Genomic DNA, 57,671 nt, shown 5'->3' with positions numbered 1-57,671 from the left:
GCAACCGATCAAGCAAGATCCAATTGGTGATATTCCAGCAAGCCTTAATATCAATAATCAGTACCAGCCAGTTGCACAGAATGAACCAGCGCCAGCTACTGATCAATACTATACACAACAAAACTATCAGCAAGAAAGCTATCCTCAAGAAGAAGTAGAAAATGCGGTAAGTGCCATTAAAATTAACATTCCTGGCCAAACTGAGGCACAACCGCAAATGCAATCTCAGCCAACGCAATACCACTCTACGCATGCAACAACGATGCAGCCAACTTTTGAACAAAGCATACCAGAAAGTATTACACCTGCTTCGCAACCTGAAACGGCACCAGAAATGCAACCAATTGCTGAACAAGCGCCTGAATATCGTGTAGCAGAAAATGGTATCGCTAGCCTCTTTGTGGTTGCACCTGAAGGGCAACAATTCTTCGGCCACTACATCGTACAACACCTAGAAACACTAGGTTTCCAATATGGCGAATATAATATTTTCCATCGTCACCAACACGCAGATGACATTAACAGTCCAATTATGTTTAGCGTTGCGAATATGACTGCACCAGGGACTTTTGATCTAAATAAACTCGATCGTTTTATGACTGTAGGGCTTGTTATGTTTATGCATCTGCCTTCTGATATTGCAAAAATGAAATCAATGATTAGCGCAGCCGAAGGCTTAGCACAATTATTAGGTGGTTTTGTATTAGACGAACATCAAAATCTTTTTGATGAAAATGCGCGCCATGCTTACTTGAAATGCGTGCAATAATTTTGCAAAAGTGTTTTCAAATTAGACCGCTTGCAAGCGGTCTTTTTTATCGGAATTTTAACTATGACAGCTTCAAAAAAAGTAGATTTTAGCGACTTAGAAACCCTTCGCCAAACCTTACGCAAATACGAATATCATTACCATGTTTTAGATAATCCACTCGTACCAGATGCCGAATACGATCGGCTAATGAATGAACTGAAAAATCTTGAATGGCAACATCCAGAATGGATTACGCCAGACTCTCCAACACAACGAGTTGGTGCCAAACCACTAGAAGGCTTTGCACAAATTACGCATGAATTACCAATGCTCTCTCTAGACAACGCTTTTTCAGATGAAGAACTTGATAGCTTCTTACGCCGTATTGAAAACCTGATTGCACAAGATCCGGAAAAAATAATGTTCTGTTGTGAGCCCAAGCTAGATGGCTTGGCCGTCAGCATTCTCTATGAGAATGGTTCATTAGTGCAAGCAGCAACTCGTGGTGATGGCACAACAGGCGAAGATATTACGGCGAATATTCGTACTATTCGCAACATTCCGCTTAAGCTTAATTTGGAAAATCCTCCTGCACGTTTAGAAGTACGTGGCGAAGTTTTCATGCCACAGAAAGGTTTTAATATTTTAAACGAACGTGCTCTTGAAAAAGGAGAAAAAACCTTTGCAAACCCTCGTAATGCCGCAGCTGGTTCTTTACGTCAATTAGATCCAAAAGTGACACGCCAACGCCCATTAGAGCTCAATGCGTATAGTATTGGTATTTATGAATCTGATGATGAACTGCCTTCTACCCATTATGATCGTCTTCAATGGTTAAAAAGCATTGGTATCCCAGTAAATGGAGAAATTCGTTTAGCAACAGGACGTGAAGAGTTGCTTAAGTTTTATGCTGAAATCCAAAGTAAGCGTCCAAATTTAGGCTATGATATTGATGGTACTGTGCTGAAAGTCAATGATATTGCCTTGCAAGAACAACTTGGTTTTATATCTCGTTCACCACGCTGGGCAATTGCATATAAATTCCCTGCACAAGAAGAAATGACGGTGCTTAACGATGTAGAATTCCAAGTTGGACGCACTGGCGCCATTACACCTGTAGCAAAATTAGAGCCTGTTTTTGTTGCAGGAGTCACGGTTAGCAATGCCACATTACACAACGGTGATGAAATTGAGCGTTTAGGCGTGGTAATTGGTGATACCGTCATTATTCGCCGTGCGGGAGATGTTATTCCACAAATTATCGGGGTAGTGAAAGAACGCCGTCCAGAAAATGCAAAAAAAATTCATTTTCCGACCGCTTGTCCAGTTTGTCAGTCCGCTGTTATTCGGATTGAAGGTGAAGCTGTTGCGCGCTGTACAGGAGGATTATTCTGCGCTGCGCAACGCAAAGAAGCCCTTAAACACTTTGTTTCACGTAAAGCGATGGATATCGATGGCGTAGGCGAAAAACTAATTGAACAGTTGATGGCGAGAGAGCTTATTCATACCCCAGCAGATCTCTTCAAGCTTGATTTAACTAGTCTAATGCGCTTAGAACGTATGGGAGAAAAATCGGCCCAAAATGCACTTAATAGCATAGAAAAATCAAAAAGCACCACCCTCGCACGCTTTCTTTATGCATTAGGAATTCGCGAAGTGGGAGAAGCAACTGCACTGAACTTAGCTAATCATTTTGGTACTTTAGCAGCCATTCGAGAAGCAAATCTTGAAACGCTGATTCAAGTGCAAGATGTTGGTGAAGTTGTCGCAAATCATATTTTCCGCTTCTGGCAAGAACCGCATAATGTTGAGGTTGTTGAAGATCTAATCAAGCAAGGCGTTCACTGGCAGGATGTGGTACAAGTTGAAATTGCAGATAATCCACTCAAAAATAAAAACGTGGTATTAACAGGCACACTGACTCAACTTACCCGTGATGAAGCCAAAGCCTTATTACAAAGCTTAGGCTGCAAAGTTTCTGGTTCAGTTTCTAGCAAAACAGATTATCTCATTGCAGGAGAAAAGGCTGGCTCAAAACTGACTAAAGCGCAAGAATTAGGCATTACAGTATTAAGTGAGCAAGATTTTGTGAATTTAATTAAAGCTTAATCATTAAAACATATAGAACAAGGAAATCAGATATTTCACTTGTTCTATATGTTTACAGTTAGTCTATAATTTGTTCAATATCAATTCTTGCTAATCCCTGAGAAAACGCAAATCCATAACGTCTTGGAATTGAAGCATTGAAGCTTCCATTCTTAACCCTATCTTCATAACTACACACTTTAAACTCAGGCACACGAATAAATGAATAATCAGGATTTACTAAAGGTGAAACTTGAGAATATAGTGTCCATCTGATCTTACTTCGATCTTTATAAGAAGTTTCTGCATTAAATACAGAAGCCCCCTCACAATGTGCAATTTGATAGCTTGGTTCAAAATGACCTGGAAAAGGTTTAGGATTACAGAAATTAAATACTCTATCATGCGCTAACAAATCTTGGCGAATATATCCCCATAATTCTTCTGCAAGGAAATCTTGATCTGCAAAATGGCTAGAATCGTATCCTCTATCAATAAAACGTTGAATTCTCTGTTGCATATCTGGTACAGCTCCTGCTTTTGCTCCCCACATTCCTGCAAGAATCAACGCTGTATGAGAACCAGAATCACGCATAGTATGAAATGCTCGGCCACTTTCTATCCATTCTGCAACAGCCATAGCTTCTCGATGGGAAATCACCGAATCCGCATCACGAAAAATAACATATTCCGCTTCCGGATCATTGATAGCAATAAAACGCCACATTGGGCCAGGCCATTTATCTAACGGCTCACTAATATTGATGACTTCAGCGCCATTATTTTTTAGTCTTTGAATAGCTGTCTCTGAAACCGAGTCATCCACATAAAAACGGCAGATCCAGCCTGGAAATAAAATTGGGGAAACTTGCGTATTTAATATGGCTGGTTCCACATATTTTGAATTATTCCCAAATAATGAAAAAGAAATAATACGTTTACTGCCTTTAGGGCAAGAAGCTGGTATCATTTCCTGGTCAGGTACAGGTATTGCCTTATCCTTGAGCGTTAAAGAAAGGTGTCCATAAAAACCTGCTCGTTCCCAATTCGATATACCGCCATAGGCATGAGCAAGTAAATCTAAGGCTGGAATATAACTATCATTTAACTTTAATGTTTCTAATTCAGCATTAATAGCATCTTCCCACTTTAATTGCTGAAGATAAACATATGCAATTTTATGTGAATACTCAGGATTCTGGGGATCAAGAAGGCATAGTGTTTCTGCTAGCTTTAATGCCCCCTCATAATCTTGTTCTTTAATTAAAGAAACATAATTTTTTTCAAGTGTATTTTGAATTTCAATATCCTTCATAAGAAAATAATAACCTTAGTAAACTGAACATGATAGCATTAACTTCCTTCAGAACATCCCTGTCTTTGCATCTCTCTTTCTTCTTCTAGATCAGAAGGAAAATTATCTTGAACATAACCCAATAATGGCAAACACATCATCATATTTTCAGGATTACAAAATTTAGTAAACCCATCTGCTAGCCAATATGGTTTTTTGGTTTTTAGTTTTTGCATAATGGCTTGTGTAAGTGATTTTCTTATTAAATATAAAGCGGAACCTGTATTATTATAAGAAGCATCCAATCCCGTAGCTATTGATTTACTTAAAGAAATATTTCCACTTCCTGTAAACAAATTACTCTCACGATAAGACAACATCTGTAATTTAACTAATTCAACATGTGTATCTTCAAGAACTTTAGTAATATCTGATACTACACTTAAAAATGTTGATGGTGTATTTTTTCAATCGGTAACAATGTAACATCATCTTCAGCAATTAAACAAAATTCATCTTCGTCAATAGATTCATCTAAAGCAATTAATTGCCAACATTTAATGTGTGAAAGAGTACAAGCAATTTCTCCCATTGTTGGGCCACGAGGTATCATTCGGGTAAATGTTGCCACATCAAAAAAGAATTCTTTATTGCCAATAATATCTAACACCTTCCTATCAACAGCAGACACTTTTTGAAAAATTTCACTTCCTGGTTGTTGGTAAAAATGAGTGAGTCTTTCAGGCTGCCTATCTAAATTTATTACATATCCTTTCATTGTAGATCCTTAAAAATTTATAAAAACAAATTTCTCTTATCTAAAAAGATGCGTAGATATTAAATCCACGCATCTCATTAGTTTATGAAAATTTTACTTTAATAGACTTTTATCACGCACTGCACCTTTATCCGCAGATGTCGCAAAGTGACCAAATACTTTTAATGCAAAGGATACTTCACGTTCACGGTGAGCTGGTTGCCAGCCTTTGGCATCTTGCTCGGTACGGCGTTTTGCTAATTCTTCATCGCTGATTTTAAGGTTAATGGAGCGATTTGGAATGTCGATTTCGATAATATCGTCATTATGTACTAAACCGATGGCACCGCCAGAAGCGGCTTCAGGAGAGGCATGACCAATAGATAAACCAGATGTACCGCCAGAGAATCGACCATCTGTTAATAAAGCACATTTTTTACCTAAGCCCATCGATTTTAAGTAGCTGGTTGGATACAACATTTCTTGCATACCTGGGCCGCCTTTTGGACCTTCGTAGCGGATTACTACTACATGGCCTTCTTTCACTTTACCGCCTAAAATGCCAGCTACTGCATCTTCTTGGCTTTCAAATACGATAGCACGTCCAGTGAATTTCCAGATAGACTCATCTACACCTGCCGTTTTTACGATACAGCCGTCTTTAGCGATGTTACCAAACAATACCGCTAGACCGCCTTCTTGAGAAATTGCATTTTCTTTGTTACGAATACAACCGCCTACACGGTCATCATCTACGCTATCCCAACGGCAATCTTGCGAGAAGGCTTGTGTGGTGCGAATACCAGCAGGGCCGGCACGGAAGAATTTGTGTAATTCTTCGTCTTTGTTACGAATAATATCGTATTGATTTAATTGTTCTTCTAGTGTTGTTCCTAACACGGTTTTAGTGTTGCGATGGATTAAACCAGCACGATCTAATTCACCCAATAAACCCATAATCCCACCCGCACGGTGCACATCTTCCATGTGGTATTTATTGGTGTTTGGCGCGATTTTGCTTAAGCAAGGGACAACGCGTGATAAGCGGTCAATATCTTCCATTTTGAAATCTATGCCTGCTTCTTGAGCTGCCGCTAATAAGTGTAAAACAGTGTTACTTGAACCACCCATCGCAATATCTAAGCTCATGGCATTTTCAAAGGCTTCAAAGGTACCGATTGAACGCGGTAAGACGCTTTCATCATCTTGTTCATAATAGCGTTTGCAAAGCTCAACAATTTGACGGCCAGCTTTTAAGAATAATTCTTTACGGTCAGCATGGGTCGCTAACATCGAGCCATTACCTGGTAAAGATAAACCTAATGCTTCGGTTAAGCAGTTCATTGAGTTAGCGGTGAACATGCCTGAGCAAGAACCACAAGTAGGGCAAGCACTTCGCTCAATCGCATCAATACGCTCATCGCTTACATTCGGATCTGCCGCTTCAATCATCGCATCTACTAAGTCTAAGCGAATAAGCTGATCAGATAATTTCGTTTTGCCCGCTTCCATTGGACCGCCTGAAACGAAGATAGTTGGAATGTTTAAACGCATTGCTGCCATTAACATTCCCGGGGTGATTTTGTCACAGTTGGAAATACACACCATCGCATCAGCACAGTGAGCATTAACCATATATTCCACGCTATCTGCGATTAAATCACGGCTTGGTAAGGAATAAAGCATCCCACCGTGACCCATAGCAATACCGTCATCCACCGCAATAGTATTGAATTCTTTTGCTACGCCGCCGGCTTTTTCAATTTCAGCAGCAACCAGTTGTCCCATATCTTTTAAATGAACATGTCCTGGTACGAATTGGGTGAAAGAGTTCACCACCGCAATAATCGGTTTACCAAAGTCATTTTCTTTCATCCCTGTTGCACGCCATAAGGCACGTGCACCCGCCATATTACGACCTTGTGTACTGGTCGCTGAACGTAGTTTTGGCATAAATAATCTCTCCAAGTAGTAAATTTATTTTAATATTTGCAAAATATTAGCAAAGTTTAACCGCTTATTAGTTTAACTGTTAATGGTTTAGCGAATCTCTTTTTAGTTAAAATCATTAGCAATAGAAAAGAACGAATTTTACCTACCACCAAAGTTTAAGAAAAAACAGAGGGAACTAAAAAATTATTCATAACCTACAAGGTTAACTTCATCAGAAATATGTGGATTATAAACAATAACGTCCTTATCGATTTCACAACGATATTCTCTGCTTATAACTTGAATAAGCTCATTATTTTTAAAATAATATCCTTGCCATTCCCATCCTACATATCCTCCATAGGTATTCTTAGCATTAAAGCGAATGCATACTAAATAGCTAGGCTTAAAGTTGATTTTATAATATTCATCATTTGGCTGAGTATTACGTTCGTCAAGCTTTATCTCTACAAATTTTCTTGGTTTAGAAATGCTATCAATCATTAAGGATTTAGGATCAATAAGCGAACCATATAAGTGCTGAGCGATAACTTTTTCATAGTTTCTAGGAACAGCACCATAATCCAGTGCACGAATCTCATCCATCGTCACTGTTCTTGGCTTAATGATATGAGGTAACATACAGCTTGTTAATAGCGCACTAGATAAGAGTGATAACATGAATAAAGTACTTTTTTTCATATATTTTCCTTATTGAAAATAATCTATTTTTATTCATTTATTGTGAATAACTTCATTAATGAGATAACTTAACGGAATGGACATAAATCAATGAATCCACTTCGTTCATTCAGACAACCTATCATCGCAACCGGAATCCACAATGGAGCCGTTAAGATTATTAGTGGCGCCGTAAGTATATTTTCACCAGTGTCCGAAAGGCTATATGATTTACTGGTGGTATAAGTCGTACGATAAACTGTCGCCATAATAGGCTTTGTCAGTTTATATTTTGCTAGTAATTCATCACGATTTTTATATTCTTGGATAATGCCATCTGCCTTGTACGTTTTAATATAAAAAACATCAAGTTGAGATGAAATACCAAAATCTTCTTTTATCCCTTGTTTAACCTTGTCTTTTGCTTGAGATGCTTGTGTAAAGTTAAATTGACTGATTAGTTCATCCTGTTGTTTTTTCGTTAATTTATCTGCTTTAACAAGCACTTTTAAGAATGATGAAGCCCATTGCTTTTTATCCTCATCCAAATATATATAAAGTTCAGGTGATACTTTTTCTATTGATTTTGCATAGGGGCTATTAAGGAATGTCGATAAATTAGAAACATCTTGCCCTTTAAATTCAAAATTATCTTTATCAGTAAAAACAAAAAGCCTGCCATCTTGGCTAAACATAAACATCTGAATTGGTTCTTTACTTGACGTGACATGAGACTCTGTATTTTTATCTACAGAACATGCTGACAAACAAAATAATGAACATAGCATTATGAATGATAATAGTTTTTTCATTAAGTATTCCTTCTTGGAAATTATATATGCATCTTATTGGTCTACCCAAGTTTTGGCATAAATAATCTCTCCAAGTAGTAAATTTATTTTAATATTTGCAAAATATTAGCAAAGCTTAACCGCTTCCTAGGCTATTAAATTAGTTTTCATTCCCAGTTAAAAGTCCAAAAGGTGCTGCGATTATAGCAACTGGAATAAATAGCACCGCACCAACTGCTGCTCCAGTCATTAAAGCGCCAATAGTCGCACCTTCTTTCGTATCTTGCTTACTAAATTTGCGTTTAGTTGTTCGTGTAATTCTATATTCTACTAGTTCCGTAGTTAATGGTTTAGTTAAGCTTTTTTTAGCTAAAATTTCATTTTGGTTTTGAAGCTTAATTGTCTGTCCTTCTAGGTAAAAACTACTCTTACTACTAAATGGAGTCGGCTCAGGTTTATTGAAATCAAGAATTATCTCAGAATAAACCTTATTATTCTCAATATTTTGGTGAAGAGATAGTATTTCCGCAGATTTAAACAATTTCATTCTAGGGCCTTGTAGGGTGGCTATTAAGATTGCGGTATCTCTATCTTTAAACTCATAACTATTCTGTTCACCTATCGCATAAAGTTTATCGTTGGCAATAAAGAAAGAGCGTATAGTTTCAGGTTTACTTCCTACCTTTTCTTCGCTGAGTTGCAAATAATCCCTCGTACAGCTAGCTAAAAGAAACAATGTGCTAAGTAATAAAAATAGTTTTTTCATATATTTTCCTTATTTAAAATAATCTAGTTTTATTCATTTATTGTGAATAAATTCATTAATGAGATAACTTAACGAAACGGACATAAATCAATGAATCCACTTCGTTCATTCAGACAATCTATCATCGCAACTGGAAACCACAATAGTGCGGTTAAAATAGCTAGTGGGTTAATAGTTTTATCATCAGAATACGAAGAGCTATTAACTTTACTACCATAATATCGGTTCACTGTTGCCATAATCGGCTTACCAAAGTCATTTTCTTTCATCCCTGTTGCATGCCATAAGGCACGCGCCCCCGCCATATACGACCTTGTGTACTGGTCGCTGAACGTAGTTTTGGCATAAATAATCTCTCTAAGTAAATTTTTGTTAAAGTTTATTATGTTCTTTAATTTCTTCGTTAATTGATACTGCCAAATCTCCCCTACCCCTCTTTGCTAAAGAGGGGATTTTCTTTATAAATTTGCTGTCATCTGCCTAATTTATATCTGCCATATCAAAGTAGAACAATGATATAGAATCTCGCTCGTTCTTTCCCCCTCTTTAGCAAAGAGGGATAGGGGAGATTTGGCAGAAGATAATACGAAGAAATTATTTGATAAAATTAAGTTTATAAATGCGATTATTTAGATAAAGAGCCTACCAATTAAAATAAAAGTGCGGTCAGATTTAATAGTAGTTTTTAATTACATTTAAACTAAATTGCTCCATTAGCTATATCTACGCACTTGTAAACCATTTGTTTTGTATCGTATTGTCCTTCAAATTCTTTTTAAATAATATTTAAAACATCCGGCAGTTTCGCCAATTGATTCACCAACAAATCAAAAGTGCGGTCAGATTTTACAGTGATTTTTAACTGCACTTTGGTTTCTACCAATGCCATCTCCATATTAGTCACAGTGAAGCCGCGTAAACGAATAACGCGTAATACACGTTCTAAAACTTCTGGGCGATGTTGAGCGATCAAGTCAAAAGTATATTGGTTCATCTTAAATTTCCTCCAGCATATCTGTGTTGCATGCGCCTGGTGGCACTAATGGCCATACACATTCTTCAGGTGGAATGCATACTTGCAATAAATAGGCAGTTTCACTATTTAATAAACGATTAAGTGCCTCCTCCACGTCATCAGCGCGCTCAATGCGTTCAGCTGGAATATCAAAGGCTTTCGCTAACATCACGAAATCAGGGTTATCTTCTAGAATGGTTTCTGAACGGCGTTTGTTCCAGAAAAGGTCTTGCCATTGACGCACCATACCAAGACGTTGGTTATCTAACAGTAAAATTTTCACGGGTAATTTGCCGCGTTTGATTGAGCCTAATTCTTGAATGTTCATCATCAATGAACCATCGCCTGTCACCAAAATCACTTCATCATGAGGTCGTGCTTTTTTCGCACCTACCGCTGCAGGTAAACCAAATCCCATGGTGCCGAACCCCGCGGAGGTAATATAGTTTTCTGGTGCAAAATGACGCATATGTTGCGCAGACCACATTTGGTGTTGGCCAACATCGGTACAAATCACCGCATTTTGAGGTTTACGCTGAGAAAGTGTGTTGAGTAATGACCAAGGGTCAATTGGTCGATTACCTGCATTGTCGATATAAGTAAAATCGAGTTTAGCTTTCAGCGCTTGAATATGTGCACGCCAATCATCAATCGCAAGCGGGATACTTAAAGCTTCTAAGGCTTGAATTAAATCACCTTGAAGGGCGACATTTGCTACACGGAGTTTGTTGATTTCTGCCGCATCAATATCACAATGAATGACTTTAGCTTGTGGCGCAAAACTGTCTAATTTACCCGTCACGCGGTCGTCAAAACGCGCACCGCACACTAACAATAAATCACATTCGTGTACGGCAATGTTTGCTGGTCTTGTGCCGTGCATACCAATCATGCCCATATAAACGGGATCGGTTGGGTCAATTGAGCCTAAACCTTTCAATGTCGAAACAGATGGCATTTTGGTAATTTGTAGGAATTTTCTGACCGCTTGCGTTGCGTTTGCCATACCTACGCCACCACCGACATAAAGCACCGGTTTTTTCGCTTGTGCCAATAACGCTTTGGCTTCCGCTAATTTTAATTCTGAAAGTGCGGTTGGTTTTACGGTTGGTTTTACAATGGGTTTGATATGTTCGGGTACATCGCCGACTTGGATATTGCGAGGTACATCAATTAATACAGGGCCTGGTCTGCCACTTTGTGCAATTTGGAAAGCGGAAGCAATGATTTCAGGGAGTTCTTCAACAGATTGAACAATATAGCTGTGTTTGGTACACGCAAGGGATAAACCTAAAACATCGGCTTCTTGGAAAGCATCTGTACCGATAAGTGGTGCTGCTACTTGACCAGTAAACGCCACGATAGGTACAGAATCAGCAAAGGCGTCGCCTAAACCTGTTACTAAGTTGGTTGCACCTGGGCCTGACGTTGCGACACAAACGCCAACTTTACCCGTAGAGCGCGCATAACCAATTGCGGCTATTGCAGCACCTTGTTCATTACGGCAAAGGAGATGGTCAAGACCTGAGTCATAAATTGCATCGTAGGTTGGCATGATTGCCCCGCCTGGGTAGCCAAATAAATGCGTTACCCCCTGTGCTTTTAAGCTTTCAATGATTAAAGCTGCACCATTCATAATTTGTTATGTCCTTTTTTCTTTCCTGTAAAATAAGGGCATATTGATAGCACAATTTAATCTATATTAAAAGATAAAGCCCGAATAAAATTGTCGAACATTTTCCAATTTGAGAGAAATTGTACTGATTTGACGGAGTTTTCCGTGTCAATTTAGATTTAGCCCGTTATAATAAGCGCATTTTTGATATTAAATAAAAGGATACCGCAATGACGCAATCAATCGATCAGATCATCTCAGAACTGAAACGAGGTGTAGAAGATGTTTATTCAGAAGCTGATTTAGTTGAGAAACTTAAAGAAAATCGCCCATTACGCATTAAATTAGGCGCAGACCCAACTGCACCAGATATTCACTTAGGTCATACCGTGGTATTAAATAAACTTCGTCAATTCCAAAACTTTGGACACGAAGTCATCTTCTTAATCGGTGACTTTACTGCGACTGTAGGCGATCCATCAGGCAAAAATGCAACTCGTCCGCCACTTTCTCGTGAAGATGTACTGCGTAATGCTGAAACTTATAAAGAACAGATTTTCAAAATTCTTGACCCACAAAAAACCAAAATTGTATTCAACTCAGATTGGTTAGGTGAGCTAGGTACTGTAGGTATGATCCGCCTTGCATCTAACTATACGGTTGCGCGTATGCTGGAGCGTGATGACTTCAAAAAACGCTTTTCAAACCAACAACCGATTGCGATTCACGAATTTATCTATCCATTATTACAAGGTCATGACTCAGTACATTTAAGAGCTGACGTAGAACTAGGCGGTACAGACCAAACCTTCAACCTATTAATTGGTCGTGAATTACAAAAAGCTGACGGTCAAAAACCACAAGTCGCAATGACTTTACCATTATTAGTGGGTTTAGACGGCGAGAAAAAAATGTCTAAATCATTAGGGAACTACATTGGGGTTACTGAAGCACCTAGCGAAATGTTTGGTAAAATCATGTCAATTTCAGATGAATTAATGTGGGATTGGTACAACCTACTTTCATTCCGTCCATTAACAGAAATTGCACAATTAAAAGCTGATGTGGCTAATGGTAAAAACCCGCGCGATGTGAAGATTTTATTAGCTAAAGAAATTATTGCACGTTTCCATGATGAAGTCGCAGCAGATGCAGCCGAACAGGAATTTATCAACCGTTTCCAAAAAGGTGCCATTCCAGATGAAATGCCAGAATTTACCTTTGAAGGTGAAATGGGCTTAGCATCGCTTTTAAAAGAAGCAGGTTTAGTGCCATCAACCTCAGAAGCCATTCGCGCTGCACAACAAGGTGGCGTAAAAATTGATGGCGAAAAAGTAGAAGATGTGAAACAAACTGCACAAAAAGGGACTTTTGTTTATCAAGTTGGTAAACGTAAATTTGCACGTATTACGGTAAAATAATTTATTCTCATTGAGATAAGGCGAGTATAGCTCGCCTTATTTTTTGCAAAAATTTAACCAAAACTGACCGCTTGCATTCCGTTTTTATGCCTTTCAATTATATAAAATGATTTTTCTTTACTACCAATTTCGCTCAAACGCGCTATATTTCTCAGCACTTATTACTGAAATTATAAAAGGAATTCAGCCATGACAATTTATGCAGACAACTCATACACTATCGGAAATACGCCACTTGTTCGATTAAAACATTTTGGTCAAAACGGCAACTTATTAGTAAAAGTTGAATCTCGTAACCCAAGTTTTAGTGTGAAATGCCGTATTGGAGCCAATATGGTTTGGCAAGCAGAAAAAGACGGTATCTTAACCGCTGGCAAAGAAATTGTAGATGCCACCAGTGGTAACACAGGCGTAGCACTTGCTTATGTTGCGGCAGCTCGTGGCTATAAAATTACATTAACGATGCCAGAAACCATGAGTACCGAGCGTAAACGTTTATTACGTGGTTTAGGTGTGAATTTAGTTTTAACTGAAGGCTCAAAAGGAATGAAAGGGGCGATTGCTAAAGCCGAAGAAATTGTTGCGAGCGACCCAAGCCATTATGTTATGTTAAAACAATTTGAAAACCCTGCAAACCCAGCGATTCACCAGCAAACTACCGGCCCTGAAATTTGGGCAGCAACAGATGGCAATGTAGATTTTATCGTTGCTGGTGTCGGAACAGGCGGTACGATTACAGGTATTTCACGTTTTATTAAACAAGACAAAGGTAAGGCAATTACTTCTGTTGCCGTTGAACCAACTGAATCACCAGTCATTACACAAACCTTAAACGGTGAAGAAGTGAAACCAGGCCCACATAAAATTCAAGGCATTGGTGCAGGCTTTATTCCGAAAAACTTAGATTTATCACTTATCGACCGTGTAGAACGTGTTTCTAGTGAGGAAGCAATTAAAACTGCCCGCCGTGTTATGGCAGAAGAAGGGATTTTAGTGGGTATCTCCTCTGGTGCAGCGGTAGCAGCAGCTGATCGGATTGCAAAGCTCCCTGAAAATAAAGATAAAGTTATTGTAGCCATTCTTCCATCTGCTTCAGAGCGTTATTTAAGCACTGTTTTATTTGAAGGCATTGAATAATCTTTATTAAATCACTCCCACACAAAAGCGCTTATCAGCTTAGGCTAATAAGCGCTTTTCTTCTTTAATCCGTAATATCTGGCGTAACCGTATCAACTACATCCACCGCCGTACCAACCACACCACTAACGACTGACGTCACCAAACAGCTGCTTAACAAGCTTGTTGCAAATAATACCGCACAAATTTTCCTTAAAATTTGATGCAAAATTTATCCTTATTAGTTTCATTTTAGTGATAATTAGGTATGCATTGAATAATTAAGTTCAATGAAAAAGGCTAAGCTGTAAAAGATACAAACTTAGCCTTTATTCTAATGAATCTAATTAAATAACATTATTACTGTTTTTTAGCACCAAACGCACCAGTGAATTTATTCATTTTTTGGTAAACACCCGCCATTTCACTCGCATTTTCACCATAGAATTTACCTTTCACACTAACATCATCAATGAATCCACGTTTTTCAAAAGTATTTCCGTTAATCGTCGCAGAAATAGGTAAATAAGCTGTCTCAGTCTGCCCTTCTAATGTTGGGAGTTCTAAAGAACCTGTTATTTTCTTATTAGCGAAATCGACATCAAATAATGCATCACCACGGAATGAACCGTATTTCGCTTTAGTCTCTTGCTGAACCTCTTTAGAATGCTCTATTGTTAAAATATGTTGGCCTTTATAGTGCGCTTTACCCACAGTTGGTACATTTTCAGCAATAGTTTCCTTACCTTGAGCAAAGGCAACTACATCACTTTGTCTGATTGCTAGCCCTACACGAGCATGATTTAAGAAATCACTCACAATACGATTTGAACGATTATCTACAGAATCAGAAAGCCAACCGTTAGCTGATTTCATTGCTGGATCAATCAGCTGGATATCGGTTCCCCACACACTAATTGCATTGATATCATTGCTTGAGATATTGCTTGCAAACCCAAAGAAACCATTATAATAATGCCCCGTAATGGTATTTTTCGGTTTTTCTTCCGTTGGTTGGGATGGTTTTGTTTCTGATGTTGTTGGTTTCGTAGTTTGCGTTGCCGGTTGTTGAGCAGGCTGTGTTGGATGATTATCACCGCCACCGCTACCTCCGCCACTACCACAAGCAGCTAAAGCTAAGGTTAATAATGTGAGACTAAAGACTTTTTGTGTTTTCATGAGAACCTCTCTCCATAAATGATTGTTTCCTAATATATCATTCTAATGCTTTTTATCTATTTTGCAAAATCACTCGAATTTTTAACCGCTTGTATCGCGTTATTAGTGGCGACTTTTTAGTGATCCTAAATAAATGGATAATAACGTGATGCCCGCGCCACTCCATTGCCAAAGTGTAATTGCTTTCTCTAAATAAAATGCATCAATAACTAAAGCAATAACTGGTTCAGAAAGAAGCAATAAGCCGGTTAAACTAAGCGACAAATAAGGAATCGCATAGGCAATCATTCCCCATGCCACACACTGCATAATTACCCCATAAATCAGAATAAGCCCCCAATCTTGCCAAGAGATTGGATAAAAGTTTTCTGCATTCAAGAATACGGAAGGGAAAATTAACGCAACTGCGCCACTTAAACTAATGATAAACATCAGTGGGAATAGTGATGTTTTTTCAGTTTGGTGAACTTGCTTAATCATTACCATTGAAGCTGCAAGCATAGCTGCAGATAATAAGCCAATAATAACACCATATATGCCAGCCATATTATGTTGCAGTTCATCTCCAGTAATCATTACCACGCCAGCAACAGCCAGAAGAAGACTTAATAATTGCAATTTACTTTGGCGTTCTGCAAAAAAGAAAAAGCCAATAGTCGCAAGAAAGAAAATCTGCAAGCTATTGAGTAAAGTAGAAATTCCCGGGCCGACAGCATAAATACTTTCATGCCAAAAAGCTAAATCAAATGCTAAAAAAATGCCAGAAAAAATACCAAACCATCAAGCTTTTCGATTTTTGGGAAAAGTTTGCTTTTTCCATTTCATTAAGCCATAAAAAACAAATGATGCGATCAATAAGCGCCAAAAAGCAATTGCATAGCCACCTACTGGCACAAATTTGACGATAAGGCTCCCTAAACCAAATAACACACACCCCACCACTAACATAGGTGCGGCATAATTACGATTGGTAGTCATAGATTCCCCATTAAACACCGATAAAAAAGCGGACTTTCGTCCGCCTTTTGGTTTGATATATTAACGTGTGCTAGTACTTGTTGTCGTACGGCTTGCACGTTTACGATCTGTTTCCGTTAATAAACGTTTACGAATACGTACTGATTGTGGTGTTACTTCCACTAATTCATCATCATCGATAAACTCTAACGCTTGTTCTAGTGACATACGCACAGGTGTCGTTAATACAATCGCATCATCTTTACCTGAAGCACGCATGTTGGTTAATTTTTTACCTTGTAAACAGTTAACGGTTAAGTCGTTTGAACGGCTATGAATACCAATAATTTGACCTTCATATACATCCACACCGTGGTCGATCATTAATTTACCACGCTCTTGTAAACCGAATAAGGCGTAAGCTAATGCTTTACCCGTAGCATTAGAAATTAACACACCGTTTTTACGTTGGCCAATTTCGCCCGGTTTTACATCATCATAGTGGCTGAAACTTGAATAAAGTAACCCTGTACCCGAAGTCATGGTCATAAATTCGTTACGGAAACCAATTAAACCACGGCTTGGAATCACATACTCTAAACGTGTACGACCTTTGCCATCTGGGATCATATCTTTCACTTCACCTTTACGGATACCTAATGCTTCCATAACTGCACCTTGGTGTTGCTCTTCAATATCAATCGTTACTTGTTCAAATGGCTCTTGTTTTTTTCCATTTTCTTCTTTGTAGATTACTTTCGGACGAGATACTGCTAACTCATAACCTTCACGACGCATATTTTCAATTAACACCGATAAGTGCAATTCACCACGGCCAGAAACACGGAATTCATCTGGGTTTTCTGTTTCTTCCACACGTAATGCTACGTTGTGCACAAGCTCTTTGTTTAAGCGCTCAAGGATTTGGCGAGAAGTCACAAACTTACCTTCTTGACCACAGAATGGTGAAGTATTTACACAGAAGAACATGGTTACTGTTGGTTCATCAACAGTTAATGCTGGTAAAGCTTCTGGATTGTTAATATCACAAATAGTATCTGAAATGTTTAACTCACCTAAACCAGTCAACGCAATAATATCGCCCGCGAAAGCTTCTTGCGCTTCATAACGTTCTAACCCTAAATGGCCTAATACCTGACCAACTTTACCATTGCGCGAATTACCATCTGCATCAATAATTGTGACACTTTGGTTTGGTTTAATTGAACCACGTTTAACACGACCAATCCCAATCACCCCTACATAATTATTGTAGTCTAATTGAGAAATTTGCATTTGGAACGGGGCATCTAATTCTACTTTCGGCGGCTCAACGTATTTTACAATCGCTTCAAATAATGGCGTCATATCTGGTGCTAATTCTTCATGCTCTAAACCAGCTACACCATTTAATGCTGATGCATAAATAATTGGGAAATCTAATTGTTCGTCTGTTGCACCTAAATTAACGAATAAATCGAATACTTGGTCAACCACCCAATCAGGACGAGCACCCGGGCGGTCAACTTTATTGATCACAACGATTGGTTTTAAACCGTGAGCGAACGCTTTTTGCGTTACAAAGCGAGTTTGAGGCATTGGGCCATCAAACGCATCAACAACTAATAATACAGAATCCACCATTGAAAGCACGCGCTCAACCTCACCACCGAAGTCTGCGTGTCCTGGCGTATCTACGATATTAATACGATAATCGTTCCAGTTAATTGCGGTATTTTTTGCAAGAATGGTAATGCCACGTTCTTTTTCAATATCATTTGAGTCCATTACACGCTCATCTGCATCACCACGAGTTTCCCCTAATGTACCTGATTGTTGTAATAATTTATCTACCAAAGTCGTTTTGCCATGGTCAACGTGCGCAATAATTGCGATGTTACGCAATTTTGAAATATCTAATTTTTGCATTGAAATTCTTAATATACTAAATTGAAAGAAAAGGGTGGACTTCGTTCCCTAGCAGAACCAAGACCACCCTACGGAATTTTGAGGGGTCAAATTATACGCTAAATTCTCAGCATTGGCTATGAAACAAGCGGGTTAATTTGTAGAAAAATTTGCAAATTATGTATCAATAAGCACCTTGACGCTTTAGCACAATATTCACGGTTTTGGCTAAAATCACCATATCATTCCATAGCGACCAGTTTTTGACATACCAAGCATCTAAATAAACACGTGTGGCATAATCTATATCATTACGCCCACTAACCTGCCATAAACCAGATAATCCTGGGCGAACCATCTGATAATAAATAATATCGTCACCGTAATATTTAAGTTCTTGGCGTGTTACAGGCCTAGGCCCAACAAGGCTCATATCCCCTTTTAACACATTCCATAACTGAGGCAATTCATCCAAACTAGTTTTACGTAAGAAATGACCAATTTGTGTAATTCTCGGATCGTTTTTTAATTTAAACTCTTTCTTCCATTGCTTACGCGCTTCTTTATCTTTTTCTAGTAGCGCTCTTAACACTTCTTGTGAATTAGGTACCATCGTACGAAATTTATAACACTTAAATACATTACGATTGCGCCCTACTCGAACTTGGTTATATACCGCAGAACCGCCATCCTTTTTAATAATTAGCCATATTCCTAAAAAAAGTGGAGAAAGAAAAACTAAGAGCAAACTAGACACGATAATATCAAAAGTCCGTTTAACAAAACGTGTTGAGCGCTTGGCTAAATTATTCGGAATCCGCAAAACAATAGTTTCTGAACTAAAAAAGTGAGAAACCTCTGCCCCATAAAGCGGAATGCCTTGCAAGGAAGGAATGATAGATACATTACGGAAATTCAGGCGAGATAGCTTCTTTACCCAATAAGCCAGCAACTCCGCCTCATCATGCTCTAATGCAATAAAGATTTTCTCAAATTTTCCTATTTGCTTAAAAAATTGTTGCTCGGTGATAAACTCCAAATCTTTGGCTAAAAGGCCACAATCTTGTTTTGCAACAAAAGCGGTGACTTGATAACCGAGATTTTTTTCTGCTTGAATCGCTTTATACGCTCTAAAAGCATTCCTGCCCGTACCTATAATGGCACTTGGCATCTCCCACATTCCTTTCAGGCTCAATATTTTTTTACACAGCAAACGGAAAATAGGAAAGCAAACAAAAAGCACGCCATAAACGCTTATCCAGGTTTCAAGTGGTTCCGGAACTTTTGCAAAAACCAGTAATGCCAAATTAGCCAATGAAATAACAAAAAGCGTGAAGAAAAGATCTCTTAACTCATCCCAAAAAGGTTTACGATAGGTGTAATGTCGATAAACCACCCATAAAATGCCAATACTGGCTAGCATGGCAAGTAAAAAAGAACCCGCGCGATAAATAGAACCTTTAATTTCCAAAATATCATTAGAAAAATCATTTAATGGAGAAAGCCAGTAACCCACAGAGATCGAGAAAATATAAGAGAAAAAGTCTGTACCAATAAGGCTAAGCTTATTGATAAAAGGCGCTGAACGATAAGTTTTTACCATATTATTTCCCTTGTTAACTCTGCATACGATTTTATATGCTTTTGCACTTTTGCAAGAAGCACATAAAATTTCACCGCTTGTAAATTATTTAACACTCAAATATCCGCGGTGATATGAACCATCTAACACACGGCTCCACCATTTTTTGTTATTCAAATACCATTCTACTGTTTTACGAATACCTGATTCAAATGTCTCTTTTGGTTTCCAGCTTAATTCATGTTCAATTTTTGTGATATCAAGCGCATAACGCAAATCGTGGCCTGGTCGATCTTTGACATACGAAATTAAATCTTCATATTTCGCCACATTTTTAGGCTTATTTGGTGCAAGCTCTTCTAACAAATGACAAATTGCAAGTACGACATCAATATTCGCTTTTTCATTTTTCCCACCAATATTGTAAGTCTCGCCAACGTTTCCTTCCGTGACAACTTTATATAGTGCTTGTGCATGATCATCTACAAATAGCCAATCTCGTCTTTGTAGGCCATTACCATATATTGGTAGTGGCTTTCCAGCTAAAGCATTTAAGATCATCAAAGGAATTAATTTTTCAGGGAACTGGAAAGCCCCGTAATTATTTGAACTATTCGTAACAATAATTGGTAAACCATAAGTTCGAGCCCATGCTCGCACTAAATGGTCGCTTGATGCCTTAGAAGCCGAATAGGGGCTGCTTGGGGAATAAGGAGAAGTTTCGGTAAATAAACTATCTTGTAGGGCTAAATCGCCATAAACCTCATCCGTTGAAATATGATGAAAGCGAAATGCCATTTTTCTCTCATCACTCAAATTATCCCAATATACACGAGCAGCCTCTAATAACGTATAAGTGCCTACAATGTTTGTCTCAATAAATACCGCTGAGCCATCAATAGAGCGATCAACATGACTTTCTGCCGCTAAATGCATAATTGCATCAGGTTGGTGTTGTTCTAATACTCGAGACAATTCTTTTATATTACAAATATCTACTTGCTCAAAAGCATAACGCGGATTGTTTTTAACCGACTCTAAAGAATCTAAATTGCTCGCATAGGTTAATTTATCAACATTGACTACGCTATCTTGTGTGTTTTCGATAATATAACGAATTACAGCAGAACCGATAAAACCAGCCCCACCTGTAATTAACAATTTTTTAGGCATTTTATTTCTTTCTATTTTTTAACTATTCTGCGCTTAATCATACCAAACGCTTTTTTCAATAAATTCTCTCCCTCTAAATTTACTACAGGAAGAAACTTCACATTCAATTGATTATGTAGCACCCAAACATTAAACAAACGTTCTGCAATAAACCCAAAGACCCTTTTTTGATAATTATCATACTGAGTAATATCTAGGCGCTTCTCTAATTCAAACAAAATAGAGAAAAGCCAGAGGCAGTATTCTGATGCTTTTTCTGATGACATTACAAACATATTGTATAGATGAAGTTTACGACCTTGCATCACGGTATCAAAACTCTTTAAATATTCAGGTTGCAATTCAGTGATAACTGTCCTTGTTATATCAAGATCTTTGATATGATGTGCATGTTGGTAATGAGAGTAAATTGATTCGATAAAATAATTCCGTTTTCTCGGTAAAATTACATCACATTTATCTAAAATGCTTAACAGCTCTGACTCTGAAGCAATTTGTTTTTTTTTCAAATATAATGCTTTACCCGAAAAATAGCGGCGATAATGTACCAACCCAACATATTGATTATTTTCAAACACACCGTTTTTCCAAGCCCAATAAAGCCCGGTAAGTTCACAAAAACTACTGTTTTTCTCAGCAATATTTATACCTGAATTATCTTGGTAAAAGTCCTCATTTTTTAGACCGCTTGCAACACCCCCTACAAACAGCGGACGATAACATGCTGAATGAGGAAATTCATAGTCTTTATGCGTAATCACTAATACAGTAAGCTTTTGCATATTATTTTAAGTAATCCTTATGATGAGAGAAGTCCCTCATTATGCCATGAAAAATTCCTCTGGCAGCGATACTCAATTTAGAAAAACTAGGTTTGGTCAATGAATAGAACCATAAAACTTTAAATATAAATGCCAAAACATGCAAATAGCCACTATATTTTTTATGATTGGATATAGCATTTCTACACATGCAATAAAGTTTCAACTTCGATGGTGTATCGTTAAAATGTAGTTTATTAAAAAACATCGGCGTACCTAATGATTCATCTTTAGGATGATAAAAATAAGCATCTACAATAGAAGCAATGTCTACACCATATTTTTTCATTCTTGCCGTGTATTCCATATCATCCCCCCAAATAAAATACTCTTTTAAAGGGAAACCGACCTTTTCAACCACTTTCGATGAAAGCAGAATACCGTTAAATGGAATAACTATACCGTCTATTTTTTCTTTGATTTCTAATGCTCTCAGATCAGCTAACGTATCTAACCTTTTCAAGGTTGAAGGTAGTCGCATCGGAAAACAAAATTTATTGGGTTGTTTAATATCAAGCACTAATGGGCCTAAATAATTATTTTCTGTCGCAAATGGGAATAATCTCGCTAAACAATCATTCGCAGGAACACCATCATCATCCATTAGCCAAATATAATCAAAGCCATGCTCAAAAGCATACTTGATTCCCTCATGGAATCCGCCTGCCCCTCCCATATTTTCGGGCAAGGTGATCAAAGTAAAAGCATCATTATTTGTCCAACCATGCTCACCTAAAAAATCAGCTGTGCCATCAGTACTGGTATTATCAATCACCACAATATGAGTTAAAGGATGTGTTTGGGCTTTCAGTGCATTTAAACAATTTAATAATAATGCTTTGCGGTTAAATGTCACAACCACTGCACAAATTGATTTTTCAGTATGCATAATTGACTCAATTTTATTTAAACAAAAGCCATACACGAAATCGTATATGGCTTGATGATAGGCTCGCTATACTTAATCCATATTCACATAGAATGGTTTAAGTGCGGTCTGTTTTTCTAATGATTCTTTTACAACATCAGCTGTTTCTAAAGCTTCTTTAATCGTCACATCCATATCTAAATAACGATAAGTACCTAAACGACCGACGAAAGTAACTTGCGTTTCCTTGTTCGCTTTTTCAACATATTGTTGTAAAAGAGCTTTATCTTTCACTAAACGAATCGGGTAATACGGAATATCATTTTCACCACATAGACGGCTAAATTCACGATAACAAATTGTTTTCTCGTGTTGTTCCCATGGTGCAAAGTGTTTATGTTCTGAAATACGAGTATATGGTACTTCTTCATCACCGTAGTTAATTACTGCATTACCTTGGAAATCGCCTTCATCTCGGAATGCTTCGAAATCTAAGGTACGATAACCTAAGCGACCTAACTCAAATCCGAAGTACGCATCTAAAGGACCCGACCAGAAAATATGATCAAATTCTGCCTTCATCGATTCAGCAAATGGCGTATTTAAACGCACTTCAATATTTTCATGATCTAAAATCGCTTCCACAATCTGTGTATATCCCTCTTTCGGCATACCTTGGAATTTATGTGCAAAGTAGTTATCGTCATAGTTAAAGCGCACAGGTAAACGTTTTAAAATGCTTGCCGGTAACTCTTTTGGCTCAACACCCCATTGTTTCTTGGTGTAACCATAGAAAAACGCTTTATACAAATCCTTACCAACAAAACGCATCGCTTGCTCTTCAAAAGTTTGCGGATCAGTAATAGACAAATCTGCTTGCGCCTCAATTAAAGCTTTTGCCTCTTTCGGTGAGCACGTTTTGCCAAAGAATTGGTTAATCGTATGCAAGTTAATTGGGAGAGAATACACCGCACCTTGACTAATTGTTTTTACACGATTAACAAATGGCATAAACTCACCAAAATTGTTCACATAAGTCCATACTCGCTCATTATCAGTATGGAAAATATGTGGGCCATAAACATGCACCATTACATTTGTTTCAGCATCACGTTCAGAGTGACAGTTACCTGCTACATGGCTACGAGAATCGATAACAACCGTTTTATAACCTTTCTCTGCTAATTCGCGAGCGATAACGGCATTGGAGAAACCTGCGCCGACTAATAAAAATTTCATAAATACTTACCTTTTATTTATCTTGCTTGAATTGTTTTTTCCAAAATTCTGCACTGGTTAACTCATCATAAGATGATTGATACTCTTTTTTAAGAGAATCATAATTCTTATATAAATTAAACGCAGCTTTAGTATATCTAATTAAATAACTAAAGAATTTTTTCTTATCATGCTCAAGAATAAATCCCTTTTGAGTTGGCCAATGGATATAAAGCACCTTATTATAGCGATAAACTTCTCTTAAATTACCGCCAAATCCTTTAGGTTGCCACACCATACCTTTTTTAAAGAATACTTTTGGTAAAATATGCCCATTTAATGTAGCCCAACGGAATAATCGAGCAAGACGTCCTTCTTCTGGTTTTCCCCAAATAACATTGGACGAAACCTCATAAGGAATATCTATAACTTTTTCAGCAGAAATTATTTTTTGAATTTCAGGTCGTCTTTCAGACATACTAACATTCTGTTCCCAAAAAGACTTTCCTTTCATTACATCTTCCATCGCTAAAATAGAAGCCAATGCTGTTTCATATTGATATGACAATAGATTTTTTAAGCACATTCTAGCGGTTGTTTTTATCACATCTTTTGCATTTCCTCGAACCAAATTATGTAAATAATGCATAATGTGATAACGAGTATCTAAATAATGTGGTAATGGTCCATTTTTTAATGAGAAATCTTCTTGCCATGAAGAAATACCATTTAATGTTAAAATTTTAAAATCATGAACTAGGCTAAATCCCGAATCATCTCCACGCACAAAATAAGGGAAAGCATAATGTTTTACTTCTGATAATGGAAATGCAAAGAACCACCAACCACCATAATCAATATGTTCTTCTTGTTCATTGATTAATAAAGAATTAACCTCTCTTAGATCTAGATTTGGTTTAACCGCTTTACAGACGCCATCAAATTTTGCCCCATTTTCAAATTGACGGAACATTTCTGCCTCTCTAAGCATCGCCCCTGCTAATGCAGTCTTATGATCTAAAGCATGCTCTAAGAAAGATATTGTACGCTTAATACCCTCAACCTCACACGAAGCATCATCATCCATAAACAAACAGTGAGTATAACTACCGCTTTCCTTAAGATGCATTAAACCTCGAGTGAAACCACCTGAACCACCTAAATTTTCATTAGGAATGATAGTTACATTTTCAATTTCTGGTAAATTTTGGCTATTATCAACAATATATAAATCAACCTTATTATTAAATTCAGGTTCTTTTAATAATTGGTTATTTAATCGCTCAACGGCTGGCAATACAAAATTCTGACGATTAAAATGAGTAATGACAATTCCTAATTTTATAACATTTTGAGTATTGCACTCTGTTAAATAAGAGAAATCCATCACTTCCGCATCAGAGAAAGCTTCAATATCAAAAGAAAGCATCCCATCTTCAATATTTTCCCAAAAAGGAAGTTGAATATGCAATGTTGTTACTTCATCACTATCAAGATATTCTTCACTCAAAATTCGGTCACTAAAATGCAACTGTTTTAAATTCCAAACAATCTTTATTTTACCTTTAAATTTAATTAAAAATTGAAGGCTATCAACATTAGTATGTCTTTTCCACTTACCAACACTAATACTATTAAAATAAGTATCTGTAGAAAAAACACCAAACTTAGCCAACTTTAATATACGATTATTTATATCTAAATCTACAAATTCGTTATATCTAAAATATAACTCCGTTTGCGAACATAATGAAAAACTAGGAAATACCGCTCTTTGTAAAGTATGCATAAATATACCTGTATTAAATACTGTTATTTTGTACTAAAAAACTAAAATTTATCTGTCATATAGTGGAATTACATCTTCCGCTTTACCTATTGCCTTCACAACACCTTTATCAATCCAAATAACATTCTGACAAAGCTCTTTAACTTGGTCGATAGAGTGAGAAACAAATAAAAGCGTTGTGCCACCAGCCAACATTTTTTCCATCCGTTGCTTACATTTTTCTTGGAATGCTGCATCACCTACAGCCAATACTTCATCCACAATTAAAATTTCTGGCTTCACTATCGTTGCCACTGCAAAGCCTAACCGTGCTGCCATTCCTGATGAAAAGTTTTTAAGTGGCACATCCACAAAATCTTGCAGTTCCGCAAACTCAATAATTTCATCAAAATGCTGCTCCATAAAAGCTTTCTTATGCCCAAGCAGAGCACCATTGAGATAGATATTCTCTCTTGCAGTAAGTTCGCCATCAAAACCTGCACCTAGCTCAATCAACGGTGCAATATTACCGTGTACTTCTACCGTACCTTTATAGGGTTTTAAAATACCACAAATGAGTTTTAGAAGCGTTGACTTACCTGAACCATTGGTACCAATTAGCCCCCACGATTCGCCTTTCTTTACTTCAAGATTTACATCTCTTAATGCTAAAAACTCTTGGAACATAAGTTCGCCCTTTAGCATCTTAATCACATACTCTTTTAAGCCATTGTATTGTTCGGTTGCTTTATTAAAACGAACGGTAGCATTAGTGACTTTAATAACAGTTTCTGTATTCATTAGATATATAAAATAAACTCGTCTTGTTTTTTATTAAAATACCAAGCACCTAAAATCAAAAATCCAAAAGCGACAATAAATCCAACTAGCATGGAATTAAAATCTGGTGCTTTAGCGTATAACACAATATCTCGGAATTGCTCAATATAACGATACATTGGGTTTAAATTCATATATGCCCAACGATATTCTTCTGGAATGATGTTTACTGGATAAAACAAGGGAGTTAGATACATCCACATGGAAGTAAACACTCCCCAAAGATATTGAATATCTCGGAAGAAAACTGTTGCTGCCGCTAAAAATAAACTAATACCTAAGCTAAAAATCAGCACTTGCAAGATAATAATAGGAAAGTATAAAAGGTTCCAAGAAAACTCAGCACCAGTAAAAACCATCACTAGCACTAAGGCGCCCAAAGAAAAGACAAGATTAACTAATGAGCTTCCTACTTTAGAAAGGGTAAAAATATATTTCGGTACATAGGTTTTTTTAAGCAATGAAGCATTTCCAGTAATAGACCAAACTGCATTATTGGTTGCCTCAATCATAAAATTGAACATTGTTTGACCGGCAATCATATAAAGTGGAAAGTTTGGAATATCAAAACGAAATATGTTTGAGAAAACAACCACTAACACCATCATTAACATTAGTGGATTTAAAATACTCCACAAATAACCCAGATAGCTTCGTCTATATTTAAGTTTTACATCGCGAATAACTAGCTGCTTAAGTAGCTCATCAAAAGCCAAAAAACGCTGAAACCCACTTACAATTGTCTTCATTATTTACATCACTTTTTATATAAAATAGAGGAATATCATATCAATTTTTCATCTTCTTGCCAAAAGATTTAAGGTCAACTCTTCTTACTTGCGCTCTTGCTCAACAACCTATATTAGGGGATAATATACTAATTATCTCTATTTTTGAGGAACAACATGAACGACATCCAAGTTCCGCTAATCTTTACTGATGCAGCGGCCAAAAAGGTGAAAAGTTTAATTGAAGGGGAAGATAACCCTAACCTCCGTTTACGTGTGTATATTACCGGTGGGGGTTGCAGTGGATTCCAATATGGTTTTACCTTTGACGATCAAATCAACGATGGTGATCTCACTATCGAAAACCAAAATGTGGGTTTGGTGGTTGATCCGATGAGCTTACAATACTTAATCGGTGGAACAGTCGATTATACCGAAGGATTAGATGGATCACGTTTTGTGGTGCAAAATCCAAATGCGAGTTCAACCTGCGGTTGCGGTTCTTCTTTCAGCATTTAAACTGGGATAAACAAATAGCCCGCTTGTGTTTACAAGCGGGCTATTTTTATGGATTTTTTGCAAAGACCTAATTACACGTTAAAACGGAAGTGCATTACATCGCCATCTTGCACAATATAATCTTTTCCTTCTAAGCGCCATTTTCCAGCTTCTTTCGCACCGTTCTCGCCTTTAAATTGAATAAAGTCATCATAAGCAATCACTTCAGCACGAATAAAGCCACGCTCAAAATCGGTATGAATGACTGCTGCCGCTTTCGGTGCTGTTGCACCAATAGACACTGTCCATGCGCGAACTTCTTTTACACCTGCCGTAAAGTAGGTTTGTAAGTTTAATAATTTATAACCTGCACGGATTACACGGTTTAAACCTGGCTCTTCAATGCCTAAGTCTTGTAAGAACTCGATTTTTTCATCATCTTCTAGCTCAGCAATTTCTGCTTCAATAGCTGCACAAACGGGTACAACAACTGCATTTTCTTTTGCCGCAATTTCACACACACGATCAAGATATGGGTTATTTTCAAAACCATCTTCGTTCACGTTTGCAATGTACATGGTTGGTTTTAAAGTTAAGAAGTTATAACCTTTAATTGCATGTAGCTCATCTTTGTCTAAATCTATTGAACGAATCATGCCGCCAGCTTCTAAGGTTGGCAGAATTTTCTCCATGATAGAAAGCTCAAATTTAGCATCTTTATCGCCACCTTTTGCGCGTTTCTGTAAACGTTGAATTGCACGTTCACAACTATCTAAATCAGCAAGCGCTAATTCAGTGTTGATGACTTCAATATCATCTGCGGGATCAATTTTGCCTGAAACGTGAACGATATCGTCATTTTCAAAACAACGCACCACATGCCCAATTGCATCCGTTTCACGAATATTTGCTAAGAATTTGTTTCCCAGCCCTTCGCCTTTGCTTGCCCCTGCTACTAAACCTGCAATATCTACAAACTCCATCGTAGTTGGTAATACACGTTCTGGTTTTACAATTTCCGCTAATGCATCTAAGCGCGGATCTGGCATTGGCACTACACCAGTATTTGGTTCAATCGTACAAAACGGATAGTTTGCTGCTTCAATACCCGCTTTCGTTAATGCATTAAAAAGTGTTGATTTACCTACATTTGGTAAACCGACGATTCCACATTTAAATCCCATTTTTATTCCTATCTCATTAAAATAAAAGTTTACGATTAGGCTTTAAAGCCATTTAATTGGTTGGTTGCTTTAGTCACGCCATCTTTGAACCAAATATCCATTGCTCGAGCGGCTTCATTTACTGCTGCATCCATTTTTTCTTGATCTGCACTTGGCGCTTTACCTAATACATAACCTGCAACCAATTCTTTTGAACCCGGGTGATCAATACCGATTCTGATTCGATAAAAATTATTACGATTACCTAATGCTGCAATAATATCTTTTAAACCGTTGTGACCACCGTGTCCGCCACCTTGTTTAATTTTTGCAACACCACATGGTAAATCTAGCTCATCATGTGCAACCACAATTTCCTCTGGTTGAATGCGAAAGAAATTGGCTAATGCTCCGACAGATTTTCCGCTTAAATTCATAAAGGTTGTCGGCACTAATAACCAAAATTCGCCTTGTGCTGTATTGATTTTGGCGGTTTTACCAAAATACTTGCTATTCTCGCTGAGTTGAACGCGGTAAGCATCCGCTAGCTTTTGAATTAACCATTCGCCAGCATTATGGCGGGTCGACTCATATTTCGCCCCCGGATTTGCTAACCCAACAATCAATTTAATTTGCGACACACTTGCCTCTCTTGCGCCTAAAAATAGGCTATTGTAGAGAAAAAGCGCACTTTCTACAAGGAATTGTCAGCAATTCAGTTGTTAGAAAATTTACTTTATTTTTGAAGATTATTTATGAATGATTACTCCAATATTGCTATAATTCATAACCTGTGATTTATGATAATAAAAAGGATTCCCTATGAAAAAATATGCTTTAACCAACGCTGTCATTTATACCGGTGAAAAAGTCCTTTACGAACACGCGGTTGTGATTGAAAACGGCCTTATACAAGCGGTCATTTTAGAGAAAGATCTTGCAAAAGAGATGCCTACGGTTGACTTAGACGGCGCGAATCTTTCAGCAGGATTTATCGACTTGCAACTTAATGGCTGTGGTGGTGTGATGTTTAATGAAGATATTAGCGTAAACACCTTAGAAATTATGCAAGCGACTAATTTAAAATCTGGCACCACTAGCTACCTACCGACTTTTATTACCTCCCCCGATGAAGGCATGAAACAAGCCGTTGCAGTCATGCGTGAATACCTTTCCAAACATCAAAACCAAGCTTTAGGACTACACTTAGAAGGCCCTTATTTAAGCGTTGCGAAAAAAGGTGTGCATCGTCCCGAATACATTCGTGAAATCTCACCAGAAATGTTAGATTTTCTCTGTCAAAACGGAGATGTGATTACCAAATTAACTGTTGCTGCCGAAAATCCAACGGCTGAATATATTTCACGCTTTATTCAAGCAGGTATTATTGTTTCTATCGGGCACTCTAATGCGACTTATGAACAAGCTAAACAACGTTTTGCTGAAGGCGCGAGTTTTGCGACACACTTACACAATGCAATGTCACCAATTAGCTCTGGTCGAGAAATGGGGGTTGTTGGTGCAGTGTTAGATAGTGATGTTTACACAGGCATTATTTGTGATGGGCTACACGTACACTGGGGCAATATTCGTTTAGCGAAAAAAGCTAAAGGCGATAAATTAGTGGTCGTTACTGATGCTACTGCTGCAGCGGGTGCAGATATTAGTGAATTTATCTTTGTAGGCAAAAAAGTGACCGTTAAAGAAGGAAAATGCTACGATGAATTCGGCGCCTTAGGTGGGGCTTCTGTGACCATGATTGAATCAATTCAAAACCTAATTCATCACACCGATTTAAGCCTTGATGAAATTTTAAGAATGTGTACGCTTTACCCAGCCAAAGCGATTGGTGTAGATGATAAACTGGGCTCAATAGCGGTCGGAAAAGTGGCAAATCTTGCAATTTTTGATCAGCAGTTTAAAGTCAAAGCGACGGCTGTTAACGGCGAATTACAATGGCATTAAGCTAATAAAAAGAAAGGTTTGAGCATAACCATTTGCTCAAACCTTTTAATTATTTTGTGCTTAGCATCGGATTTTCGAATGCGAGTACTTTTTTCTCAATTTGGCGTAAAACTAGCGTCATCACACCAGTTATCACTAAATAAATCGCACCAGCCAAACCGAAAATCGCTAAAGCATTATATTCTGTCCCATTTAGCTGCTTCGCATATCCCATAATATCTAAAATCGTAATGGTCGAAGCAAGCGAAGTGCCTTTAAAGACCAAGATAATTTCATTGCTATAGGATGGCAATGCTCGGCGAAGCGCGTAAGGCACTAGAATTTTTAGCGTTTGTAACCGACTTAAGCCTAATGCAGCACAAGTTTCCCACTGCCCTTTTGGAATAGCTTTCACTGCACCATGGAAAAGTTGGGTAGAATACGCGGCACTATTGAGTGCTAGGGCAAGCGCTGCGCAAAACCACGCATCAGAGAACAAATGCCAAAACGGGCTATCTACTAACCATTGGAACTGACCCGGCCCATGGTAAATTAAGAAAAATTGTACCAACAGCGGCGTACCCGTAAAGAGTGTTAAATAACCATTAACAATCGCTTTAAACCAGCGATTTTCCATGGATAACACAAAGGTAAATCCAATCGCCATTAAAAAGGCAATCACTAACGAAACAGCTGTCAAACCTAAACTGGTTGGAATGCCTTGTGCAATCACGGAGAAGTATTCTTCAAACATTAAGCCTCTCCTCTTTCAAAGCGGGTAAAACGCAGTTCTAAGCGACGAATAATCGCTTGGCTAATTAAAGTAATCGCTAAATAGATCAGTGCAGCAAAACCATACCAAGTAAATGGTTGGTGCTCGTTTGTGTTAATCAATTCAGTTTGGCGCATTAAATCACTCACACCAATGAGAGAAATTAACGCCGTATCTTTCAGTAACACTAACCATTGATTACTTAACCCTGGTAAAGCATGGCGCCAAACCTGTGGCAAAATAATCTGCACAAATGTATGGGCTTTAGGTAGTCCTAGCGCGGCGGCACTTTCCCATTGTCCTTTTGGAATGGCTTGAATCGCACCACGGAGCGATTGAGAGGCATAAGAGGCAAAAATCAAAGACAATGCCCATACCCCGCACCAAAAGGCGCTGAATTCTACAAATTCCCCTGTTAGCATTTCAACTAAATTAGAAGAACCATAGAACACTAAAAACACCATCAAAATTTCAGGTAAGCCGCGTAAAAGCGAAAAAAATACTGATGCCGGCAAACGTACACAACGCCATTTACTGCCTTCTAATACCGCAAAAATAATCGCAAGCAGCATCCCCACAATCAGGGATGCTACCGCCAACCCTAAAGTCATTAGGGTGGCATGATAAATTAGCGGCAAATACTCAACAAAGTTCATCTTATTTATTTGTCATCCATTTATCATAGATTTTTTGATATTCGCCATTTGCTTTAATTGTTGCTAAACCTTTGTTAAGTTCAGCCACTAATTCCGCATTGGATTTATTCACAGCAATACCTAAACCGTTACCAAAGTATTTTGGATTAGTCACTTTCTCACCTACGAAAGCTAAACCCGCTTCTTTGCTTAACATATCTGCTAATACTGCTGTATCACCAAAAATTAAATCAATACGACCATTTTTTAAATCTAAAACTGCATCTTGTAATGAAGCATAAGCCTTCGGTGCATATTGTTTACCTTCAGCAACAACATATTGTTGAAAGGTTGTACCGTTTTGCACACCCACATTTTTTGCACTCGTTAAATCGACTTTATCTTTCACACCAATAAAGCTGGCTGAACTATCGTAATACGCATCAGAGAAAAGTACTTGTTTGCTACGCGCTTCGGTAATATCCATTGCAGAAATCACTGCATCAACACGTTTTTGTTTGATCGCTTGCACTAAACCATCAAAAGCTTGACCAGAATAGCTACAAGTCGCTTGAATTTCCTTACAAATTGCATTCGCAATATCCACATCAAAGCCGATAATTTCCCCTTTTTGATCGGTAAATTCAAACGGTGGATAGCTTGGCTCCATCGCAAATTTGATTTCTTTAGCTTGCACGCTAGAAAATGCTGTTAAAACTAATGCTGAAAGGGTAAGTAATTTTTTCATGTTAATAATCCTTAATGTAAATGCATAATTTATTCGGAATGAGAAAGATAATTTGCAAAAGCTGCTGTTTTTGGATGCTCAAAACAATCTGCGCCACCTTGCTCAATCACTTTTCCACGTTCCATATAGACCACTTTATTCGCTACCTTACGCGCAACGCCGACTTCGTGAGTCACAATAACTTGCGTAATTCCGGTATGTTGCAATTCTTTAATAATCTCAACCACTTGCGCGGTAATTTCTGGATCGAGCGCCGCGGTTGGTTCATCAAACAACAATACTTGCGGCTGCATCATCAACGCACGCGCAATTGCCACACGTTGCTGCTGACCACCTGAAAGTTGGAGCGGGAATCGATCAGCAAATTCTGCTAAACGTAAACGAGCCAAATGCCCTTTTGCCTGCTCAATTGCTTCACTTTTTGATAAACCCAATACTTTCATTGGTGCTTCAATGAGGTTTTCTAATACGGTTAAGTGATTCCATAAATGGTATTGCTGGAACACCATTCCTACTTCACGGCGTAATAATGCGACTTCTTTTGCATTTGTCTTACCGTTTAAGTTGAATTTATGCTGAGCAATCTCTAACACACCAGATTGCGGGACTTCTAATAAATTTAAAGTACGAATTAAGGTACTTTTTCCTGCGCCAGAAGGCCCAAGCAATACAACAGTATCGCCTTTTTCAATGTTTAAGTTGATATCAAACAAGGCTTGGCTATTGCCATAAAAGAAATTGACATCACTGATACGAATTGCCATTCGTGTTGATTCCTATATTATTAAAACTGAATGAATATTAAATTTTTGTGCATAAATATGCAAACTGTTTTTATTTTATTACTTGAAAATGTTTTAGTCCAGTAAAAAAATATGCAATTTTTATGCAAGCGGTCAAATTTTTATAATGATTTACCAATCGCTGCTATCGGTTGATGATTCTTCCGTTAATTTCGCCTATACTGTCAACCTTTTCGAATTTACCTTTCCTCAACAATTATGTTTAAAAAACTTTCTGCCTTCCTTATCCTTTGCCTATTTTCAGGCTTTGCACTGGCAGGCTTATTTGATAAAAAACCTACATTCTTAAAAAGTGAAGAAGCGTTTGCGCTGACGACACAACACCAAGCCAATGAACTACAACTCCATTGGCAAATTGCTGATGGCTACTACCTTTATCAAAAAGAAGTAAAAGTTAGCGGGCAAGATGTCAAACTGGGTGAAATTCACTTTCCGCAGGCTGAAAGCTATCAAGATGAATTTTTTGGCGAAGTTGAAATTTACCGCAACCAGCTGCAATTAAATGTACCATTTAGTGAAGCTAATGAAAAAAGCCAAGTAGAAATTCGTTATCAAGGCTGTACGCACGGCTTTTGCTATCCGCCTGAAACGATTAGTGTGTCTTTATCTGGCAACAGCCAACCTATGCAAGCGGTCAATTCTGTAGAAAAAATTGCAAATACTAATGCGCCGCAAGCAGAGCAAAATCAACTGGCAGATAATTTAGCCAAAAATCAATTAGCTGTCTTTTGGTTCTTCTTATTAGGTGTCGGTTTAGCTTTTACGCCATGCGTATTGCCTATGTTACCGCTACTTTCTGCAATTGTTATCGGGCAAAAAGATCGCCCGAACAGTTTACGTGCTTTGTTATTAAGCTTTAGCTATGTACAAGGGATGGCGGTCACTTATACTTTATTAGGCTTATTAGTTGCAGCGATTGGCTTACCATTCCAAATTGCGCTACAAAGTCCTGCGGTGCTCATTGCGTTATCTGTGCTATTTACCTTGCTTGCGGCTTCTATGTTCGGTTTATTTGAAATTCGCTTACCTAATAGCTGGCAACAAAAATTAAATAGCCTTAGCCAAAAACAAAGTGGTGGCGCATTTGGTGGTGTATTTGTAATGGGAATGATTGCAGGCTTAGTTGCCTCACCTTGTACTTCTGCGCCGCTTTCTGGTGCACTACTTTATGTGGCGCAGAATGGCGATCTGTTTACGGGTGGATTAGCACTTTATTTACTTGCGCTTGGTATGGGAACGCCATTAGTCCTAATTACGCTATTTGGCAATAAAATCTTACCAAAATCTGGCGACTGGCTGCTTAAAGTGAAAACCGCTTTTGGTTTTGTGATGTTAGCTTTACCGGTATTTTTACTTTCTCGCGTACTGCCTGCACATTATGAAGCACTCATGTGGTCGGCGTTAGCAATGGTATTCTTGGGTTGGCTGATTAGCGTGATTCCAGCACAAGGTTTATTTAAACAAGCGGTCAGAATTGGGTTATTTTTTGCATTTGCAGTTTCAGCTTATCCTGTTGGCCAACTCATTTGGCAAGCACCACAAACACAACAGAACGAGACAACACATGTCACCTTTGAGAAAGTGAGCTCTTTAGCTGAACTCAATGAAAAACTTGCAACAGCTAAAGGCAAAAAAGTGATGCTTGATCTCTATGCTGATTGGTGTGTTGCTTGTAAAGAGTTTGAAAAATATACTTTCAGTGATGCGGCCGTACAGCGAAAATTAGCAGAAATGGTTGTACTACAAATGGATATGACCAAAAATTCAGCTGAAAATAGCGCCTTGATGCAACATTTCCAAATTCTTGGTTTACCAACAATTCTCTTTTTTGATGAAAACGGGAATGAACAAACCAATGCTCGCATTACTGGTTTTTTAGAAGCTTCAGCTTTTTTAAATTGGCTAAATCAACATTAATCTTGCTAAATGCAAATATAAAAAAACCTGAATACCAACGTATTCAGGTTTTCTTTTTTCTCTAAAAGATTATTTAGATTCAACTGAGCTTTTTACTTCAGCTGCTTTCTCAGTTACAGCTTCTTTTGCTTCTGTCGCTTTCTCTACCGCAGCATCTTTTATTTCTACTGCTTTGTCAGTTGCAGCTTCTTTTACTTCAGCCGCTTTTTCTACCGCAGCATCTTTCATTTCTACTGCTTTGTTAGTTGCAGCTTCTTTTACTTCAGCCGCTTTCGCTACTGCTGCATCTTTCATTTCTACTGCTTTGTCAGTTGCAGCTTCTTTTACTTCAGCGACTGCAGCTTGTGTTTTATCCGCCGCTTTTTGTGCGTTATCACAAGCGGTTAACGCTAATGCAGAACCAAAAACAAGGGCTAATAATGATTTTTTCATGATAGAACTCCATTAAAGAATGTATATGTAAGATGTGTTTAGTTAGTCTACACCTACAAAATAAAAGTTCAAATAAAAATGGGCAATTTCTTGCCCATTTCATCTTATGCATCTAATGTTGCAACTCTCGGTGCTGTATATACATGGCTCACTGCACTTGTGTGGCCACCATATCCTTTACCATGGAAGTAATAGCGTGAATGTTTCCATTCAGTAATCTCAAATGCATCTTCCATTGCTTCAGGCGCTTTCGCTTGTGTCATTTGCGCTTTGGTATGCTCTACGCGAGAGAATGTCCCAATTTTACCGTTAAAGGTATATTCACTTTGATAAGTTGATTGTGGAACAACAATAGCAATCGGCGCACTTTCTTCCGCTTGTGCCTGTGTTGGCTGTGCCTTATAGCGCTGTGTACGAGCATGTCTTTCTTTCACTAAATCGCGATCTGAATGCTGGCTGACTACTGCACCAAACGGCACAACTTGCTCAACAGTTTTACTCGGTTTACTTTCTACTGAAGGCTGCTCTGCTTCATGATGAGCACGTTCGTGTTTTTCTTTGACTAAATCACGATCTGAATGCTGGCTAACTACCGCACCAAATGGCACCGTAGAAGTTGCCGATTTATTCGGGTGCGCTCTTACAACTTCAGGCTGAACTAATTCAACTTGTTCAGCTTGTGGTGCTTGATTTTGTTGCTCCAACATTTCATCTACAGACAAGAAGCGAGATTTTTCTTGAGATGCTGCTTTTTGTCCCTTCACGTTAATTGATAACAAAATCTTACCGCTTGCAGCTTCAGGTGAAACCACCGCTGCCGCTAATGCCATCGCTTTCACTTGGCGATTATCGCGATTTTGACGGCGTTGATTACCTACACGTAAATGACGAGGTAAACGACGTTGACGTCCATTTTCACGATTTTCCGCATTTTCGTTATTTTCAAAGACTGTTTCAGTTGCTGGCTCATTGCCTACAAGCGGTCGAATTGGCGCCTCATTTTGCAATTTCTCTGCTTGAACTGGTTTTTCAGTGACAACTGGCGCATCAACTTTCTCAACTGCTACTACAGGTACTACAGACACATCATTTTCCACACGTACTTTTTTACGTAAATCACGACGTTGACGACGCTCTGCCACTTGTTGAGATTTTTGCTCAGGGAGCTCTGAACTACCCGCTGTTTCTTCAACAATTTGGCGACGAGGCTGTTTTGTTTTTTCAACCTTAACTTCCTCTTTCACCTCTTGCGATAATGCAGGAGTTTGACGACGCTCTTGACGATTATTACGTTGACGATTATTTCTACGCTCACGTGTTGGGCGTTTTTTCGCTGCCGGTTTTTCTTCTGCTTTTTCTGGTTCAGAAGCAAATAATGATTTCAACTTCGCAACAATACGACTAAAGAGCGAAGGTTTTTCGGCTTCGGTCGGCATTGGCGCTGGTTGAATATTCAACGCACTGCTATTTAACACAGATTCAACTGTAATAACCGGCTCATTACGGCTCACTAACGCTTCTTCTGCCGTTGCCGTATGATTATGGCTGGTAAAGACATCATCTTCATCACGCGCGGCATAGTGTTTCGCTAAATCGTAACTTAAGGTTGGTAGAATTTCATTTTCACGTAAACGATACACAGCAAAATGTGGTGTTTCCATACTTTCGCTTGGAACCACTAGCACGTTGACATCGTGACGACTTTCAATGCTAGAAATCGCTTTACGTTTTTCATTGAGCAAGTAAGAAGCCACTTCCACTGGCACAATAGCGTGAATTTGAGCTGAATTTTCTTTAATCGCTTCTTCTTCTACTAAACGTAAGATAGAAAGCGCAATAGATTCATTATCACGGACTTTACCTGTACCTTGACAACGTGGACAAATGTGGCTTGAAGCTTCGCTTAATGACGGACTTAAACGCTGACGGCTCATTTCTAATAAGCCAAAGCGAGAAATACGTGCAAATTGAATACGCGCACGGTCTTGACGAGTCGCTTCACGCAGGCGATTTTCTACCTCACGCTGATGGCGTACTGGTGTCATATCAATAAAGTCGATAACAATTAAGCCACCTAAGTCACGTAAACGTAACTGACGCGCAATTTCATCCGCCGCTTCTAGGTTAGTATTTAATGCGGTTTCCTCAATATCTCCACCACGCGTTGAGCGTGAAGAGTTAATATCAATTGCGGTTAATGCTTCAGTGACATCAATAACGATTGAACCGCCAGAAGGCAAGCGGACTTCGCGTTGGAACGCAGATTCAATTTGTGATTCAATTTGATAATGGCTGAAAAGTGGCACTTCACCTTCGTATAAACGCACGCGGTTAATGAAATCCGGACGAACTAAACGAATGTGATTTTTGGCTTTTTCAAAAACTTTTTTGTTATCAATCAGAATTTCACCAATATCACGACGCAAATAATCACGAATCGCTCGGACAATTACATCACTTTCTTGGTGAATTAAAAACGGTGCCGCACGAGATTCTGCTGCCGTTTTAATCGCTTCCCAATGGTGTAATAAAACTTTTAAGTCCCATTGTAGCTCTTCTGGTGATTTACCCACACCAGCAGTACGCACGATTAAACCCACGTCTTCCGGCACATCAAGACAATCTAATGCCTCTTTCAGTTCTAAACGCTCATCGCCTTCAATACGGCGAGAAATTCCACCAGCACGAGGATTATTCGGCATTAAAACTAAATAACTACCCGCCAAAGAAATGAAAGTGGTTAAGGCTGCCCCTTTATTACCACGCTCTTCCTTATTGACTTGTACAATGACTTCTTGCCCTTCTTTGATAATATCTTTGATATTCGGGCGACCGCTAAATACATAACCTTGCGGGAAATATTCGCGAGAAATTTCTTTTAATGGTAAAAAACCGTGACGCTCTGCACCATAGTCCACAAATGCGGCTTCAAGGCTTGGCTCAACACGAGTAATTTTCCCTTTATAAATGTTTGATTTCTTTTGTTCATGACCTGGCGATTCAATATCTAGATCAAATAAACGCTGCCCATCAACTAAGGCAACACGCAACTCTTCTTTTTGAGTTGCATTAATTAACATACGTTTCATTGTGTTTCTCTTATTTCATTTTTTATTGTTTGAGAGCTTAGCGCGGCCTGCTTATTGCATATTGGGCAATCATCCCGATTGTCTCTGCGCTAATACCTGTTAAGTTTCGTCTTACGTTAGATTCTTCTTGTCTCGAATAAACTGCGAAAGCGGCTTGCCTAATGCGCAAGCGGTCGTTTTTTGCCGAAATTTTACTCATTTTATAACAATTTCCAGCAGAAAAATAACGAGTCATTATGGCTTTTAAATCAAGGAAAAGCAAGGCGATTCTTTATAATTACCTTGCGCCAAATTTGCAGAAAAACGAAGCAAAATCTTCATGAATTTTCAACAAGTTCGTGTTATGCTTTAAATGAAAATCGCACTAATTTCATGGAGTTTTTATGAAAAAATCTTATCTCGCCTTATTTGCAGCCTCTATTTTTTTACTAGCTGGCTGTAATGAAAAGGAAACCCAGGCACTAACTGAGAAATTACAGAAAGCTGAACAAACCATCACGCAATTAAATCAGGACTTAGCTAAATCTCAGCAAGATTTCACCGTTTATAAAGCTGAAACAGATCAAAAACTTGCCGATTTAGAAAAAACAAAAAATGCTTTCCCTGCATTAAAAGTCGAAATTGAGCCTCTCTTTTCTAAATCACAAAAAGTAAAACCAAAAGAGCAAACCTATTTTGAAGAAGGGCAAGTCAACTATTTTATTAGCATTCCTAAAACCGGTTTTGAATGGTTAGATAATTTAGTCATTCGTAAACTATGGCTTGATTACTCGCCTGAAGATGCAAAACAAGACCCAGACAAAGTGACAGGTAATGAGAAAGCGCAATTACTCAAAGCCTTTGAAAAAGATTTTAATGACTCACTAGCTGAAGTGAGAGATGGGCCAGTTAGCGGTATGGAAGTCAGCGCTGAACTTCGCTACTTAGGACAACGCGATAATATTGTTAGCTTCTCAGTTTTCAATTATAGCTTCAGCGGCGGTGCTCACGGTTTATTTGCGACTACTTACATCAATATTGATGTTGATAAGAAATCAATTATTACCCTAGATAAACTGATGACCAAAGCCAACCAAACTAAAGCGAAAGCATTATTATGGGATGCCTATTTACTTGAAAGCCCAGTAGACGAAAACGGTAAACGAGAGCCTTTCACCGCTAAAGCGGATTTTGATATCAGTAACCAGTTCTACTTTACCAACGATGGAATTGTTTTCTCTTATGCACCATATGAGCTTGGGCCATTTGCTGAGGGCGAAAAAACGTTAACGCTACCATGGTATGAAGTGAATAACTTAATTGCAAAAGAATATCAACGTACCAAAAAAGATGGCTTTGATTTAATTCCTTCATCAGATTTACGTTAATCCAACTCTCCAAAAGCACAAAATCATTTTTGTGCTTTTTTTCTATTTATTTAAATATCCATAAAAAAATTATAGTCAATTGGTAAAACTTTGATAAAATACGACCGCTTGAATCATCCATAAAAAATAAAGGGGATAAATTTATGTTAAAAAGAACACTATTAAGTGCAGCACTACTAACTGCTGCAAGCGCACAAGCAAATGTATTAACAACAATTAAACCACTTGGTTTTATTGCTGCCGCAATTACCGACGGTGTAACTGAAACGGAAGTATTACTTCCTGTTAGCGCATCACCACACGATTACAGCCTAAAACCTTCCGATGCGAGCAAATTACAATCAGCCGATTTAGTCGTTTGGGTTGGCGGTGGAATGGAATCGTTCTTAACCAAAAGCGTAAACAACCTAGATAGCCAAAAAGTCTTAACATTAGGTAAAGTACCAGCAATCAAAACGCTCGTTGATGCAACGCACAAAGAAGATCACGATCATGACCATGAGCATGGGCATGAACACGGACATGATGAGCACCATCATCACGAACATGCGCACGACCATGATGGCCACGATCACAGCAGAGACTGGCACATTTGGCTTTCTTCAGACATTGCCATTTTAAGTGCTGAACAAATTGCTGAAAAATTAACAGCACAATATCCAGATAAAAAAGCCAAAATCGAAGAAAACTTAGCCAAATTTAAAACGAATGTGGCGGATAAAGTGGCACACTTAAAAACCCAACTCGCGCCAGTTAAAGGCAAAGGATTCTATACATTCCATGAAGCCTACGGTTATTTTGAAAGCCTTTATGAGCTTAAATCACTTGGTTCATTTACAATCAATCCAACTGTAGCACCAGGTGCAAAAACACTAGGCAAAATCAAAGCGGATATTAAAGAACATAAAGCTGCTTGTTTATTTGCAGAACCACAATTCACACCAAAAGTGGTTGAAAGTTTAAGTAAAGGTACTCAGACCAAAGTTGGACAACTTGACCCACTTGGTGCAAAAATTGAACTTGGCCCAGATGCTTATCCGCAATTCCTACAAAGCATGGCAGATGAATTTAGTCAGTGTTTAAAATAATCAATAGACTAACGTTAGCCAAATAACATACAAGCGGTCAGATTCTGCAAAAATTTTGCGAAATCTGGCCGCTTGTTAATCTGCGCATAAAAAGTTAGATATGTTAGGAATCTATCCCAGATTCTTGTATTTAACTAGCTTACAAATACCACAATCCTACTTGATGACCAGTTTAATCATTTCTAAACGAGATTGATAAGAATAAAACATAATCTGCACTTCAAATTCGGTGTCCTAATTTTTAAGTGCAGATCAATTTTGGAAGCAGGCTATTTAATTACGTTACCATCTAATGCTACATTAAATGCTTTTCCGCCTTTAACCCCTGGCATGATGACCTGAGGGCTATCGAAGTTACAAGTTTTATCTTTAAGCATATCGCACGGTAGGGCACAAAGCGACGGTGCTGGGCTTGGTTCACAAGATGAGCCTCCTTTTGCTTGGCAATTCTCAACTGCCATTGCTTTTGCGTGCTCAGGGATAATACTATTTCCAAAGTAATCTCTCAAACCGCTACTATCTCTACCGCTAGCTAGCCCTAAACACATATTACTTATGCCAATCGCTAATTGGCAGTCTTTACCACCATACTCTTGACATTGTTTTAGTGCATCTTGTTTGGCTTGCTCAAGCGTGCTATAGGCGGCATCTGAAGCCCACATCATTTGATTTATTTCTGGAGAGCGAGCAATAGCTGCCCATAATCTAGGTTTAATTTTGCGTTTTTTTAGTTCTTCTGGTGTAGCAATTTTTACTGCTTCTTGATACTCACCACAACCAAATTCTTTTTCAATGTCACCAAACCCGGTGGCATCTCTAATAGATGTGATTTTATGGTTTGCATCTGTAAATACATAAGTCCATGTATGACCGCCAGTATAGACTTTTTCGGTTGTCAGAAAGATTGTTCTAGAATTTCTGCCAACCTCATAGGTTTGTAAATCATAAAGAGCAAGTCGATAAGCGTGAATATAACTTTTTTCATTGTCTTTAAAGCATTGATAAGATTCATCTGGTAAACGTTTTCGAGCAAAAAACTCATAGTCTTCTTTACCATGCCAGTATAAAGTGTCTAATGGGTTATACATTGTTGAGCAACTTGTTAAAAAGGTTGCAAGTGCAGCCAAACAAATTAGTTTAATCTTATGAGAGCGCATGATACATTTCCTTACTAAAAGAGTATACTTTAGTAAAATAATATAGTGTTTTAATCAAATTATCAATTTTTGATTGTGAATCATAAAATGAATGTTCTAAAAGAATTAAATGTAAAAAATAAGCGGGCTAAAAAGCCCGCTTGTCAATGATAATGAATTATTCTTCTAACTCGGTTAAATCTAGTAATTCAGGAGAAAGAATGATGCCCGTCAGATCAGCATAAATATAATCTTCTGGGAAGAATGTGACGCCACCGAAATTCACAGGTGTATCTACTTCACCGATTTCTGTCTCTTCTGCACCTACTGGAATTGGGGCAAGTGCATGAATCCCAATATCTAGAGTTTCTAATACATCTAATTGACGAACAGCACCGTAAACAATAATCCCTTCCCAGCCGTTATCTAGTGCAAGTTGCGCTAATTCAGCATCAATTAAAGCACGGCGTACTGCGCCACCGCCATCAACAAGTAATACGCGCCCTTCCCCTTCTTCTTCTAATACTTGTGCAATTAACCCGTTGCTTTCAAAGCATTTAACGGTAGTAATTTTACCAAAGAAAGAAGACGCGCCACCGAAGCTGGAAAAAATAGGTTCCACGACATCGACTTGATCTAAATAAATATCGCAAAGCGCAGAAGTATCAACACGCATAATATGCTCCTTGTTTAAACTGTTTTTATCGGTTTCAGTATAACGCTAGCCGGCTTATTTGCAAAACATTCTATTCATTAGCCTTTAAATAACGGGATTTTTCCTTGCATTGCAAGAAAATGGAATACTGCCGTACAAATACCAAAAATCAGAATTAAGCTAATTGCAGCAATGTTACTTTTTTTCGCTTTGAAAGCTAATGCAGCTGGAATGATACATGTCCAAATGGTTGCTACTGCACCGGCATAACCAATAGCCAATCCAAAGCCTTCCGGAGAAACTAATGAGAAAGCTAATGGTGGTAAGAAAGTTACTGCCCACGCTTTTGTTCTACCTACTTTGCTGTTATCAAATTTGAAGAAATCTGATAAGAAATCGAAAGTACCTAAACCCACACCAACAAAAGAAGAAAGAATTGCCGCAATGGTAAAGGCATTGATCGCTTGGCTAATATATGGCGTTTCAACCACTGCACTTACCGCATTTAATAAGGTCGCAACATTATCGTTAGCAATTAACGGACCAAATTGACTACGTGGCAACACACCGAAAATACTAATAATCCAGAGTAGATAAAGTAGTAAAGCAATCGTTGTTCCACCAGCAATTGCCCATTTTGCTTTGCGCTCTTCCCCGTAGTAATCACGCATAGAGGAAACAGAATGGTGGTAGCCAAATGAGGTTAACGCAACTGGTAACACGGCTAACGTATATTTAGCATAATCTGATTCTGCCATTTTTTGTGTATCAAAAAGCGTTGAAAGATTGATGTTTGTGACTAATCCCCAAATACTCAATATAAAGGTAATTGCCATGAAAACAATTAGCAAAACAGACACTCGGTCAACAAATCGAGTTGAATGCCAAACAATAAAAGAAAATAATCCTACAATAATGACAGACCAAATTGCCGCACTGTTAGCACCAAAATCTACATAATTTTGTGTGAGCCCGCTAAAAATACCACCTGATACTGTAGTGTAAGCATAAAGTAAAATGCCACCGACGAAATAAACGGCAAGGTTGTTAATCACATTAACCACACTACCCAATAAATCTTTAGTTACCGTATTAAATGAAACACGTAATGGATAGCTTTTATAAACGTCTAATAATAACCAACCAGAAAGTGTCATGGTGATCATGGTAAGCAACATGGCAAAAATTGTCCAAATTGTCCAAGCCCCTGCACCTGCAGTTGGTAATGCTAACATACCCGCGCCAACACACACGCCGGCAATAATCGAAGCTCCTCCAAATAGAGAAGGTTGTTTACTCATAATGAATCCTTTTGAATTAATGAAGTCTAATTGTTCGATTTTGCCATAAATTCTGTATTTACAGAAACATTCTCTGAAATAAACCGCTTCAAAGAATAAAAGTTAATAGTTTGACTTCTTACTTTTGTGCTATACTTAAGAGAATATTATTAGAAAGGAGTAACTTATGTTAAAAATGAACGATCTTTCCAAACTGACAAATACCCCAAAATCGACTATTCTTTATTATATTAAGGAAGGGTTATTGCCAGAGCCATTCAAAGATAAACCCAATTTCCACCTATATGATGAAGGCAATATTCAACTCATTGAATTTATTAAATATTTACAAACCAATTTTAATGCTTCTATTTCACAAATCCGTGCGCTATTTTCGCATCCAGATTTTGACATAAACAATCCATATAAAAGTCTGACTTATTCATTAGATCTGATTATGGGCGCAGAAAGTGAAAAATTCTTAGCATCAGAATTATGTGAAGAATTTGGTATCACTGAAATTGAATTACATGAATTAGTTGAAATGGGGTTAATTAACCCACGTAACGGCATTTATACTGGAAAAGAGCGAGATATTCTTGCTATTATCAGCCGTTGTGATGGCAATGAATATCAATTATTAAAAGATTATGCAGAAACAGCGAAAAAACTAGCGCAACAAGAAGTCAAAATCGGTTTGAATATTTTAGCTGACCGTGAAGATCAAGATGGTCGATTAAAACACTTATTTGATATGTTATTGCTCTTAAAACCTTATGTGTTGAATTTACAAACTTTCAACACTTATCAACAACAAGCGAAAGGTGCATAAAAAAATGTGTGAGTTATTTTAACTCACACATTTTTATTTGAATTGATTTCAAACTTACGGACGAATGCCTAATACATGGCAAATGGCATAAGTTAACTCAGAACGGTTTAAGGTGTAGAAGTGGAAATCTTTTACGCCTTCTTTTGATAACACTTTTACCATATCCATCGCAATGCTTGCCGCGACTAAGTTACGGGTGGTTTGATCGTCATCTAACCCTTCATACATTTTGCCCATCCAAGCAGGGATTTTCACATTCGTGATTTTTGCCATTTTCTGTAATTGTTTGAAGTTACTTACTGGCAAAATCCCCGGCACAATTTCTGCCTCAATACCAATCGTTGCGCAGCGATCGCGGAAACGTAAATAGCTATCTACATCAAAGAAAAACTGTGTAATCGCACGGTTAGCGCCCGCATCAATTTTACGTTTAAGATTGAGCAAATCTGCTTGTGCTGATTTCGCATCTGGATGCACTTCTGGATAAGCCGCAACCGAAATATCAAAATCCGCAACTTCTTTTAAAAGTGCAACTAAATCAGAAGCATAAAATGGTTGCTTAGCATAACCTGCTGGTTCATCACCACGCAAAGCAACAATACTACGAATCCCGTTATTCCAATAATCTTTCGCAATCTCACGTAATTCATCAGGGGTTGCATCAATACCGGTTAAATGTGGCGTTGCTGTAATGCCCGTTTCCGCCTGAATACGTTTTACTACTGAGTGAGTACGCTCACGCTCACCAGAGTTTGCACCATAAGTTACAGACACAAACTTCGGATGTAATGTTTTAAGACGATGAATAGAGTCCCATAGTAAGTTTTCCATTTTCTCATTTTTAGGTGGGAAAAATTCAAAGGAGACATTAATTTGTCCATTCAAATCTGCCACACTTTGGTTCAAAATATTAATTTCTCTTGCATAACTCATCGTCTTTTCTCCAATAATTTTGATAATGAAATGATCGTCTATTTGCCCGCATTATGCAAGTTGATATTTTTCACGTTTTACATGAATAAAATTCAACTAAATAATCTTTAATATGAGTCATATAAAACAACAAGCGGTCTGATTTTGCAAATTTTTTGCGAAAACCGACCGCTTGTCAGAATAAAAAAGCAGGCCTTTCGGCCTGCTAACGTGTGGAAATTAGGCAAGTTCTGCACGTAATTTTTTAGTCACATCTACCATCACTTTTAATTGCTCTACGGTTTCTGTCCAACCACGTGTTTTTAAACCACAGTCTGGGTTTACCCATAAACGTTCTTTTGGAATCACATTTAACGCTTTACGCAATAAGTGTTCGATTTCGTTTGCTGTTGGCACACGTGGGCTATGAATATCATACACACCTGGGCCAATGTCATTCGGGTAATTGAATTTCACGAAGGCATCTAATAAATCCATATCTGAACGTGAGGTTTCAATCGTAATCACGTCTGCATCAAGTGCTGCAATCGCAGGTAAGATGTCGTTAAATTCAGAATAACACATGTGTGTATGAATTTGAGTATCGTCTTGACAACCCATTGAGCTTAAACGGAACGCTTCACCAGCCCATTGTAAATAAGCATCCCAATCTGCACGTTTAAGCGGTAACCCTTCACGAATCGCTGGTTCATCAATTTGAATCACTTTGATGCCTGCTTTTTCTAAATCTAATACTTCATCAGAAAGCGCCACAGCAATTTGTTTACACACGGTTGAACGAGGAATATCGTTACGCACAAATGACCATTGTAGAATTGTCACAGGGCCAGTTAACATCCCTTTCATTACGCGGTTAGTTAAGCTTTGCGCATATTCAGACCAACGTACTGTCATTGGCGTTGGGCGAGTAACGTCACCAAAAATAACAGGTGGTTTCACACAACGTGAACCGTAGCTTTGTACCCAACCAAATTTTGTGAAAGCAAAACCATCTAATAATTCACCAAAATATTCCACCATGTCGTTACGTTCAGCTTCACCGTGAACAAGTACATCAAGATCTAGGTCTTCTTGTTGACGAACCACATACTCAATCTCTTTTCTCATTGCTGCTTCGTAATCTTCAAGTGAAAGCTCACCTTTCTTAAACGCTGCACGCGCATGACGAATTTGTAAGGTTTGTGGGAATGAACCAATTGTTGTCGTTGGTAAAACAGGTAAATTTAACCACGCATTTTGTTGTGCAATACGCTCTGCAAATGGTGATTTACGTTGATCTGCATTAGCCGGTAAATTCGCTAAACGTTCAGCCACTTCGGCTTTGTGGATCACTTTGCTGCTTGCACGCGCATCTGCTGCTGCTTGGCTATCATCTAACTCAGCACGCACTGCATCACGACCTTGATTTAAAGCTTGTTTTACCACATTTAACTCGCCAACTTTTTGTAAAGTAAATGCTAACCAGCGATATAAATCTGGATTTTTCTCTTGTAATTGCGTTTCAACTGCTAAATCATATGGGGTATGAAGCAATGAACAGCTTGGAGCAACCCATAAACGCTCACCGAATTTCGCTTTTAACGGTTCAAGTACGTCTAAAACTTGGTTTAAATTCGCACGCCAGATATTACGACCTTCAATAACGCCTGCTGAAAGAACTTTTGTGTAATCTTCAAATGCACTTAATTGTTCTGGCGCTCTCACTAAATCTAAATGTAAGCCATCAACTGGTAAGCGTTTTAAAAGTGCCGCATGTTCTGCAACTGAACCAAAATAGGTTGCTAATAAAATTTTAGCATTCACTTGGCTTAATTGCGCATAAACGCCTTCGTAAGCAGCCACCCATTCAGCCGGTAAATCTAAAGCCAGTGCTGGCTCATCAATTTGAATCCATTCCACACCTTCGGCTACAATCGCAGCTAAAATAGCCTGATAAACTGGAACTAATTTCGCTAATAAATCAAAGCGGTTGAAGGCTTCCCCTTTCTCTTTTCCTAACCATAAGAAGGTTAATGGGCCAACAATCACCGGTTTAACAGTTAAGCCTAATGCTTTTGCTTCACGAATTTGGTTGACATAATGAGTAGGATTTGGTTTAAATTCAGTATTTGCATGGAATTCTGGTACAAGGTAGTGATAGTTGGTATCAAACCATTTTGTCATTTCGATGGCAAACTGCGCTTTGTTACCGCGTGCTAACTGGAAATATTGATCAAGTGTTAAATTTTGGCTATCGAATCCAAAACGAGCAGGAATTGCACCGGTTGCAACTTGTAAATCTAAGATATGATCGTAGAAAGTAAAATCGCCTACTGCCACAAAATCAACATGACTTGCTGCTTGGTTTTGCCAGTTTTTCTCGCGTAATACTTTAGCAATATCTAATAAATCTTGTTCGGCTAATTCTTTACGCCAATAACGTTCTTGTGCAAATTTTAATTCGCGTTTTGCACCAACGCGTGGAAAACCTAAAATGTGGGAAGTAGTATGTAATGTACCCATGATGATAACTCCTATGATCTTTATAATTTTCTAAAATACAGAGGTTTAGCACTTCGCTAAACGGCTTGAGGAGATAATCATACTTTTTACAATATTATGCAAACTCATAATTTTCAAATTAAACATGAATTAAATTCATAAATATAAAATATCTTTATTAAACTGAAAAGTTGAGCTTTACACTTTCAAATTAGATATTTAAAATAGCGATATTTTAAAAGCGCCCTTAAGCTGATTTAAGGGTGGTTCAGTATCCGTAAAGAAGTAAAAATAGCTTCTTGCCCTAAACCACGAGGTTTCTATGTTAAAGCTTTTTCGTATTACTGGCTTTATGCCTTACCTTGCGATTATGTTTTTAAACGCAAGCGTCGATTTAGCCCATAAAATTACGATTCAAAACGTTTTATTAAAGAGTTTTGAAGGCGATACCCAAACGATTTTAACTGCACTGGTCAATACCATGATCTTGTTGCCGTTTATCTTTTTATTTTCGCCCTCTGCATTTTTAAATGAAAAATTTTCACGCACTAATGTGATTCGTTACAGCAGTGTGGCCGCCGTCGTCATTAGCGCACTGATTTGTTTATGCTATTTCAGTGGCCAATTTTATTGGGCATTTGGATTAACATTAGTGCTCGCCGCACAAAGTGCGATTTACTCTCCGGCAAAATACAGCATTATCAAATCTATTGTCGGTTCAGAAAAATTAGGGATGGCAAATGGTGTCATTCAAGCCCTTACCATTGTGGCAATCCTATTCAGCTCTTTTGCCTTCTCTTTCTATTTTGAGCAAGACTACGCGGCTTCAACAGACCCAAATGTTGTGCTTCAAAGTGTCTCTTTAATTGGAGTGGCATTGGTTGTACTCAGTACTTTAGAAGCTTTATTTGCTTGGCGCATTCCGTTTTATCCACAAGAAACCGAACAACAAGCGGTCTTTTCTGCGAAAAAATATGCAAAATTAAGCTATCTACGTGAAAACGTTAATGCTTTACGTGCCGATAGTAACATTTGGTTAAGCATTATTGGGTTAAGCCTGTTTTGGGGTGTTTCTCAAGTTGTAGTAGCAGCATTTCCAGCTCACTATAAAGCGAATTTTGGTTCAGATAACGCGCTTGTGATTCAAGGTATTTTAGCGATTAGCGGTGTAGGGTTAATTCTAGGCTCTTACATTGCAGGAAAATGGTCTGATTATCATATTGAACATGGTATTGTTCCAATCGGTGCATTAGGCCTCTTCTTCTCATTGTTAGGTTTAACCCTTTCTGGTACGAATACAGGTTTATCATTATGCTCTTTTGGTTTCGGCTTTTTTGGTGGGTTATTTATTGTGCCACTGAATGCAACGATTCAATTCTTAGCCAAAGAAGAAAGTAGTGGTCGCATTATGGCAGGCAATAACTTCATCCAAAATATCTTCATGGTTGGCTTTTTGCTATTGAGCATGCTGTTAGTCAGCTTACAAGTTTCTACCACCGGACTATTCTTCTTTACGGCATTAGTTTGTTTAATCGGTAGTTTCTTTGCTATTTTGCAATTACCTCATTTATTTGCCCGCTTGTTAATGCTACCTATCGTTAAAGCCAGCTACCGTTTCCATGTTGATGGCTTACGTAACCTTCCACAAACAGGTGGCGTGTTAATGCTTGGCAACCATATTAGTTGGATTGACTGGATGATCTTACAAGCAGCCAGCCCACGTGCGATCCGTTTTGTAATGTACCGCCCAATTTATAACAAATGGTATTTGAAATGGTTATTTAAATTCTTCCGTGTTATTCCAATTGGTGCTGGCGCAAGCAAAGAATCGATTCAAGCCATTCGTGCTTGTTTAGAGAAAGGCGAAGTTGTTGCATTATTCCCTGAAGGTCATATCAGCTATAACGGACAAATTAACGAATTCCAAAAAGGCTTTGAACTTATTTTAAAAGGTCTTGAAAATGTGGCAGTGATGCCGTTCTACTTACGCGGTTTATGGGGCTCAAGCTTCTCTCGTGCCGATAACTTCTACAAACGCATGACTAAACGCCAAGGTAAACGCGAAATTTTGGTCGCATTTGGTCCAGTTGTGGATGCTTCTGTCGATGCAGCAACTATGAAACAAAAAGTCGTTGAACTCTCGTTCAGCGCGTGGGAACGCTTTATTAACCGCCAAAAACCATTGCAACATCACTGGTTAGATCAAGCGAAAAGTCAGCTTCTTAAAAGCTGTGTGGCTGATGCACAAGGCATGGAACTAAATAACCTGAAATTTATTACTGGTGTATTGGTATTTGTGAAAAAACTCAAAAACGTGTTGAAAAATGACAAACACGTTGGGGTGTTATTACCAAGTTCTGCCGTCGGGGCAATGGTAAACATGGCACTATTTGTCATGGGTAAAGTGCCAGTTAACCTAAACTACACGTTAAGCCAAGAAAGTATGCAAAAAGCTTTAGCAAAAGCGAATATTAGCCACATTATCACTTCAGAGAAATTCTTAAATAAACTGAAAGATAAAGGGTTCGATTTTGCAGAAGTATTAGGCGATAAAGCCATTTTTGCAGAAAATTTAGCAAAAATGACCGCTCGCAGTACGAAAATCAGTGCATTACTTACCGCCTTATTGATGCCAGCATCGTTAATGAAACTCTGCTATTTTGCAGACACCACACTTAACGATACCGCCACTATTCTATTTAGTAGTGGAAGTGAAGGGGATCCGAAAGGCATTGAGCTCAGTCACAAAAACTTGTTAACCAACATTAAGCAAGTGAGCGAATTATTAAATTTCAAACACAATGATGTGATTTTAAACTCTTTACCTATTTTCCATAGCTTTGGATTAACGGTCACCACGTTAATGCCACTTTGCGAAGGGGTTAAAATGGTTAGTTGCCCAGATCCAACCGATGGGGCAACTATCGGCAAAATGGCGGCGCGTCATCATGTTAGTATTTTGTTTGGTACCTCGACTTTCTTCCGCTTATACAGCAAAAATAAAAAGTTGGATCCGCTCATGTTCCAACAAGTCCGTATGGTAATTGCAGGTGCTGAAAAATTAAAATCTGACGTGCATGAAGCTTTCCGCCTTAAATTCGGGCTAGAGATTTATGAAGGTTATGGCGCAACAGAAACCGCACCGGTTGCTTGTGTCAACATGCCGAATATGTTAGATCCAGATACACTAAATAGCTTTACATTTAGTAAAACTGGCTCTGTTGGCTTACCACTTCCTGGCACGGTTATTAAAATTGTGAATCCAGAAACCTTAGAAGAATTAGCAACGGGTGAAGATGGCTTAATTCTTATCGGTGGTGGGCAAGTCATGAAAGGCTATTTAAATGATCCTGAGAAAACCGATGATGTCATTGTTGAGATTGATGGTGTTCGCTATTACAAAACCGGCGATAAAGGTCATATTGATGCACAAGGTTTTATTACCATTGTGGATCGCTATTCTCGCTTTGCTAAAATTGGCGGAGAAATGATTAGCCTTGGTGCTGTTGAAGAAGCACTTTTACAAGTCTTCGGCGATGAAACCCAATTTACTGCCACAAGCATTAGTGATGAGAAAAAAGGCGAATCTGTGGTCTTATTGGTGAAATCAACCTTAGATTTAGCTGAGATTAAAGCGAGAATTAAAGCCTCTAGTTTAGTCCCGATTATGCAGCCAAGCGAAGTGTTGCTAGTAGAAGAAATTCCACTGTTAGGCTCAGGCAAGGTCGATTTCAAAGGGGCAAAACAATTAGCACAAAAATTATTAACGCAAGCGGTCTAATTTTTAAGGCAATTTGCAAAAGTCTTTTAAAAAGACAAGGAGAAAGCATGATATTTAAAATGAGTTGGCAACGCTATCTTAGTATCATTTTCTTGGCATTTGGCGTCGGTCAGTTAGGGCTGGCGCTAATTAGCTGGGTGGCGGCAAACTGGCAACACTGGAGTATCTTCCAAAAATTATATAGCGTACAGGCACTCGTCGTCCTGTTAATGTTAGTTACCCAATATGGCATTTATCGCTCACGTAATAATCTCGTTGCCAACAAAAACTGGTTGAGTCAATTTTCGTCCTTGCTGTTGGCAGTGAGTTTTGGTGGGCTATTTGCGTTATTTGGACAAAGCTATCAAACTGGCGCTGACATTTGGGAATTATTTGCCCTATGGTCACTCGTACAACTGCCATTGCTTTTCTACTTTGCCAATATTGGTTCAGCAATTTTGTTTATCTGCACGCTGAATTTGGCTCTACTCTTTTTCCTAGAATATAACTTTATTCCGACTTTACGTTGGTCGAATAATCTAGATTGGTCTGTACGCTTTGTCTCTCAATTACCAGTAGCTTTACTCAATCTTGTAATTATTGTTATCTGTGAACGTTGGGGGCATCTGCTTAACGATCACCACCGTACAACCGCAAGATTTGCCAACATTGCTTTAATCCTTTCTTGGTGCAGAGTTGTCATTTTCGGTATAGATGAAAACACTCTAGCTATCACTATACTGGTTTATGCTATCGGTTTTATTTACTACTTTGTTCGCCGAGATATCTTACTAGCCGTACTCTATTTCATTGGTATGATTGGGATGGGTGATACATGGATAATCATGAGTTCGAGCGACTTTACTGGTGGGCTTCTTAGCGCAATTCTCTGCACATTATTTGCGTTTTGGCTTTTGATTGTTTATGGACGGAATTATTACTTAAAAAGCCAACCTGAATTAGCCGATCACTGGGCATTTAATTTGGGGTCTAGCATTATTTTGATGTTCGTCACGATACTTGTGCTTGTGTTCATGTGGTTTGCATTTCAGGATTTTTATGCACTATGGGTAGGGGCATTCATTTTTACTGCGTTAGGAACAAGATACTTTTTCAATAAAGGCTATATTTATGCGGTTTCCTTAGGCTTAGGGCAAGCTCTCGCTATGTTTGCCACTTTAGGGATGGAACTGAGTGTATTGAGTGAAGTATCTGGGCCAATGCTTTTAGTCAGTGTGATTTATACTGGATTTTTCTTTATTTTCGCACTGCCACAATGGCTACGCATACTTTCATTAGCGACGAGCATTTATTGTTTCTTTTACTCAACAATATATCACTTGGCAGTATTAGAGTTAGAGTGGTTATCTTTTAATTTTTATTTTATAACCGCCTGTCTCTTAATAATTTGCATGAGTTTTATTTGGTTATCTCTAAATTCAGCACGCCAACAAAGTCGTATTATGGCGCTTGCATGGGGGATATTACTGTATTTTGCCGCAAGCGAAATTTGGACTACCCATCTAATGTACTACAGCTCAATGGAATTAAGTGAACTCTCACAAGATGATTTCATTAAAATGCTGTTTAGATTTTTTATGCCAAGCCAATGGAATGATTTCACCATAAGTTTTATCTTCTATTGGGGCATCTTTATCTGTTGTCTGGTGGCGTTAGTCTACCGAGTCTATCAGCAAGGTTTTGATGGCGTTAAAGCAACAAAATTGATTTTCGCAATGGTGCTGCTTACGGTTGTTTTACTCATTACCAGAGTGTGGTGGCCAATCTATTTACTCTTTATCGCCTATTTTATGCCAAGCCGCGCATTGTTAGGTTTTTGTGTCTTAATGCTCATGCATAATTGGCTATGGAGATTCTATTACTACGAGCCATTGCCATTTGATTACAAAGCACTGATGTGCCTTGCAGTAGGTTTAGTCAGTCTATTTTGTTATTTACTGGTACGCGAAGCACCACAAACAGAAACCAATGAGGAACAAAACGCAATAAAATCAGGAAAAGTGAAGTTCGCTTACCTTGTGCTGTTAGTGTTAACTGGTGGCGTATTAACCAGTGTAAATATGAAAATGATGCAATATAACGCAGTGCTAAATGAGGGAGAATCGGTTATTTTAGAAATTGAACCGATTGATCCGCGTTCATTATTGCAAGGCGATTACATGGTGCTCAACTATACAATATTAAATAACATTGAACGCCAAGATGATTTTCCGAAAAAATTCTACGCATTGATTCAGCGCAATGAACAAGGCATTGTAGATATCTGTCGGATGAGTGATACCGTCCCAACCGATTTTAGTGGTTGTGCGCCAAATGTGTATCTCCCACTGAAAACGGATGGCTGGCAAACTCGCCTACCAAGCCAAGATTATTTCTTCCCAAGTGGCAAAGAGAAATATTACAGCACAGCGGCTTACGCAGAATATCGTTTTAAAGACGGTGTGCTATTACTGGCTCGTTTATTAGATGAACACTTGAAACCTTTAACGCTGGAATCTGTAACAGCCGAAAAAGAAAAAGGGGAAGAGAAAGAAGAGTAAAAAAAACAAGCGGTCAAATTTTTGGGGGCAGATCACTTTTCCTTTCATTTTTATTTTCCCTAACAGATCTGTATAATATTTACCCTTTGAATATAAACGATTGAAGGAGGAAAGCATGATAAAACTGGATACTTTACCGCAATTTTTGCGTAATAAAGTCGAGGAAAATGATGCTTTTGGTCTTGTGGAAGGGCTGTGTCAATTATTACGTAGTAGCCCTACAGAAAAAATTTCTCCAACCTTGCATTTTTTTAAGTTTATCTTAAAGAACGATAAAGAATTAGGCTGTTCTGTTTCGAAATTATTATGTGGTTGGTTATGTGGTTTACGTCTTTACCCATTGTTTATTAGTAGTGGTATTCTTACGCGTGGCGGTTTTGGGCAAGAAATGAAAACGCGTATTTATGAGCGTTTTAACCCCTCTTTTAAAGATATTAATGATTTACGTGATATTTTTTATTTATTGTTTAGCGATAAAAATGATGCGCGCTGGATTGATGCCGTTCCTTTAAAAACGTGGCGAGGCTTATTTGGCGTTTTAACTCGTTATACAGAACAAAAAGATCGTGAACGTTTAAAAAATCATATTGAAAGTGAAGGGCTATTTGCCATAGAGATGCTTTCAATTTGGATTGCGGCTGAAGATATGGATCCTGAGCTGATGCGAATGGAGCCCTCTCTGTTGAATGCTGATTCCCCTTTTGTCGCATTACACCATGAAGTGGTGAATTGGTTACAGGCGCGCCGACAATCAACCGTTTTTGATGATAGTCATTTGCAGGTAATGTTTAGCCAATGTAAAAAATTGGTTGAGCGTTTGCAAAAACGTGGGGCAGTGGTCGGTTCTTCTTTAAATACGGCTTATTTATTGGAGCGTCTTTCTCAGACTTTAGAACGATTAGAAACCTTGATGGCGATTTTTGTTTCAAATCGCTATTTACCACGCCGAATATTGTTATTAATCGGCTGTTTTGCTCGCGCTGCAGCAGAAAAACATAGCATCACCCGATTATGGAAACAAAGCTCAAGATTAATTGCTCGTAGTGTTACGCAGAATGCTGGAGACCACGGCGAGCATTACATTACTCGAGATAAAAAAGAGTACTGGGCAATGTTTTATTCTGCGGCAGGTGGTGGTGTATTAATTGCACTGATGGCGCTATTTAAAATCTATCTAGGTAGCATTATTGATGATAAAGTCTGGAAAGGGATTGCCGAAGGCTTAAATTACGGCTTAGGTTTTATGGTGATCTTTATGTTGCATTTTACGGTAGCGACGAAACAGCCAGCCATGACAGCAGCCCGTTTTGCTGAGGCCGTCGAGAAAACGCCTCAAGGTAAAACCGTCAATATGAAATTAGCTCAGTTATTAGTGGATGTATTTCGCTCTCAAAGTATTGCGGTGCTAGGTAATGTTCTCATTGCGATGGGCTTAGCGGCATTGATTGCGTTTGGTTACCAATATAAAACAGGTGAGCCGTTGATGAATGTCGATCAAATCGCTTATCAGTTACATAGCATTGATCCTTTCGCAGGAACCTTATGGTTTGCAGCCATTGCGGGAGTATGGTTATTCTGCTCTGGGATTATTTCGGGCTATTTTGATAACCGCAGTAATTATTTGAATATGCGCATGCGTTTAACCCAACATCCGTTATTGAAAAAAATAATGTCTGAGAAATCTCGCGTTAAATTTGCTAATTATATACATGAGAATTATGGCTCGCTTATCGGTAACCTTTGTTTTGGTATGTTGCTTGGGATTACGGGTGTAGTGGGTTACTTAACGCACCTTCCGTTAGATATTCGTCATGTGGCATTTTCATCTGCGAATGTAGGCTATATTGCTGTGAGCGGACAATTCACCTATTCATTGCTTTTACAATGCATTGGTTTTGTATTGTTGATTGGTTTAGTGAATTTAATTGTCAGTTTTTCATTAACACTTTGGGTTGCACTGCGTTCTTTGAATGCGGAAATTGATAGCTGGTGGCCAATTTGGCATGAAGTTTGCCAAATTGTGAAAAAACGACCATTGAGCTTATTTCTTCCAGTTCAATTAGATAAATAATCGTCTAAGTGATCTGCCCCCAAAAAGTTGGACAGGTTAGTTAACTTAAATATTGAGCTCGGTATTGCACTGGGCTCAATCCTTTGAAAGCAAGTTTAATTCGTTTTTGGTTGTAATACACTAAATATTCTTCAATTTCAGCCTGTAATTCAGCGATTGAATGATAACTCCGTGAGTAAAAACACTCTGATTTTAGTATCGCAAAAAAACTTTCAATCACCGCATTATCGTAGCAAT

The 57,671-nt window shown here is 38.3% G+C and carries 48 protein-coding genes and 1 pseudogene (1 of these 49 running past the window's edge); 13 read left to right on the top strand and 36 right to left on the bottom strand.

Features of this window, described 5'->3' with window-relative positions:
- Window positions 1-769: the 3' portion of a cell division protein ZipA gene (gene zipA, locus HMPREF1128_RS01180; protein ID WP_007523392.1), read on the top strand. The gene continues 131 nt to the left of window position 1, outside the view; 769 of the gene's 900 nt are visible here — the last part of the coding sequence; the start codon falls outside the window, past its left edge; the stop codon is at window positions 767-769.
- A 63-nt stretch (window positions 770-832) separates the two neighbouring features.
- Window positions 833-2,860: an NAD-dependent DNA ligase LigA gene (ligA, locus tag HMPREF1128_RS01175; RefSeq protein WP_007523337.1), complete on the top strand. Its 2,028-nt coding sequence runs from the start codon at window positions 833-835 to the stop codon at window positions 2,858-2,860.
- A gap of 58 nt (window positions 2,861-2,918) precedes the next feature.
- Here the strand turns inward: ligA and HMPREF1128_RS01170 are convergent, their stop codons facing one another.
- The 10 genes from HMPREF1128_RS01170 to ilvG all read right to left on the bottom strand — a co-directional run bounded on the left by HMPREF1128_RS01170 (window position 2,919) and on the right by ilvG (window position 11,711).
- Window positions 2,919-4,154: a tetratricopeptide repeat protein gene (locus HMPREF1128_RS01170; protein WP_007523364.1), complete on the bottom strand. Its 1,236-nt coding sequence runs from the start codon at window positions 4,152-4,154 to the stop codon at window positions 2,919-2,921.
- A gap of 38 nt (window positions 4,155-4,192) precedes the next feature.
- On the bottom strand, window positions 4,193-4,513 hold the full coding sequence (locus HMPREF1128_RS01165; RefSeq protein ID WP_029494962.1) for a hypothetical protein: 321 nt from the start codon (window positions 4,511-4,513) through the stop codon (window positions 4,193-4,195).
- Window positions 4,514-4,575: 62 nt separating this feature from the next.
- Window positions 4,576-4,911, bottom strand: coding sequence for a glycosyltransferase family 25 protein (locus HMPREF1128_RS01160; protein ID WP_007523357.1), 336 nt, complete (start codon window positions 4,909-4,911; stop codon window positions 4,576-4,578).
- Between the two features lie 93 nt (window positions 4,912-5,004).
- Entirely contained in the window at window positions 5,005-6,843 is a 1,839-nt protein-coding gene (ilvD, locus tag HMPREF1128_RS01155; protein ID WP_007523334.1) for a dihydroxy-acid dehydratase, read from the bottom strand.
- A 183-nt stretch (window positions 6,844-7,026) separates the two neighbouring features.
- Window positions 7,027-7,524 (bottom strand): hypothetical protein, encoded by a 498-nt coding sequence (locus HMPREF1128_RS01150; RefSeq protein ID WP_007523339.1) that lies wholly within the window; start codon window positions 7,522-7,524, stop codon window positions 7,027-7,029.
- Between the two features lie 68 nt (window positions 7,525-7,592).
- On the bottom strand, window positions 7,593-8,315 hold the full coding sequence (locus HMPREF1128_RS01145) for a hypothetical protein (protein WP_010128177.1): 723 nt from the start codon (window positions 8,313-8,315) through the stop codon (window positions 7,593-7,595).
- Window positions 8,316-8,454: 139 nt separating this feature from the next.
- Window positions 8,455-9,060 carry a hypothetical protein gene (locus HMPREF1128_RS01140; protein WP_007523341.1) on the bottom strand — a complete coding sequence of 202 codons (606 nt, stop codon included), beginning with the start codon at window positions 9,058-9,060 and terminating at the stop codon, window positions 8,455-8,457.
- Window positions 9,061-9,128: 68 nt separating this feature from the next.
- Window positions 9,129-9,365, bottom strand: coding sequence for a hypothetical protein (locus HMPREF1128_RS01135; protein WP_007523376.1), 237 nt, complete (start codon window positions 9,363-9,365; stop codon window positions 9,129-9,131).
- A gap of 470 nt (window positions 9,366-9,835) precedes the next feature.
- Window positions 9,836-10,054: an acetolactate synthase 2 small subunit gene (ilvM, locus tag HMPREF1128_RS01130; RefSeq protein WP_007523401.1), complete on the bottom strand. Its 219-nt coding sequence runs from the start codon at window positions 10,052-10,054 to the stop codon at window positions 9,836-9,838.
- 1 nt (window position 10,055) lies between these two features.
- A complete protein-coding gene (gene ilvG, locus HMPREF1128_RS01125) occupies window positions 10,056-11,711 on the bottom strand; it encodes an acetolactate synthase 2 catalytic subunit (RefSeq protein ID WP_007523385.1) in 1,656 nt (551 codons plus the stop codon).
- A gap of 209 nt (window positions 11,712-11,920) precedes the next feature.
- Between ilvG and tyrS the strand changes: the two genes are divergently transcribed.
- Both tyrS and cysK read left to right on the top strand, forming a co-directional pair.
- Entirely contained in the window at window positions 11,921-13,111 is a 1,191-nt protein-coding gene (tyrS, locus tag HMPREF1128_RS01120) for a tyrosine--tRNA ligase (protein WP_007523328.1), read from the top strand.
- A 189-nt stretch (window positions 13,112-13,300) separates the two neighbouring features.
- Window positions 13,301-14,248 carry a cysteine synthase A gene (gene cysK, locus HMPREF1128_RS01115; protein WP_007523329.1) on the top strand — a complete coding sequence of 316 codons (948 nt, stop codon included), beginning with the start codon at window positions 13,301-13,303 and terminating at the stop codon, window positions 14,246-14,248.
- A gap of 64 nt (window positions 14,249-14,312) precedes the next feature.
- Here cysK and HMPREF1128_RS10280 read toward each other — a convergent pair whose 3' ends face one another.
- The 12 genes and pseudogenes from HMPREF1128_RS10280 to HMPREF1128_RS01055 all read right to left on the bottom strand — a co-directional run bounded on the left by HMPREF1128_RS10280 (window position 14,313) and on the right by HMPREF1128_RS01055 (window position 27,290).
- On the bottom strand, window positions 14,313-14,456 hold the full coding sequence (locus HMPREF1128_RS10280) for a hypothetical protein (protein ID WP_007523388.1): 144 nt from the start codon (window positions 14,454-14,456) through the stop codon (window positions 14,313-14,315).
- 131 nt (window positions 14,457-14,587) lie between these two features.
- Window positions 14,588-15,406 (bottom strand): transferrin-binding protein-like solute binding protein, encoded by an 819-nt coding sequence (locus HMPREF1128_RS01110; protein WP_007523384.1) that lies wholly within the window; start codon window positions 15,404-15,406, stop codon window positions 14,588-14,590.
- Window positions 15,407-15,508: 102 nt separating this feature from the next.
- A pseudogene (locus HMPREF1128_RS01105) lies at window positions 15,509-16,384 on the bottom strand (DMT family transporter).
- Between the two features lie 60 nt (window positions 16,385-16,444).
- Window positions 16,445-18,292 carry a translational GTPase TypA gene (typA, locus tag HMPREF1128_RS01095; protein WP_007523319.1) on the bottom strand — a complete coding sequence of 616 codons (1,848 nt, stop codon included), beginning with the start codon at window positions 18,290-18,292 and terminating at the stop codon, window positions 16,445-16,447.
- Window positions 18,293-18,455: 163 nt separating this feature from the next.
- The gene (gene wbaP / locus HMPREF1128_RS01090) at window positions 18,456-19,874 is read right to left on the bottom strand and encodes an undecaprenyl-phosphate galactose phosphotransferase WbaP (protein WP_007523321.1); all 1,419 of its coding nucleotides are present in this window, start codon (window positions 19,872-19,874) and stop codon (window positions 18,456-18,458) included.
- Window positions 19,875-19,958: 84 nt separating this feature from the next.
- Window positions 19,959-21,026 carry a dTDP-glucose 4,6-dehydratase gene (gene rfbB / locus HMPREF1128_RS01085; RefSeq protein ID WP_007523351.1) on the bottom strand — a complete coding sequence of 356 codons (1,068 nt, stop codon included), beginning with the start codon at window positions 21,024-21,026 and terminating at the stop codon, window positions 19,959-19,961.
- 11 nt (window positions 21,027-21,037) lie between these two features.
- The gene (locus HMPREF1128_RS01080; RefSeq protein ID WP_007523382.1) at window positions 21,038-21,808 is read right to left on the bottom strand and encodes a DUF4422 domain-containing protein; all 771 of its coding nucleotides are present in this window, start codon (window positions 21,806-21,808) and stop codon (window positions 21,038-21,040) included.
- 1 nt (window position 21,809) lies between these two features.
- Window positions 21,810-22,736, bottom strand: a complete 927-nt coding sequence (locus HMPREF1128_RS01075) for a glycosyltransferase family 2 protein (RefSeq protein ID WP_007523335.1) — start codon at window positions 22,734-22,736, stop codon at window positions 21,810-21,812.
- A gap of 72 nt (window positions 22,737-22,808) precedes the next feature.
- Window positions 22,809-23,954, bottom strand: coding sequence for a UDP-galactopyranose mutase (gene glf / locus HMPREF1128_RS01070; RefSeq protein WP_007523343.1), 1,146 nt, complete (start codon window positions 23,952-23,954; stop codon window positions 22,809-22,811).
- A gap of 13 nt (window positions 23,955-23,967) precedes the next feature.
- A complete protein-coding gene (locus tag HMPREF1128_RS01065; RefSeq protein WP_010128174.1) occupies window positions 23,968-25,722 on the bottom strand; it encodes a glycosyltransferase in 1,755 nt (584 codons plus the stop codon).
- A 48-nt stretch (window positions 25,723-25,770) separates the two neighbouring features.
- Window positions 25,771-26,502, bottom strand: coding sequence for an ABC transporter ATP-binding protein (locus tag HMPREF1128_RS01060; protein WP_007523306.1), 732 nt, complete (start codon window positions 26,500-26,502; stop codon window positions 25,771-25,773).
- Window positions 26,502-27,290 carry an ABC transporter permease gene (locus HMPREF1128_RS01055; protein ID WP_007523399.1) on the bottom strand — a complete coding sequence of 263 codons (789 nt, stop codon included), beginning with the start codon at window positions 27,288-27,290 and terminating at the stop codon, window positions 26,502-26,504. The genes HMPREF1128_RS01060 and HMPREF1128_RS01055 overlap by 1 nt, the downstream gene beginning before the upstream one ends.
- A gap of 156 nt (window positions 27,291-27,446) precedes the next feature.
- Between HMPREF1128_RS01055 and erpA the strand changes: the two genes are divergently transcribed.
- Window positions 27,447-27,788 carry an iron-sulfur cluster insertion protein ErpA gene (gene erpA / locus HMPREF1128_RS01050; protein ID WP_007523309.1) on the top strand — a complete coding sequence of 114 codons (342 nt, stop codon included), beginning with the start codon at window positions 27,447-27,449 and terminating at the stop codon, window positions 27,786-27,788.
- Between the two features lie 71 nt (window positions 27,789-27,859).
- Here erpA and ychF read toward each other — a convergent pair whose 3' ends face one another.
- Window positions 27,860-28,951, bottom strand: a complete 1,092-nt coding sequence (gene ychF / locus HMPREF1128_RS01045; RefSeq protein WP_007523369.1) for a redox-regulated ATPase YchF — start codon at window positions 28,949-28,951, stop codon at window positions 27,860-27,862.
- A 35-nt stretch (window positions 28,952-28,986) separates the two neighbouring features.
- Window positions 28,987-29,571 carry an aminoacyl-tRNA hydrolase gene (gene pth / locus HMPREF1128_RS01040; protein WP_007523345.1) on the bottom strand — a complete coding sequence of 195 codons (585 nt, stop codon included), beginning with the start codon at window positions 29,569-29,571 and terminating at the stop codon, window positions 28,987-28,989.
- A 181-nt stretch (window positions 29,572-29,752) separates the two neighbouring features.
- Between pth and nagA the strand changes: the two genes are divergently transcribed.
- On the top strand, window positions 29,753-30,895 hold the full coding sequence (nagA, locus tag HMPREF1128_RS01035) for an N-acetylglucosamine-6-phosphate deacetylase (protein WP_007523330.1): 1,143 nt from the start codon (window positions 29,753-29,755) through the stop codon (window positions 30,893-30,895).
- Between the two features lie 49 nt (window positions 30,896-30,944).
- Here the strand turns inward: nagA and artM are convergent, their stop codons facing one another.
- Genes artM through artP form a run of 4 tightly spaced genes read right to left on the bottom strand, consistent with a single transcriptional unit; the run spans window position 30,945 to window position 33,793 of the window.
- Entirely contained in the window at window positions 30,945-31,628 is a 684-nt protein-coding gene (gene artM, locus HMPREF1128_RS01030; protein ID WP_007523348.1) for an arginine ABC transporter permease ArtM, read from the bottom strand.
- Complete coding sequence (artQ, locus tag HMPREF1128_RS01025; RefSeq protein WP_007523367.1) at window positions 31,628-32,302, bottom strand: arginine ABC transporter permease ArtQ; 675 nt, start codon at window positions 32,300-32,302, stop codon at window positions 31,628-31,630. The genes artM and artQ overlap by 1 nt, the downstream gene beginning before the upstream one ends.
- 1 nt (window position 32,303) lies before the next feature.
- Window positions 32,304-33,029 carry a lysine/arginine/ornithine ABC transporter substrate-binding protein gene (locus tag HMPREF1128_RS01020; RefSeq protein WP_007523403.1) on the bottom strand — a complete coding sequence of 242 codons (726 nt, stop codon included), beginning with the start codon at window positions 33,027-33,029 and terminating at the stop codon, window positions 32,304-32,306.
- 29 nt (window positions 33,030-33,058) lie between these two features.
- Window positions 33,059-33,793, bottom strand: coding sequence for an arginine ABC transporter ATP-binding protein ArtP (gene artP, locus HMPREF1128_RS01015; protein WP_007523332.1), 735 nt, complete (start codon window positions 33,791-33,793; stop codon window positions 33,059-33,061).
- A 237-nt stretch (window positions 33,794-34,030) separates the two neighbouring features.
- Between artP and HMPREF1128_RS01010 the strand changes: the two genes are divergently transcribed.
- Complete coding sequence (locus tag HMPREF1128_RS01010; protein WP_007523374.1) at window positions 34,031-35,749, top strand: protein-disulfide reductase DsbD; 1,719 nt, start codon at window positions 34,031-34,033, stop codon at window positions 35,747-35,749.
- A 69-nt stretch (window positions 35,750-35,818) separates the two neighbouring features.
- Here HMPREF1128_RS01010 and HMPREF1128_RS01005 read toward each other — a convergent pair whose 3' ends face one another.
- Together HMPREF1128_RS01005 and rne are read right to left on the bottom strand one after the other, a co-directional pair.
- Window positions 35,819-36,181, bottom strand: a complete 363-nt coding sequence (locus HMPREF1128_RS01005; RefSeq protein WP_007523395.1) for a hypothetical protein — start codon at window positions 36,179-36,181, stop codon at window positions 35,819-35,821.
- 104 nt (window positions 36,182-36,285) lie between these two features.
- Window positions 36,286-39,270, bottom strand: a complete 2,985-nt coding sequence (gene rne, locus HMPREF1128_RS01000; RefSeq protein ID WP_007523355.1) for a ribonuclease E — start codon at window positions 39,268-39,270, stop codon at window positions 36,286-36,288.
- 383 nt (window positions 39,271-39,653) lie between these two features.
- On the opposite strand from rne, the gene HMPREF1128_RS00995 reads away from it, so the two are divergent.
- Both HMPREF1128_RS00995 and znuA read left to right on the top strand, forming a co-directional pair.
- Window positions 39,654-40,637, top strand: a complete 984-nt coding sequence (locus HMPREF1128_RS00995) for a DUF3298 and DUF4163 domain-containing protein (RefSeq protein WP_007523315.1) — start codon at window positions 39,654-39,656, stop codon at window positions 40,635-40,637.
- A 143-nt stretch (window positions 40,638-40,780) separates the two neighbouring features.
- Window positions 40,781-41,725 carry a zinc ABC transporter substrate-binding protein ZnuA gene (gene znuA / locus HMPREF1128_RS00990; RefSeq protein ID WP_007523397.1) on the top strand — a complete coding sequence of 315 codons (945 nt, stop codon included), beginning with the start codon at window positions 40,781-40,783 and terminating at the stop codon, window positions 41,723-41,725.
- Window positions 41,726-41,994: 269 nt separating this feature from the next.
- Here znuA and HMPREF1128_RS00985 read toward each other — a convergent pair whose 3' ends face one another.
- The 3 genes from HMPREF1128_RS00985 to HMPREF1128_RS00975 form a co-directional block, all read right to left on the bottom strand.
- Window positions 41,995-42,882, bottom strand: coding sequence for a DUF4189 domain-containing protein (locus HMPREF1128_RS00985; RefSeq protein ID WP_007523323.1), 888 nt, complete (start codon window positions 42,880-42,882; stop codon window positions 41,995-41,997).
- Window positions 42,883-43,039: 157 nt separating this feature from the next.
- A complete protein-coding gene (gene rraA / locus HMPREF1128_RS00980) occupies window positions 43,040-43,537 on the bottom strand; it encodes a ribonuclease E activity regulator RraA (protein WP_007523353.1) in 498 nt (165 codons plus the stop codon).
- A 77-nt stretch (window positions 43,538-43,614) separates the two neighbouring features.
- Complete coding sequence (locus tag HMPREF1128_RS00975; RefSeq protein WP_007523390.1) at window positions 43,615-44,817, bottom strand: aromatic amino acid transporter; 1,203 nt, start codon at window positions 44,815-44,817, stop codon at window positions 43,615-43,617.
- Window positions 44,818-44,983: 166 nt separating this feature from the next.
- On the opposite strand from HMPREF1128_RS00975, the gene HMPREF1128_RS00970 reads away from it, so the two are divergent.
- Window positions 44,984-45,628, top strand: a complete 645-nt coding sequence (locus HMPREF1128_RS00970; protein ID WP_007523313.1) for a MerR family transcriptional regulator — start codon at window positions 44,984-44,986, stop codon at window positions 45,626-45,628.
- Between the two features lie 54 nt (window positions 45,629-45,682).
- Here the strand turns inward: HMPREF1128_RS00970 and metF are convergent, their stop codons facing one another.
- Window positions 45,683-46,561: a methylenetetrahydrofolate reductase gene (gene metF, locus HMPREF1128_RS00965; RefSeq protein WP_007523366.1), complete on the bottom strand. Its 879-nt coding sequence runs from the start codon at window positions 46,559-46,561 to the stop codon at window positions 45,683-45,685.
- A 219-nt stretch (window positions 46,562-46,780) separates the two neighbouring features.
- Window positions 46,781-49,063, bottom strand: coding sequence for a 5-methyltetrahydropteroyltriglutamate--homocysteine S-methyltransferase (gene metE, locus HMPREF1128_RS00960; protein ID WP_007523333.1), 2,283 nt, complete (start codon window positions 49,061-49,063; stop codon window positions 46,781-46,783).
- 301 nt (window positions 49,064-49,364) lie between these two features.
- Here metE and HMPREF1128_RS00955 point away from each other — a divergent pair, with 301 nt between their 5' ends.
- From HMPREF1128_RS00955 to HMPREF1128_RS00945, 3 genes are all read left to right on the top strand, one after another.
- Window positions 49,365-52,823: an acyl-[ACP]--phospholipid O-acyltransferase gene (locus HMPREF1128_RS00955; RefSeq protein WP_007523326.1), complete on the top strand. Its 3,459-nt coding sequence runs from the start codon at window positions 49,365-49,367 to the stop codon at window positions 52,821-52,823.
- A gap of 47 nt (window positions 52,824-52,870) precedes the next feature.
- The gene (locus tag HMPREF1128_RS00950) at window positions 52,871-55,363 is read left to right on the top strand and encodes a GDYXXLXY domain-containing protein (RefSeq protein WP_007523371.1); all 2,493 of its coding nucleotides are present in this window, start codon (window positions 52,871-52,873) and stop codon (window positions 55,361-55,363) included.
- 115 nt (window positions 55,364-55,478) lie between these two features.
- Window positions 55,479-57,434, top strand: a complete 1,956-nt coding sequence (locus HMPREF1128_RS00945) for a site-specific recombinase (protein ID WP_007523336.1) — start codon at window positions 55,479-55,481, stop codon at window positions 57,432-57,434.
- A 40-nt stretch (window positions 57,435-57,474) separates the two neighbouring features.
- Here the strand turns inward: HMPREF1128_RS00945 and HMPREF1128_RS00940 are convergent.
- Window positions 57,475-57,671 (bottom strand): IS3 family transposase (locus HMPREF1128_RS00940; protein ID WP_035529900.1); only part of this gene is annotated, 197 nt, incomplete at its 5' end.

Source organism: Haemophilus sputorum HK 2154, assembly GCF_000287615.1.
Classification (GTDB): Bacteria; Pseudomonadota; Gammaproteobacteria; order Enterobacterales; family Pasteurellaceae; genus Haemophilus_A; species Haemophilus_A sputorum.
This window is presented reverse-complemented; position numbering and strand designations above follow the sequence as displayed.

Bases quoted from the DNA above. Each gene is read 5' to 3' on its own strand.
- znuA (WP_007523397.1), top strand. From the start codon at position 40,781: ATGTTAAAAAGAACACTATTAAGTGCAGCACTACTAACTGCTGCAAGC.
- erpA (WP_007523309.1), top strand. From the start codon at position 27,447: ATGAACGACATCCAAGTTCCGCTAATCTTTACTGATGCAGCGGCCAAA.
- artQ (WP_007523367.1), bottom strand. From the start codon at position 32,302: ATGAACTTTGTTGAGTATTTGCCGCTAATTTATCATGCCACCCTAATG.
- cysK (WP_007523329.1), top strand. From the start codon at position 13,301: ATGACAATTTATGCAGACAACTCATACACTATCGGAAATACGCCACTT.
- HMPREF1128_RS00970 (WP_007523313.1), top strand. From the start codon at position 44,984: ATGTTAAAAATGAACGATCTTTCCAAACTGACAAATACCCCAAAATCG.
- nagA (WP_007523330.1), top strand. From the start codon at position 29,753: ATGAAAAAATATGCTTTAACCAACGCTGTCATTTATACCGGTGAAAAA.
- HMPREF1128_RS00955 (WP_007523326.1), top strand. From the start codon at position 49,365: ATGTTAAAGCTTTTTCGTATTACTGGCTTTATGCCTTACCTTGCGATT.
- HMPREF1128_RS01080 (WP_007523382.1), bottom strand. From the start codon at position 21,808: ATGCAAAAGCTTACTGTATTAGTGATTACGCATAAAGACTATGAATTT.
- typA (WP_007523319.1), bottom strand. From the start codon at position 18,292: ATGCAAAAATTAGATATTTCAAAATTGCGTAACATCGCAATTATTGCG.
- wbaP (WP_007523321.1), bottom strand. From the start codon at position 19,874: ATGGTAAAAACTTATCGTTCAGCGCCTTTTATCAATAAGCTTAGCCTT.
- HMPREF1128_RS01060 (WP_007523306.1), bottom strand. From the start codon at position 26,502: ATGAATACAGAAACTGTTATTAAAGTCACTAATGCTACCGTTCGTTTT.
- ychF (WP_007523369.1), bottom strand. From the start codon at position 28,951: ATGGGATTTAAATGTGGAATCGTCGGTTTACCAAATGTAGGTAAATCA.
- glf (WP_007523343.1), bottom strand. From the start codon at position 23,954: ATGAAATTTTTATTAGTCGGCGCAGGTTTCTCCAATGCCGTTATCGCT.
- HMPREF1128_RS01065 (WP_010128174.1), bottom strand. From the start codon at position 25,722: ATGCATACTTTACAAAGAGCGGTATTTCCTAGTTTTTCATTATGTTCG.
- ilvG (WP_007523385.1), bottom strand. From the start codon at position 11,711: ATGAATGGTGCAGCTTTAATCATTGAAAGCTTAAAAGCACAGGGGGTA.
- rne (WP_007523355.1), bottom strand. From the start codon at position 39,270: ATGAAACGTATGTTAATTAATGCAACTCAAAAAGAAGAGTTGCGTGTT.
- artP (WP_007523332.1), bottom strand. From the start codon at position 33,793: ATGGCAATTCGTATCAGTGATGTCAATTTCTTTTATGGCAATAGCCAA.
- HMPREF1128_RS00995 (WP_007523315.1), top strand. From the start codon at position 39,654: ATGAAAAAATCTTATCTCGCCTTATTTGCAGCCTCTATTTTTTTACTA.
- HMPREF1128_RS00945 (WP_007523336.1), top strand. From the start codon at position 55,479: ATGATAAAACTGGATACTTTACCGCAATTTTTGCGTAATAAAGTCGAG.
- HMPREF1128_RS01010 (WP_007523374.1), top strand. From the start codon at position 34,031: ATGTTTAAAAAACTTTCTGCCTTCCTTATCCTTTGCCTATTTTCAGGC.
- metE (WP_007523333.1), bottom strand. From the start codon at position 49,063: ATGGGTACATTACATACTACTTCCCACATTTTAGGTTTTCCACGCGTT.
- rraA (WP_007523353.1), bottom strand. From the start codon at position 43,537: ATGCGTGTTGATACTTCTGCGCTTTGCGATATTTATTTAGATCAAGTC.
- HMPREF1128_RS01135 (WP_007523376.1), bottom strand. From the start codon at position 9,365: ATGGCGGGGGCGCGTGCCTTATGGCATGCAACAGGGATGAAAGAAAAT.
- tyrS (WP_007523328.1), top strand. From the start codon at position 11,921: ATGACGCAATCAATCGATCAGATCATCTCAGAACTGAAACGAGGTGTA.
- ligA (WP_007523337.1), top strand. From the start codon at position 833: ATGACAGCTTCAAAAAAAGTAGATTTTAGCGACTTAGAAACCCTTCGC.
- HMPREF1128_RS00985 (WP_007523323.1), bottom strand. From the start codon at position 42,882: ATGCGCTCTCATAAGATTAAACTAATTTGTTTGGCTGCACTTGCAACC.
- HMPREF1128_RS01055 (WP_007523399.1), bottom strand. From the start codon at position 27,290: ATGAAGACAATTGTAAGTGGGTTTCAGCGTTTTTTGGCTTTTGATGAG.
- HMPREF1128_RS01005 (WP_007523395.1), bottom strand. From the start codon at position 36,181: ATGAAAAAATCATTATTAGCCCTTGTTTTTGGTTCTGCATTAGCGTTA.
- HMPREF1128_RS00950 (WP_007523371.1), top strand. From the start codon at position 52,871: ATGATATTTAAAATGAGTTGGCAACGCTATCTTAGTATCATTTTCTTG.
- HMPREF1128_RS01075 (WP_007523335.1), bottom strand. From the start codon at position 22,736: ATGCATACTGAAAAATCAATTTGTGCAGTGGTTGTGACATTTAACCGC.
- HMPREF1128_RS00975 (WP_007523390.1), bottom strand. From the start codon at position 44,817: ATGAGTAAACAACCTTCTCTATTTGGAGGAGCTTCGATTATTGCCGGC.
- ilvM (WP_007523401.1), bottom strand. From the start codon at position 10,054: ATGAACCAATATACTTTTGACTTGATCGCTCAACATCGCCCAGAAGTT.
- HMPREF1128_RS01160 (WP_007523357.1), bottom strand. From the start codon at position 4,911: ATGAAAGGATATGTAATAAATTTAGATAGGCAGCCTGAAAGACTCACT.
- HMPREF1128_RS01170 (WP_007523364.1), bottom strand. From the start codon at position 4,154: ATGAAGGATATTGAAATTCAAAATACACTTGAAAAAAATTATGTTTCT.
- artM (WP_007523348.1), bottom strand. From the start codon at position 31,628: ATGTTTGAAGAATACTTCTCCGTGATTGCACAAGGCATTCCAACCAGT.
- rfbB (WP_007523351.1), bottom strand. From the start codon at position 21,026: ATGCCTAAAAAATTGTTAATTACAGGTGGGGCTGGTTTTATCGGTTCT.
- HMPREF1128_RS01020 (WP_007523403.1), bottom strand. From the start codon at position 33,029: ATGAAAAAATTACTTACCCTTTCAGCATTAGTTTTAACAGCATTTTCT.
- HMPREF1128_RS01110 (WP_007523384.1), bottom strand. From the start codon at position 15,406: ATGAAAACACAAAAAGTCTTTAGTCTCACATTATTAACCTTAGCTTTA.
- HMPREF1128_RS01140 (WP_007523341.1), bottom strand. From the start codon at position 9,060: ATGAAAAAACTATTTTTATTACTTAGCACATTGTTTCTTTTAGCTAGC.
- ilvD (WP_007523334.1), bottom strand. From the start codon at position 6,843: ATGCCAAAACTACGTTCAGCGACCAGTACACAAGGTCGTAATATGGCG.
- HMPREF1128_RS01150 (WP_007523339.1), bottom strand. From the start codon at position 7,524: ATGAAAAAAAGTACTTTATTCATGTTATCACTCTTATCTAGTGCGCTA.
- HMPREF1128_RS01165 (WP_029494962.1), bottom strand. From the start codon at position 4,513: ATGTTGTCTTATCGTGAGAGTAATTTGTTTACAGGAAGTGGAAATATT.
- metF (WP_007523366.1), bottom strand. From the start codon at position 46,561: ATGAGTTATGCAAGAGAAATTAATATTTTGAACCAAAGTGTGGCAGAT.
- HMPREF1128_RS01145 (WP_010128177.1), bottom strand. From the start codon at position 8,315: ATGAAAAAACTATTATCATTCATAATGCTATGTTCATTATTTTGTTTG.